We start from the raw sequence: 57,671 nt of genomic DNA, 5'->3' as shown, positions 1-57,671 counted from the left end.
AATCGGCCTTGGACAATGCTTCGTCCAGCTCGATGCGGCCGTTCCTGTACAGCTTGTACAGCGATTGATCGAACGTCTGCATGCCCTCCTGCAGGCTGCGATCCATCGCTTCCTTCACTTCATGGATCTGCCCGCGGCGGATCATGTCGCGGATCAGCGGCGTATTGAGCAGTACTTCCACCGCCGGCAGGCGGCGGCCGTCCTTGCCGCTGACCAGGCGCTGGCTGATCACCGCGCGCAGGTTCAATGCGAGGTTCATCAGCACGTTCTTGTGCGCCGATTCGGGGAAGAAGTTGAGGATGCGTTCCAGTGTCTGGTCCGCGTTGTTCGAGTGCAGGGTGGCCAGGCACAGATGGCCGGTCTCCGAGAAGGAGATCGCCGCTTCCATCGTATCGGTGTCGCGGATCTCACCGATCATGATCACGTCCGGCGCCTCACGCATCGCGTTACGCAGGGCCTCGTGATAGGTGTGCGTATCCAGGCCCACTTCGCGCTGGTTGACGATGGATTTCTTATGCCGGTGCAGGTATTCGATCGGGTCCTCAATGGTGAGGATGTGCCCGGACGAATGGCTGTTGCGATGGTCCAGCATGGCCGCCAGCGTGGTCGACTTGCCTGACCCGGTGGCACCCACCACCAGGATCAGTCCGCGCGGTTCCATGATGAGCTCGCGGAAAATGGGCGGCAGCTGCAACTGCTCGATGCTGGGGATCTCGCTCTTGATCGCGCGGATCACCATGCCTACTTCGCCGCGTTGCTTGAATACATTGATGCGGAAGCGGCCGGCTTCTTTCACCGCCAGCGCCATATTGAGCTCCAGGTCACGTTCGAACTGTGGTACCTGTCCCTCATCCATCAGCGAATAGGCGATCTTTTTGACCATTCCGCTGGGCAGCCCGGTGTTGCCGAGTGGGTACAACTTGCCCTCGACCTTGATGTTCACCGGGGCGCCCGTCGTCAGAAACATGTCCGACGCGCCCTTGTCCACCATCAGCTTGAGGAAGTAACCGATATCCACCTTAAAGACCTCAAAATTTTACGCATTGCATTCAAGTATTGTGCCTGCCCACAATACGCTGTGACGCTCGCAGAGGAATGAGTGATGGTCCACATATTTTCCCCGTTGAAGATGCGTAAGAAGCGCGTCCCGGCGGTGGTTCCGGTGCTGTTGGTTCTGTCGCTGAGCTTGGGCGGCTGCGCCAGCGTACCCCCGCCGGATAACCAGATGAATCAGGCACAAGCGCAACTCCAGTCTGCCCGCGATGCGGGTGCGCCGGATTATGACCCGGTCGATTTCGGCTTCGCGCAGGACAAGTTCCAGCAGGCGCAAATGGCCATGGCCAATCGCAAATACGCGCAGGCGGCCGACCTGTCCGATGAGTCGCGCGCAGACGCCACGCTTGCCCGCACCAAGGCGCTGCTTGCGGCAGCACGTGCCCAAATTCAGTCAAAAGTGGACGCAAACAGTCGCCTGCGTGCCCAGAATGCTGACGCGCAGTCCGAGAACGACCAGCATTACCAGCAGCAAAAGGCCCAGCTGGCCGCGCAGATGGCCGCCCTGCAGCAGCAGGGCCAGGGTCAGGACAATGGGGATAACGGGGACAACGGCAATCCCGCGTCTTCCTCCTCATCACCCGCGTCAGCCGGCACCCCCCTTTTGCCACAGCAGGCCCCGGTGCAGCAGGAAATGCCTGCGCCGTCTTCCTCGGTGCTGGGTAATCCGCAGCCGCAACAGCAGCAAAGCGGGCAGGGCTTCCAGACCATGCCCGATGCTGGCCAGCAGAATCAGGGAGGCCAGTAATGAAGAAGACCATGTCCACCAAGCATGTTTTAGCCATGCTCGTCCTGTTGCTGGGCGCCTTGTTCGCCAGTGCCGCCGTGCAGGCGCGCAAGGACGATATGGATGTCGACCGGCTCAATAACGCGCTGAACCAGCTCGCTTCCGATCCGAACCTGGGCAACTACGCCCAGGCCGACCAGGCACTGGCGCGTGATGCGGTCAACCAGCTGGCCCAAGCCAGCTCGAGCGATCGGCCGCACGCGCTGTACATCGCCGAGCGCCGGGTCGACCAGGCCAAGGCCCAGGCGCAGCTGCAGGATTCGCAGCGCCAGCTCAGCCAGCTCGACCAGGCCAACGCGCAACTGCAGCTCGAACGCAGCCGCATCGATGCCACGGCCGCGCAGCAGCAGCTGGATATCCAGCGCATGCAGTTCCAGATTGCCCAGCAGCAAACCCTGCAAGCGCAGGCACAGGGTCAGGCTGCTGCCGACCAGGCCGCGCAGGCCAAGGCCGAGGCCGATCAGGCGCGCAAGCTGGCCGCCGCGCAGAGCCGGGTAGCCGCCGCAGCCAGGCGCCAGGCCGAACTGGCGGCCAAAGCCGCCAAGGCCCTGCGTTCGCAAATGCAGGACCAGAATCAACCCTCGTCCGGTGGTTCTGACGGCAAGTAATCGCAGTGCTCCCTCCCCCTCCTCCGTGGGAGGGAGCTGCGTCCGTAAGCCCACGCGTTTTACGGGTTTTTGACTACAAACCTAGCTGCCATGCGCCTTCCCAAGGGGTCCTTGCGCCCCCGTTGAGCGGAGAGTAGGGTCGAAGTCGCTGCGGACTTTCAGCTGCCGCAGCCTACCGACTGAGCCTATGCGCATACCCGTCATTTCCCTGTCACCCATGTCCCGCTCAGGGCCATGGGCTGTGGTCATGCGCGATTTGTATCTATTCGCGAGCGCCCCGCGCGGGTGCCGTAAGCCTTACCGTGAGGAGGTTGGATCATGTTCGAAGATCAGCAGCGAGATGTTGTCGAAGCCCTGATGAAAGCCGACGCCGAGTTTCGTCGGCTCTACCAACGACATAAGGAGCTCAACAGCAAAGTGGACAATGCCGAGATCGGCGTTCTCCCCGTTGATGACATGACCCTCACTTCGATGAAAAAAGAGAAGCTACATATCAAGGAACGGCTGCAGACCATGTGGGATCACCGCCAAAACCAGCCCATACACTGAGCGCCACGTACAAAAAACCCCGGAGCACTACTCCGGGGTTTTTGTTTGAGCGGGGCGTAAGCCTCGTTTTCGCCGCGCTCCGTTATGATTGTCCTTCATATCCCATTGGACACCCTCGGAGCTTTCATGACGGTCAACGCAAGCGTCCTCGAGCTGATCGGAAATACACCCATGGTGCGCGCGCAGCGCCTGGATACCGGGCATTGCGAGCTGTTTCTGAAGCTGGAAAGCGCGAACCCGGGTGGTTCCATCAAGGACCGCATCGGACTGTCAATGATCGAAGGCGCCGAAAAGGCCGGCAGGATCAAACCCGGTGCCACCCTGGTCGAAGGCACCGCCGGCAACACCGGACTTGGGCTGGCATTGGTGGCGCAAGCCAAGGGTTACCACCTCGTGCTGGTGGTGCCCGATAAGATGAGCCGCGAAAAGATCTTCAACCTGAAGGCGATGGGCGCCGAAGTAGTGCTCACGCGCTCGGACGTCGCCAAGGGTCATCCCGAGTATTACCAGGACATGGCCGAACGCATCGCGCGCGAAACGCCTGGCGCGTATTTCATCAATCAATTCGGCAACCCGGACAATCCGCGCGCGCACATCGAAACCACCGGGCCGGAAATCCTCAGGCAGATGGATGGCAAGGTGGACGCCGTGGTGGTCGGCTGCGGTTCCTCGGGTACCATGACCGGCTTGTCGCAGTACTTCGCCAAGACCTCGCCGAACACGGAAATCGTGCTGGCGGATCCGGTCGGCTCCATCCTCGCGCAGTACATCAACGAGGGTGTGCTCTCCACCAAAACCGGCAGCTGGATGGTGGAAGGTATCGGCGAAGATTTCCTGCCCACCATCAGCGATTTCTCGCGCGTGAAAAAAGCCTATCCCATCTCCGACAAGGAAAGCTTCCTCGCCGCGCGCGAGTTGCTTGCCAAAGAAGGCATCCTGGGTGGTTCATCCACCGGCACGCTGCTGTCCGCAGCGCTGAAATACTGCCGTGAACAAACCCAACCCAAGCGCGTAGTCACGCTGGTGTGCGACACCGGCAACAAGTATCTGTCGAAGCTGTATAACGACTACTGGATGCTCGACAACGGTTTTCTCGACCGCGAGCAACAGGGCGATCTGCGCGATCTGCTGCTACGCCCGTTCTCCCGCCGCGACACCGTGGTCGTTGGACCGGGCGAATTGCTGATGACCGCGTACACGCGCATGAAGCTGTACGACATCTCGCAGCTGCCGGTGATGGATGGTCATCGCATCGTCGGCATCCTCGATGAATCCGATGTGTTGATGCACGTGCACACCGATGAAGCGCGCTTTCGCGACTCGGTGGCCACCGCCATGATCAGCGATCTGCAAATGCTCGATGTGCGCTCGCCGATCCAGGCGTTGCTGCCCGTGTTCGAACGCGGCCATGTGGCCATCGTGATGGATGGCGATCAATTCCTCGGCCTGATCACCCGCATCGACCTTCTGAACTATCTGCGTCGCAAAGTGCATTGACAATCGCTTCGCTTCTGCAAAGCAGGGAAATTTGTGGGTGGCCGTGCGTATTTGCATCGATACAAATGCGCACGCGTCTTTTTCAATTCCGTCACTTAGGAGCATGCGATGCTACGCATGAACCTCGCAACCGAAAGCCTGTCGAAACGCCTGCCTATCAAAGTCGCCGCGTTCACATTTTGCTTGTCATAGGAACATCATCGCCATGTGTGGAATCGTTGCCGCCGCTGCCCAGCGCGATGTCGCGCCGCTTCTGATCGCCGGACTGAAGGCGCTGGAATACCGTGGCTACGATTCGGCCGGCCTGGCCGTGCTGGAAGACGACCAGGTCCGCCGCGTACGCGCCAAAGGAAAGGTGCGCGAGATGGAATCGCTGTACCTGGCCGATCCATTCCCCGGTGGCACCGGCATCGCGCATACGCGCTGGGCAACGCACGGCGTGCCCAACGAGGCCAACGCGCATCCGCACATGATCGGCAACGTCACGCTGGTGCATAACGGCATCATCGAAAACTACGCGCCGCTGCGCGCGCAATTGCAATCGAAGGGTTACGTCTTCGCGTCCGAAACCGATACGGAAGTGATGGCCGCGCTGATCGACCAGAACCTTTCCAAAGGCATGAAGCTGCGCGAGGCGGTGCTTGCCACCGTGCGCGAACTCGAAGGCGCCTATGCCATCGCCGTCATCAGTCGCGCCGAACCTGGTCGTGTCATTGGCGCGCGACGTGGTGCTCCACTGTTGGTTGGCGTGGGCATCGGTGAAAACTTCCTTGGTTCCGATGCGCAAGCGCTTGTGCAAGTCACCAACCGCATCATCTATCTGGAAGAAGACGACGTCGTCGAAATCAGCCGTGAAGGTGCGCAGGTCTACACGCTCGACGGCAAGCCGGTCGAGCGCGGTATCCATGAAAGCGAACTCTCCGCCGATGCGGTCGAGCGCGGTGAGTACCGCCACTACATGCAGAAGGAAATCTTCGAGCAGCCACGTGCCGTGGCCGATACGCTCGAAACGCGCATCGGTGCGCACGGTGTGCTTCCGCATGTTTTCGGCGTCAATGGCGACGAACTGCTGGCCAAAGTCAAGGGCGTGCATATCGTCGCCTGCGGCACCAGCTATCACGCCGGCATGGTGGCCAAATACTGGATCGAAGATTACGCGCGCTTGCCTGTCAATGTGGAGGTTGCCAGCGAATACCGCTATCGCGACACCGTGGTGCCGGAAGGCACGCTGTTCGTCGCCATCTCGCAATCGGGCGAAACCGCCGACACGTTGGCGGCGATGCGCGAATCGCGCCGGCGCGGTTACCTGGGCACGCTCGCCATTTGCAACGTGCCCGAATCCTCGGTCGTGCGCGAAGCCGATCTTAAGCTGATGACACGCGCCGGCCCGGAAATCGGCGTTGCATCCACCAAAGCATTTACCACCCAGCTCGCCGCCTTGGCGCTGCTGACCTTGCACCTGGCCAAGCAGGCGGGGCTGGATAGCGAACGGTATCGCGACCTTACCGAACAACTGCTGCGCCTTCCGCGCGCGCTCGACGAAGCATTGAAGCTCGAGCCGCAAGTGATCGAACTGGCCGAGCGTTTCGTCCATCGTCATCACGCCCTTTTCCTTGGCCGTGGCGCGCACTATCCCGTCGCGCTGGAAGGCTCGCTCAAGCTCAAGGAAATCTCCTATATCCACGCCGAAGCGTATCCCGCCGGCGAACTGAAACATGGGCCGCTCGCGCTCGTCGACGAAGACATGCCGGTGGTCGCCGTCGCACCCAACGGCCCGCTGCTCGACAAACTCAAATCCAATCTGCAAGAAGTGCGCGCGCGTGGTGGTGAGCTGATCGTGTTCGCCGATACCAATGCGCATATCGATGGCGGCGCCTCGCGCGGCGCCGTATTGCGTATCGATGCGGGCGGTAATTTCATTGCGCCGGCGGTGTTTACCGTGCCGCTGCAATTGCTCGCCTATCACGTCGCCGTGCTGCGCGGCACTGACGTCGATCAGCCGCGCAATTTGGCGAAATCGGTCACGGTAGAGTGATGCGCGTAGCGGGCTTTTGCCTGCGGTAAGTCCTGGCAAAATGCATGAGATCGCGGGTCGCCTGATGCAGGCCGCTCAGTCATTAACGATCGCGTCGCTTCCCGCTCGTTTTAGGCTTTTCTGGCGGCCGGCCCGGGTGCAACGCATCACGCGCAAAGTTATTGGTCGACTTGAACTCTTTAGCTTGCTCGACGGCGGAAGTCACTTTGTCGCCGGAATAAACCGAATGAATGGTGGCTGCCGACAAAGGTTTGGGTGTGTCGTTCATTCGAATACCTAGCGAGGCGGTGGCTGGGCTATTCACCATACTCCTAAATGGCCAGCCCCGTGGTCTCATCCTTTTGGATACCCACGCTGCATTAACGGTACACAATATGCGCATGGTGTACTATCAACCGCACGATCTGCTTGTCTCTTGCGTCCGGTAAGGCCGCTCCGTGGTTGCCCGCCTCGCTCCGCTTTCTCTCGCATGAACCACGACTTAAGTAACGCCCTTTGGGAGCGCCGATGCTAGGACATTCCACTCGTTACGCTGATTTGGCCCATGTCGGGTAACCGCGCAAAAGGCGCTGTCAACTGCGCGGCATGCCAGGCGGTGTGTTGTCGATTGATCGTCGTTTTGGAAGAGGGTGACAACATCCCTGAGCACCTCACCACGCGTCTCCCCGCGGGAAACCGCGTGATGGCACACGGTGACGACGGATGGTGTGTCGCGATGGACCGCACTCACATGAACTGTGGCATTTATGAAAATCGCCCAGCCGTCTGCCGGCGCTTTTTCATGGGTGGTCCGTACTGCAGGGCCATTCGTTCCGACTACGCAAAGCAGCATTCCGGCGTCATCGAAATAGCGCAGAAATGAGCGGGTCACCCCACCTCGGTTCCACCTACCCCAGCCATTAAACGAGGCGTCACTTGGTAAAGCCAAACTATTCATTTGAAAAACGTCAGCGCGAGCTGGCCAAGAAGAAACAACAAGACGCCAAGCAAGCGAAGAAAAAAGCAACGCGCGAGAATGTAAAGCCTGGTGATGGCCAACCGGATGTACCCGAAGGCCGTCGATGAATGTGCCTGAGATCGCCGGGCCGCAGATATGGGTCGACGGCGATGCATGTCCGGGCGCGATCAAGGAGATCCTGTTTCGCGCCGCGGACCGTGCACGCATCCATGTCACATTGATCGCCAATCACACGTTGTCGCGTCCGCCATCGCGCTACATCCAGGTGCTTACCGTACAGGGCGGATTGGATGAAGCAGATAATGAAATCGTGCGGCGGATGCAGCCCGGCGACCTTGTCGTCACGCAGGACATACCGCTGGCGGCGCGCGTGATCGACAAGGGTGGCGTGGCCATCCATCCGCGCGGTGAGCGCTACACGCCCGAGAACATGGCGGAGCGATTGTCCATGCGCAACTTCATGGAAGAGCTGCGCGGCGCCGGTGTTCGAACCGGCGGACCATCCGCCTTTCACGCGCGCGATCGGCAGGCCTTTGCCAATCAGCTCGATCGCTGGTTGCTGCAGCACGTCAAGCGCGCCGCGCCGCCAAACGATTGAAGAAGTCAGCGTAGAAACCGGGAATGGGCGCAGATAGGCCCGCCGGGGCGTCAATCCTTGCCGACGTTCCGTAGGACGATCGTGCGATCATGTGGCATGACCGCCTTCGACACGCTTCCGCTCAAACCCGCCTTGCTCGCCAGCGTCCAGACGCTTGGCTATGACGCGATGACGCCCATCCAGGCGCAAAGCCTTCCGCCCATGTTGGAAGGACGCGATGTGATCGCTCAAGCACAGACCGGCAGCGGCAAGACCGCGGCATTCGGATTGAGCCTGTTGCAATCCCTGAACGTAGACACTATCCGCTTGCAGGCGTTGGTGCTGTGCCCCACACGCGAACTGGCCGATCAGGTGAGCAAGGCCATTCGCAAGCTCGCCGCAAACATTCCCAACGTCAAGCTGCTGACCTTGTGCGGCGGCATGCCGCTGGGACCGCAACTGGCGTCGCTGACGCATGATCCGCACATCGTGGTCGGCACGCCCGGCCGCGTGCAGGAACACCTCAAGCGCGGGAGCCTGCATGGTGGTGGCATCAAGGTGCTGGTGCTGGACGAAGCCGACCGCATGCTGGACATGGGTTTCAGCGAAGCCATCGACGACATCGTGGGGCGCATTGCCAAGCATCATCAAACCCTGTTGTTTTCGGCCACGTATCCGGACGCCATCCGCGACGTCAGCCGGCGCGTGCAACGCAACCCGATCGAGATCACCGTCGAATCGCCAGCCCAGACAAAACCCGCGATCGAGCAGCAGTTCATCGAGGTTGAGCCTGCACACAAACTTGACGCACTGGCGCAACTGCTTACCGGTGAACGCGGCCAGCATGCGCTCGTGTTCTGCAACATGCGGCGCGATGTGGACGCCGTTGCGGACGAGCTCGATCGCCGCGGGTTCTCCGCGCTTGCGTTGCACGGGGACATGGAGCAACGCGATCGCGATGAAGTGCTGGTGCAGTTCGCAAACCGAAGCTGCGCCGTATTGGTGGCGACCGACGTGGCGGCACGCGGGCTGGACATCACCGCATTGCCGCTGGTGATCAGCTATGACGTGGCCCACGATCCCGATACGCATACCCATCGCATCGGCCGTACCGGTCGCGCCGGGCAAGCGGGCCTGGCCATCACGCTATGCACGCCACGCGAAAGGCCCAAGGCCCAAAACATCGAAGAGGTCCTCGCTCGGCCGCTCCCCTGGCATCCGCTGAAGTTGTCGGCGCCGCGCGGCAAGATGCTCAATCTTGCGCCGATGAAAACCTTGATCATCGACGCAGGTCGGCAAGATAAGCTGCGTCCTGGCGATATCCTCGGTGCACTGACGGGCGATGCGGGTCTGAAAGCCGACGATGTTGGCAAGATCGATGTGTTCGCCACGCGTGCTTACGTAGCGGTCAGTCGGTCGCTGGCAAACAGAGCGCTGGAGCGCTTGCGCGCCGGAAAGATCAAAGGGCGCAATCTGCGTATTCGCACACTCGGTTGACGTCGCGAGCGCGTGCGGCTACCTCATCGGCAGCCAGGAATCGGGCAAAGCGCCATTGCCGCCCAGGGCCGAGTATCTGTGGTGGTGTCAGTATTCTTCGTCACCGAGCGTGGCCGCATCGGCTACGAAAAATACCATCACGATTTCGCCAAGCTCATCTCGCAGCTCGCTTCGCCGAGGTGAAACTTTGATGACGCCACCTTCGAGCGCGGCGCGGCCGCGCGGGACAGCTCCGACCAGGTCGCCATCACCATCCACGACTACAGCTGGCGCCTGGAGGTGAAGCGAAATACGGTGCACTCGAAAAACGGTTGGCGCCGTCATCGACGCCGACCACCTTCGACCGGGATCGGGCGGGAGCCAACTTATGCACCGGATCCATCGTGCAGCACCCGCCGCGGCCAGTATGTCCATCGCACTGGCCGGCACGAGGGGATTCGCGCCCATTGGGCAATGTTGGATAGACCTACCCATGAGGAGCTTGAATCAAACGTGATGCGTCAATTTATTGGCGCATATAAATGACTTATTAAGCTTAGCGTTATTCAGGCGTCAATTTTTAATGCATTTGGAGCGTTCCAATATATAAATGGCATATTTTTAATCGATAGCGAGACAAAATGTTGCCTATGATATATTTAAAATACTCGGCGGTTTGATAAAATGTCGAAGTTGCAAGCAAAAATTAAAACAAATTAATGTTGCCATTTCACATAATTACTGTGATTGCGTTAACACTTTCTGTGTGATTCCCTCCATTAAAGTCGCCTCGGACTACCCTGATAAGCGACGTATTTGTTTTATCCGGGCATGTCCATCTGGACTTTTAAAAAGCCTGAGAAAATACAAGGGGATTCCAATGAAATACACGATGCCTGATTACATCAGGCCGCGCATGATTGCGGGCTTGTGCATGCTGGCTATGCTGTCCGTGCCTGCTGCCCAGGCGGGCACGGCCACTGCAAACCTCGCGGTTTCGTCGAACATCACGGCCAACTGCACCATCACGACGACGCCGGTGTCGTTCGGTGCTTATGATCCCATTTCGGCCAATGCGTCCACTCCTTTGACAGCAACTGGCGCGATCGACACAACCTGCACCAATGGCGCCTCGGCGACGGTTACCCTGGATCAAGGCACCAATCCGGGTTCGGGCTCAACCGCTGCGATTCCCTTGCGACGCATGGCGAACGGCGTCAATTACATGAGTTACGGCCTCTATAGCGATAGCGGCTATACCGATACTTTTGACGGTGTTACGGGTGTTTCGGTGACCGGCACAGGTACGCAGGTCGCCACGTCCGTATACGGCAGCATTCCTGCGGGTCAAAACCTTCCGACGGGTGCTTACGCCGATACCGTGGTAGCAACGGTTACGTTCTGACATGCGCCGTAGACATTTTGGCCGAGCCGTTGCTGGCTCGGCCTGTTTGCTCTTGTCCGGTGCCTTGTGGGCGGGATCGGTCGAGGTTTCGCCGGTCATTGCTTCATTGTCGGCCAATCATGCGATCGAGGCATTCACGGTTCGAAACGAGGGCCAGTTGCCCGTGACGGTCCAGGTCAGCCTGATGAAGTGGGACCAGGTGCAGGGCAAAGACGTTCTTACGCCCACCGAGGAACTGCTTTCCACGCCGCCATTGTTTAGTGTTGCGCCGGGGCAGTCGCAGATACTGCGCGTGGGCGCGATGCACGTAACGCCCCGCGATGGGGAAATCGCTTATCGCATGTTTCTCACCGAAGTTCCGCCGCCACCACAACCCGGTTTTCGCGGCCTGTCGGTAACGCTTCGATTGAGCATTCCGATTTTTATCGAGCCGGCCAAGACGCGGTCGCCGCAACTGGCCTGGCGCGTTATGCCCAGAGCGGATGGCGGTGCGCTTGTCGACGTGGCCAATAGCGGCACCATCCACGCGAAGATTCTCGCTTTTTCGTTGCGAGATAAAGAAAGCAAGGGTGTTGTACGTCAAGACACGTCACAGTACGTACTGGCGAACAATCATTCGCAGTGGAGCTTTGCGTCGTTTCAGGCCGTTCGTCCTGGTGATCACGTCGCGCTCGATGCTATGACGGATACCGGTGAGGTAACTGCAGACCTTGTGGTCCAGCCTCAATGATGGACTGCGTGAGTGCGCAGTGACGTGCGGCGAGCCATCGAGTGCGTCGATTCGCATGCGGCATGAGAAAGACTCGCTATCGAGAATCGGCGAAGTTGCGTGCGGCGCTCGCGGTTGCGATGGCGGCCGTGTTGTCGTTGCTCGTGAACCCGATCTTTGCGCAGGTCGATGGCTTCCCCGATTCGATCGGCATCTATCAGGACGGCACCCATGGTGTTTTTTTCATCGCAACCGGCGAGCCGGTTGCATATGACTTGACGGTGGACAGCGCTCCGGATCAATACGTGCTTTCCCTGCACGGAAAGCAGATCAGTGTGCTGATGAGAAAGGCGCTAATGCGAGCGGATTTGATGGCCGCAGGTGTCATCGAGTCGTTTGCGATTCTCGATGCCGATCACGTGGACGTGCTCCTGCGCGCACCACCGGAAGGGCTTGCGGCGAGGAGCGTTACGGGCACCCATGCCATGCTCCATTGCGTGTTGGTGGGAGCGGCGCATCAAGCGTTCCCGCGCGCGTGCCCAGCCGAAAAGACTCTTTCTCGCCAGGCCAAGCCCAATCAAGGGTTATACGAAATATTCGTCAACAACGAAGACGAGGGTGCGGCGGTGGTTCTCGTAAGCGGCGACGGACAGTATCTGTTCGACGCAAATGATCTTCAAAGCTGGCGGATTACGGATACGTTTTCCAACAATCTCCGCTATCTCCTCTACGCAGGAAAAAAATATATCGACCTGAGCGATGCGCTAGGTGTCACGGTCGCCGAAGACAGCAAAGCCTCGGCCATTCGCATCACCCTCAGCCCATCGGCGTTCGCAACGACTGTTCTGCACGTCAGCCGTACTGCGTCGGGCGATCCCACTCCTTCCAATTACGGCGCCTTTTTGAATTACAACGTTTCCGCCAGCTCGGCTCAGGCAGACACCAGTGGCGGCGCGCTGTTGGATATGAATGCCTTCGGCCCGGAAGGCAGCGTGTCGAATGACGTCATGTTTCGCTCGCATGTGGACGGTCCTTCCACTGTCCGTCTGGACACGTTCTTCGAGCACGACAACCCTGGCTCGGTCAGCACGTTTCGCGTGGGAGACAGTTTGACCGGAACGAGCGACTGGGCTTTGCCCGAACGCTTTGCGGGCGTGCAATGGGCGACGGATTTTTCAACGCGTCCGGATCTGGTCACTTTTCCGCTACAAAGTCTGGCAGGCACGGCGGCTGTGCCATCGACCATCGAGCTGTTCTTGAACCAGTCGTTGCTGCTGCGGCAAAACGTGCCCGAAGGCCCCTTCAGCATCCAGCAATTTCCGGTCATCACGGGAAATGGCGACCTTCGAATGACGGTGGTCAATGCGCTGGGCGAGCAGCAGACGATCGAGCAGCCGTTTTATGCCGACGCCAGCCTGCTGCGGCCTGGCATGCAGTCCTATTCCTATGAGGCAGGTTTTGAGCGACTCAACTATGGCCTGATCAGCAATGATTACGGGCCATTGCTTGCGTCCGCGACGGACCGCATCGGCATGACCGACAACTTCACCGCCGGCATTCACGGTGAATGGCGGCCCGGCATCGAGACGGCCGGCACCAGTATGTCCATGCTGCTTTCCACGTGGGGGGTACTGTCATCGTCCATGGCGGGCAGCCATAGTCCTGATGGCAGCGGCGGATTGTTTGAACTGGGCTTCGACCATCACGCTGCGTTCGTGGATGTCGGCTTTCGCGCCCAAGTGACGAGCAGGGATTTCACCCAGCTAGGATTGGCGCCAGGTGCGCTCGCGCCAAGCAGCATGCTCAGCGCCTATGTCGCGCTGTCCGTTGCGAAGGGAGGAACGCTGGCGTTCAACGTCACGCAGCAAAATCAGCGGCAGCAGCCCAGCCTCGGTGTCGCGGGAATGAGCTACAGCCAATCGCTCGGCGCCTATGGCTATATTCAGATGAGCATCATGCATACGCGGGGCGTGGACGGCGGCATGCTGATGGGCATGAATTACACCTGTCCTATCGGCGCACGTTCCAGTGCTGCGTTCGATGTGCAAAAGCAGGGCTCCAACATGCAGGAAACCGCACAATTCCAGCAGAACGCGCCCTATGGCAGCGGGCTCGGCTATCGATTGCTAGCGGGCTACGGTCCGGGCGATCGTGGCGAAGCGGACATGACCGACAATACGGATACCACCTCTTATTACCTTGCCGTGGCGAATACGAGCGGCGCCAATGCCTACCAGGCGAACGTGACCGGCAGTATTGCGCTGCTGGATGGTGAAATGCATTTCATCAGGCAGATTCCCGACAGCTTCGGTGTGGTTCGCGTACCCGGTTTTCCGGGTGTACGTGTTTATGAAGACAATCAACTGGTGGGAACCACGGACGCAAGCGGTGATGCGTTTGTGCCCAACCTGCGCTCCTATCAAGCCAACGCTATTGAGATCGAGCAGGCGGATCTTCCGCTGGATGTGGATGTATCGTCCACCAGCATGACCGCCATTCCCTATCGTCACGCCGGTCTCGTGCTTACATTTCCGGTGAAGCGGCTGGACAACACATCGTACGCGCTCGTGCAGGCCAATGGCGCGTTCGTTCCCGCCGGAAGCCAGGCGGTGTATGAAGGCAACACCTATCCCGTGGGTTTCAATGGGCTTGTGTATCTGCCAGCGCTGAAGCCTTCCGAGCCATTGAACGTCAGTTGGCCGACCGGCCACTGCGTCACAGACCTTTCCGAAGAACGCCATGAGAAAACACAAGACGTGCCACGGCTGGAGTGCCGCTAGGCGAGAACGAAAACAATGGCTTTTCATGCCGGCATTTATGGTGGCAGTGCTATACCTTTATCCGAGCGTCGCACCGGCACAATCCACCACCTGCTCGGCGACCACGACGGGCGTGAGTTTTGGAACATACGATCCGTTCGCGTCTGCACCATTGGATAGCACCGGCTCCGTTTCCGTTACCTGCTCGGCGAGTACCAGCTACATCGTCGCCTTGAGTGCGGGGCAGGGGAGTTTTGCGAGCCGGACCATGTCCAGCGGCGCACACCTCCTTGCCTACAACCTTTATACCGACACACTGCGAACGACCGTATGGGGCGATGGAAGCGGCTCAACCACAACGGTGCCAGGTAGTGGAACAAGTGCTTCCTACACGGTCTACGGAAGAGTGCCGGCACTGCAAAATGCCTACGTAGGCGCGTATTCCGATTCCATCATTGTCACGGTCAGCTTCTAAGGTAGCGGCGGGGCGACACGATCGATAGCACTTGCGTATTAGTCATACAATATGATTGCATGATATAGGACAGTTTTTTTCGCATATCTGCTGGAGGGTGTCCGGTGCGTCAACACGTTCGTGGTTGGATTCGCGCATTTTTTGCGCTAGGCGTCGTCGTCACGTTGAATGGCACCGCCGTGGCGCAGGCGCACAAGGTCGTCGCGCAGCGCCTGACGCCGCTGCTGCCGTCAGGGCCGGATCCCTGGGTGACCCAACGACATGGCGTGTACTACTTCACCAGTACCGAAGGCGACCGGATTTCGCTGCGCAAGACGACCGATATGACGCGTCTGGGCGAGGCGCGTCCCATCGTGGTTTGGCGTCCACCCGCGCAAGGACCCAATTCCGCATCGATCTGGGCGCCCGAATTGCATTACCTGGATGGCAAGTGGTTCCTGTATTACACCGGTGCCGATAAAGCGCATAACGATGATGCGCATCGCCATGTCTTCGTGCTGGAAAACGATTCACCCGATCCCACGCAGGGCACGTGGATCGACAAGGGCATGTTGAAAACGCACTACAACGGCATCGACGGCACGGTGTTCGACCACGCGGGCAAACGATACTTCGTGTACTCCGCCTACGTGGGTGATCACAGCGACCTGATCATTGCGCCGATGCCAACGCCGTGGACACTCGGCGAGCCGCAGGTGGATATCGCACAGCCCACCTACCGCTGGGAAATGCAAGGCGGCCGGAAAATCATGGAAGCGCCCGAATTCCTGCAGGGGCCGACGGGTCGGTTGTTCCTCACCTATTCGGCCAGCGCGTGCTGGTCGGACAGTTATGCGCTCGGTCTGTTGCAGGCCGAACCGTCCGCGGATTTGCTCAAACCATCGTCGTGGCACAAATCATCCGAGCCGGTGCTCACCAGTTCGCCGGCGCTTGGCGTCTACGCGCCCGGCCACAATGGCTTTTTCAAAACCCCCGATGGGCAGGATTGGATCATCTTCCACGCCAACGGCGGGCCCGACTGGAAATGCACACCGCGTCGCGCGCCCTACATCAAACCGTTCCATTGGAATGCGCAAGGTCGTCCGGTTTTTAAGGATGGCGCATAACTGACGCCTGCACGTGGACTATGGCCTGACGGCTGTCACTTCGATTTCCACGCGAAATCCCGGGTTCGCCAGCGCAGCCACCTGGATGGCCGAGCGCGCGGGCAGCTTGGGCTGATCCTTGGTGCCGAAGAACTGCGTGTAACCGGCCATGAAGCCAGCGAAATCCATGCGGCCGCCGTGCGCTTCATCGCCGACCAGGAACGCCTGCATCTTCACGATGTCGCCCATGTCCATGTGCATGCTTTGCAACTGCTTCTGGATGGCGGTGAGTGCGTCGATGGTTTGAGTCTTGGTGTCGCCATAGGCGGCAACCGAATCCTTGGCCGCTTTGGGATCGATCACGGGCGCCACCATGCCGCTGAGAAAAACGATGGACTTGCCTGCGGGCACTTCCACCGCGGCAGAGATCGGAAAGTTGCTATGGGGAAGTTTGTAGCGAACCACATCCTGGGCATGTGCGGCAAATGCAGCAAACAGCAGCGCCAGGGTGGCGATGGGGAGAATCTTCTGCATGGTGGATTCGCTCCGATGAAGGACGTAACGAGGATGCACGCCGGCGGGTTATCCCGCTGCATCCACCGGCCTGCGTGAGTGTAGTTGAGCACATCGGTGGTGGGCGTGTCCTGTGCGCAGGCTTTCACTGCATGCCATGCCACCAGGCGATCACCTCATCGGTAATGGCCTCGACTGACTTTGTCGCATCGACGGTCAACACTTGCGGTTCGCCCTCAGGCGATTGGAGATCATGAAACTGACTGCCTATCAGGGAGGCAGGCATGAAATGGCCGGTGCGATGCTGCGCACGTTCGGTGGCCTGCGCGGGTGTGAGCTCAAGGAACGCGAAGCCCAGATCAGGGATCGCTCTGCGCAGCGTGTCGCGATAGCGGTGCTTGAGCGCGGAACAGGTAAATACCACGCGTTCGGACTGGGATAGGCGATGGCTGACTTCTTGCGCAAGGCGTTCGAGCCATCCGTGCCGATCATCATCCGTCAACGGGATGCCAGCGCTCATCTTGCGGATGTTTTCCGGCGGATGAAAATCATCGCCTTCAATCAGGCTTGCGCTGGTGCGTTGGCTGATGGCGGCGGCGACGGTGGATTTGCCGCAACTGCTGACGCCCATGATGGCGATGGCATGCGTATTTGATGTCATCGCTCAATGATACGGGATGTGGCTCCCTCCTCCGTGCACGGGGAAGGGCTGGGGTGGGATTGCATGGCTTACCGTATCGCTTGAACTTGCCGCGGGATTGCTTCACCCCACCCTAACCCTCCCCTACTGTAGGGGAGGGGATAGCATCTGGCGCTTTTTACGCTGCGCGCGTCAGGCCACCATTTCTTCTTCTTCCACCACCGTCACCGGCAGGCGGATCAGATAATCGAACGCACTCAGCGCCGCTTTCGCACCTTCACCCATGGCGATCACGATCTGCTTGTACGGCGTGGTGGTGGCGTCGCCGGCAGCGAATACGCCCGGCACCGAGGTTTCCCCTCGCGCGTCCACTTCGATCTCGCCGCGTGGCGAAAGCTTCAGCGTGCCCTTCAACCAATCCGTGTTGGGCAAAAGGCCGATCTGCACGAACACGCCTTCCAATTCCACGCGCTGGCCCTGGCCGTTGCTGCGATCGGTGTAGGCCAGACCGGTGACTTTCTGGCCGTCACCTAGCACCTCTGTGGTTTGCGCGCTGACGATCACCTTTACATTGGGCAAGCTGCGCAGCTTGCGTTGCAGTACTTCATCTGCGCGCAGCTTGCTGTCGAATTCCAGCAGCGTGACATGTTCCACGATGCCGGCCAGATCGATCGCCGCTTCAACGCCGGAGTTACCGCCACCGATGACCGCCACACGCTTGCCCTTGAACAGCGGGCCATCGCAGTGCGGGCAATAGGTGACGCCCTTGTTGCGATAGTCCTGCTCACCCGGCACATTCATGTTGCGCCAGCGCGCACCGGTGGAAAGCACCACCGTCCTGGATTTCAACGATGCACCGTTGGCGAGGCGCACTTCGATCAGGCCGCCTTCTTCCGTGGCGGGAATCAACTGTTCGGCGCGCTGCAGGTTCATGACATCCACGTCGTATTCGCGCACGTGCTGTTCCAGCGAAGCGGCCAGCTTCGGGCCTTCCGTATAAGTGACCGAAATGAAATTCTCGATCGCCATCGTATCCAGCACCTGCCCGCCGAAGCGTTCACCCGCCATGCCGGTGCGGATGCCTTTGCGCGCGCTGTAGATGGCCGCCGCAGCGCCGGCCGGGCCGCCGCCCACGACCAGCACGTCGAACGGTGCCTTGGCGTTGAGCTTTTCCGCATCGCGCAGTGTGGCGTTGCTGTCCAGGCGCGCGGCGATCTGCTCGATCGTCATGCGGCCCTGGTCGAACGGCTGACCGTTGAGAAATACGGTAGGCACGGCCATCACCTGACGCTCGTCCACCTCATCCTGGAACAGCGCGCCATCGATGGCGATGTGCGTGATGTTCGGGTTGAGCACGCTCATCAGATTCAGCGCCTGTACCGTGTCCGGGCAGCTATGGCAGCTGAGCGACATGAACGTCTCGAACACGTACTCGCCTTCGAGATTGCGCACTTGTTCGATCACCTCCGGCGCCGTCTTGGATGGATGGCCGCCCACCTGCAGCAGCGCAAGCACCAGCGAGGTGAATTCATGGCCCATCGGAATACCGGCGAAGCGCACGCTCACGTCCGTGCCGGTGCGGTTGATCGCGAAGGATGGCTTGCGCGACTCCTGTCCGTTCGTGCGCAGCGACACCATCGAGGACAGCGATTGGATATCGCGCAGCAAGGCGAGCAATTCCTGCGAGGCAGCGCCCTCATCGACAGAGGCAACCAGCTCGATCGGATGGGTCACCTTTTCCAGATAGGCCCTGAGTTGTTCTTTCAGATCGTTGTCCAACATGCTGCGTCTCCATCAATGCTTGATTTGGAGCGAACGCTGCCAGCACCCGCTGAAACGTGGATGAGGAGGCGTCTGCTCAGGTAGAGGATGCGGGCCCGGCGGGAGGGGGGAGCCGGGCCCGCAGCGATTCCTGTTGCAGGAACCGCCAAAACGTAAAACTTAGATCTTGCCGACCAGATCCAGCGACGGCTTAAGCGTGGCGGCGCCTTCCTTCCACTTCGCCGGGCACACTTCACCCGGATGCGAAGCCACGTACTGGGCGGCCTTCACCTTGCGCAGCAGCTCCGAAGCGTCGCGGCCGATGCCGTTGTCGTGGATTTCGCACACCTTGATCTGGCCTTCCGGGTTGATCACGAAGGTGCCGCGCAGCGCCAGGCCTTCCTCTTCGATCATCACCTCGAAGTTGCGCGTGAGCGTGCCGGTCGGATCGCCCACCAGCGGGTACTGCACCTTCTTGATCGCGTCGGAGGTGTCGTGCCACGCCTTGTGCGAGAAATGCGTGTCGGTGGAAACACCATAGATCTCCACACCCAGCTTCTGGAATTCGGCGTAATGGTCGGCCAGGTCTTCCAGCTCGGTGGGGCAAACGAAGGTGAAATCGGCGGGGTAGAACACGACCACCGACCACTTGCCCTTCAGCGCGGCGTCGGTCACTTCGACGAACTGGCCATTCTTGTATGCGGTGGCCTTGAACGGTTTGACTGCGGTGTTGATCAACGACATCTGTTTCTTCCGTTGGTTGAGTTATGGGTAGAGGTGCAAAGATAGAGAAGCTCGATCGAAAGAGCCAATTGATTGTTGGGATGAACGCCATTTACCGAGCCTATCGTTCGGCGATGGCTCCCAGCGACTGGCGCCACATAAGGGTTAGCCAGGGTGCTTTCAAACACCGCGCTACGGCAGCATGCCGTCGCCGGAGGCGGGTAAGCGCAGATGGAGTCTCACGTGGGGAAGTGAGGAACAGTGTGTGACGGTAGCACGTGGGCTATTCATTGCCCGTCAAGACGAGCTGCGCCATGCGTGTCCGTGCACGCGACGTGGATCGAGCGACGACACGCCATGCACGATTCGGATTGCCTAATGGTGCCAACTCGGCCATTGCGGATCGATCCCGTTCAATGCATGACGTGTCCCAGTGGTTGCACCTAATTGCGCGCGGCTCGCTCGGCCTGTCATGTCTTTGCGCCGACGTTGTCGCGCACATTGCCGCGCGGCATGCGTCGGCGCCAAGGAAGTGATGTCAACGCATATGGTCATGGAACATGTCGAGATCCCAGCCGGACCGGATATCCGTGATTACGCGGCCATCGGCAACTGCCGTGGCGTCGCATTGGTACATAAGGAAGGCCGCGTGGACTGGTGCGCGCTGGAGCGTTTCGACGCCGCGCCGGTGTGCTTGCGCCTGCTGGACGATCGTATTGGCGGCTACCTGGATACCCGTCCGACGGATGCGTTCGTTGCCACGCGTCGTTACGTCCCTGATACCAATGTACTCGAAACAACGCTTGCCACGACATCGGGCGTGGCGAGAGTGATCGACTTCATGCCGCTTGGCCGCGAGCCGGGAGCGGCGTCCGACGACTTCGTCACTGTCCACGCGCTGGCGTGGCTGGTGCGTGTCATCGATGCCGTCGAAGGCGATATCGAGTTTGAGCTGGACGTCTTGCCCAGCACGCAATGGGCACTCCGAGCGCCGCAGGTGCACCGCGTCGAGCAAGGCATCGCCTGGGAGCGCGGTGCCTTGCTTTGCGATCGGCCGATCGGCATGCGCGGCACGCATGCCAGCGGCGTTATCCGGCTCCGCGCCGGCGAGCGCATGCGCGTGGTACTCATGGCCGGCAAGAGCCCCGCGCCGTCGGCCGTGCTGGCCAGCGTGGATCGGCTGCTGGATATCACGCTCGCCTACTGGAATGCGTGGATCAGCCGCTGCGGTTACAAGGGGCCTTATGTTGCCGCTGTTCAACGCAGCGCACTGGCGTTGAAACTTCTTACCTATGCGCCGAGCGGCGCCATCATTGCCGCGGCCACCACATCGCTGCCGGAAACCCTGGGTGGTGGACGCAACTGGGATTACCGGCTGAGCTGGGTGCGCGATTCCACCCTGACGCTGTTCGCGCTTTCCGCGCTGGGCTATCACGACGAACCCGAAGCATTTCGTCAGTTTCTGTTCGATCACGGTGTTGGCGAGATTTTCCCCACGCAGATCGTCTACGGCATCCGGGGCGAGGTGAATCTGGACGAACGCGAACTTACACATCTTCGCGGCTACTGTGGCAGTCATCCGGTGCGCGTGGGTAACGCTGCCCATCGGCAGCGTCAGTTCGATGTGTATGGTGACGTGATGGATTGGCTTACGTTGCGCCGGGAACTTGGCGGCTCGCTGTCACCATCGGAACTCACGATATTGCGGCGCACGGCCGATTACGTTGCCGAGCATTGGACCGAGCCAGGGCAGGGTTTTTGGGAGGAGCGCGATAAGCCGGAGCAATTCGTCTACGGCAATATGATGTGCTGGGTTGCGCTCGATCGTGCACAGGAACTCCTGGATTGTCGCGATTACGAAGGCGTGATGAGCACCATGGTGCAGGACATTCATCGCCACGGCATTGCGCCTGAAGGCTACCTGCGCAAGTGCTACGAACACGACACCATCGACGCGGTGGCGTTGCGGGCGCCCATCATCGATTTCCCCCTGCCGACTGGCTGCTTGCAGGCAACCATTGACGAGGTGATGGCGAAGTTGGTCACGCCAGGGGGCGTGTATCGGTACAAAGGTGGCGACGGCCTCGATGGCGATGAAGGTACTTTCGTGGCGTGCGGGTTCTGGCTGGTGGATGCACTGCTGTTTACCGGCAAGACGGCGCAGGCGAAGGAATGGTTCGAGACCATGCTTCGGCAATCGAACGACGTGGGTCTTTATGCAGAGGAAATCGATGCGGAAAATAACCGTTTCCTGGGCAATTTCCCGCAGGGTCTTTCGCACTTGGCGCTCATCCATAGCGCGACCTTGCTCGACATCGTCGAACACGATGGCACCGAGGCGCTGCGAGGCACGCACGCCGATCGCGTACAGCACGCACGGAGGATGATGGCCGAGGCGGCGAGGGAAACGCCGCAGTCGATCATCGATGCGAGGGATTGGGTGTTGGATGCCGCGGCGTTGGGATTGAGTGGCGTGGTTTCGGAAAAGAGTCCGCGAGAAGGACATGCCTAGCGCGGTATTCGATTCTTCCTCAGCGTCATTCCGGGCTTCGTTCGCCGGAATGACGCTGAGGTAAAGATTTAACTTCGCTAACTACTACTCAGCTTCACAGCAACTTCTCTTTATCAAACAGTGGCCGCTGCTGGCGCGTACGCGCCAACACCAACGCCGTCAACGCACCAGCACCCCACAATAGCGCGCGCCGGTTGGACGTCAGCCACCATTGCACGCTCGACGCTTTCGCCCGCGCATCGAAGCGCCCGTGCGTACCGTAATCCACGGGGACTGCCTCGAACAGATTGCCCGGACGTTCCTCCGGCACAGGCTGCTTGTCGATTTGTTCACTGTAGGCACCGCGCGCCAGCACGCGGTCGAGCAGCGAAGGAAACCATTTATTGGCGAGGATGGCCTTGACCGCGGGAAAGCCCACGCACACCTCGCGGCGGCGGTGATGCGCGGCCCAATGCACGCCTTTGCCTGCCAACTCCGGCTGAAAAATCGGCGGTACGGGTTGTGGACGTCCATCCAGTCGGTTGCGTGCCCATTCGAATTGCGGTGTGTTGAAGGCTGACAGCTGCACCATGGTCACATGCACCTTGCTGCGATCGTGGATCAGTTCCACGCGCAGCGCGTCGGTAAAGCCGCGAATCGCGAATTTCGACGCGCAATACGGCGCCTGCAAAGGAATGGCACGATAAGCCAACGCCGAGCCGACCTGAACGATGCAACCTCGATTGCGTTGACGCATGCGCTTGAGCGCCGACAACGTGCCATGCACCGTGCCTAGATAGGTCACTTCCGTAGCGCGGCGAAATTCTTCTGCGGTGATCTCGCTAACCGGTGCGAATACGGTGGCCATCGCTGCATTGATCCAAATGTCGATGGCGCCCAGTTCCCGCTCCACACGTTCGGCGGCGGCTTCCACTTGCGCGGCATCGGCTACGTCCACGGCGATGGGCAATGCCACGCCACCGCGTTCGCGCACTTCTTCGGCGGCTTGTTCCAGCGCAGGGCTCTCACGCGCCAGCAAGGCAATCCATGCGCCATCGCGCGCAAAACGGTGTGCGCTTGCACGGCCCACGCCCGCCGAGGCACCGGTAATCACGACGACTTCAGGTTTTTTCTTCATGCTCGCTCACCCGCATAAGCTACGGTGGAAAGGAGTGCGAGGGCGGACTGGCGCGAGTCCAGGCGCGTGTGTTGCACCACGATCGGCACATCCGATTCGATCACTGTTGCGTAGTCGGTATCGCGCGGGACCGGTTCCGGGTCGGAAAGATCATTGAAGCGCAGATGCAGCGTGCGGCGGGCGGGCACAACGGCGCGATACGGGCCCGCCGGCTCGCGATCTTTGAAATAGATCGTCAGCGTGACGTGCGCATCGCGCTCCTGGGTATTGAGCAGGCAAGCGGCCTCGTGGCTCATCAGGCGTGGATCGTCCTTGGGCACGTCATCAAGCGGCAGGTAGCCCTCGGCAATGGCCCAGCAGCGGCTGCCAACGGAATGGGAACTCGTCATGCTGCGCTCCCGCCATGCTTGAACAAGGCAAGACCGGCGTCGGCGTCGTAGTCTTTGTGCAGGCGTACGGGTGCTTCGGTCATTACGATCTCCATGGTTGATTTCACGCGGCCTTCCAGCAGGCGTGCGTCGACGGTGGAGCCGTCGCCATTGCCGAGCACCGCGCGTATATGGATGCGCGGCCTGCCGTTATGCAACGCGATATCGCCGACCAGCGATACGATCTGAGTTGGCTGATCGAGCGCATCGCGCCGATAACTTTGCTTTTCGGATTCGAAATAACCCAGTACGGCATCGTGCAGCGTGCCGATGGCAGTGAAGCGGGTGGCGCTCAGCACTTCGCGACGGGCGAAATCCTGCAGACAGGTATTTACCTCATCACCGGCGTCCAGCACGATGGACCATGTGCGCGATCCTTGACCATGGCGAATAAGCTGATGATGCATGGCTGACCTCCTCAGGAAGCTACGCGGTACTCTTCGATATCCTGCTTTTTCAATATCAGGCCAAGGCCGGCGCGATCGACGTCGACCACGAGCGCGCCCTTACGCAGCTGCGGCAAACCGTCGAAGAACATCGATTCGATGCGCGCGTGATCGTGGAAATATTCCAGATGCCTGAGTCCGGGGACGGCGCAGCACACATGCGCGTGAAGATGCGGTGCGCAATGCGCGGAAATAGGTATGCCATGCGCCTGCGCTACCGAGGCAGCCTGCATGAAACCGGTGAAGCCGCCGCAGCGCGTGCCGTCGATCTGCAACACATCCACCGCGCCAGCATCGAGCATGCGGTTGAAATACCAGGTGTCCCAGCCATATTCGCCCGCCGCGACATCCATATGACGCAAGTGATTGCGCACCAGCGCCAAGCCTTGCAGATCGTCCGAGGAGACCGGTTCTTCGAACCAATCGACGTTGCACTCTGCGAATGTGTCGGCCAGCGTCAACGCTTGCTTGCGTGTATAGGCGCCATTGGCGTCCACCATCAGCGGTGCATGTTCGCCGATGGCCTCGCGCGCTGCGAACACGCGCCTGGCATCCTGATCGGGATGCGTACCCACTTTCATTTTCACGCGCGCGATGCCTTGTTCGACATAGCCGGCGAGTTGGGTTTGCAACTGATCGATCGTGTAGGAGGTAAAGCCGCCGCTACCGTAGACCGGCACGCGTTCTCGCGCGCACCCCAGCAGGGTTGTTACGGAAACTCCCAGCAATTTGGCTTTGAGATCCCACAGTGCGTGATCCACCGCTGACATCGCCATCCATCCGACACCGGGGCAGCCGATGTTGCGCAGGCTGCGGCGCATGGCCTCCCACAGCTGCGGGATATCCATCGGATCCGCGCCGTTGAGGACGTTGCTTAGCGGCTTGGCAATCAACGACGCGGCAGCGGCGTGCGTGTAGGTGTATCCAAGCCCTTGGTAGTCATCGCAGCGAAGGGTGGCGATGACGATGGTGGTGGAATCCCAGCTTATGGTGCCGTCGGCTTCGGGGGCATCGGTGGGCACCGTATAGGCCGTCGCGTCGACGCGATCGATGCGGGCGGTGGTGCCGGTCACGGGTGGTGTTCCTCGCCTGGGCGGTGGGTGTGCGTGGTGAGGCGCATGAGTGATGGTGGTGGGGTGCGCTATGGCGTTTCATCGTGCGCGGGGGGCGGTGAATGGGGTGCGGTGGTTGTGTGGAGTGAATGTGTTGATTTGTTGGTTGCGCGTGATGGTTTTTTTTGTGGGTGCGGATTGCCTGCGGGGCTTTCGGTCGCGGAGCGACTGCGGTTTTTTGCTGGCTTAAAGAGTTGTTGGGGATTGCCTGCGGCGCTTTCGGTCCTTTAGGGTCCGAAAGCGCCGCAGGCAAATGTCACGTATCTGCGCGCAACCAGCGCCGCAGGCAATGTCGCAACGACACGAAATGCACAGACATGCCTCACATCAGAGCGCATTTACCCCGAAAAAAAACATAGCCATCAAAGGGGAACGCACCCCACAGAGAAAGAAGACAAAACACAGCGAGACGCGCTCACTCCCGTGCCGCAAGCACTTTATTCACCCTCAACGCAATCAGCGTACACGCCACGCCCGAGAGCAAATACACACTCACCGCCACCAACCCGAAGCGCGCCGACAACCCCAGCGCCACCAGTGGCGCAAATGCAGCGCCGATCAGCCACGCAAAATCCGTCGTCAACGCCGCACCCGTATAGCGCATGCGGATTTCAAAGTTCGATGTCACGCTACCGGCCGCCTGTCCGTACGACAAGCCAAGCAGTCCGAAACCAAGAACGATGAACACATCCTGCGCAACCTTGCCGCCACCGAGCAGCCACGGCGCGAACAGCGCGAAGATGCCGATCAACACTGCAGCGGAGCCCAACATCGTGCGCCGCCCGATGCGGTCGGCGATGATGCCGGAGGCGATGGTGCCGATGATGCCGACCAGCGCGCCGACCACCTGGACCGCAAGCACGTTGCTGACGGCCTGGGTTGTGCCGAGCACGATCCACGACAGCGGAAAAATCGAAACCAGGTGGAATAGCGCATAACTGGCCAGCGAGGCGAAAGCGCCGAGGAAGATGTTGTAGCCCTGGCGGTGCAGCATGTCGATGATGCCGATGGGTTCGAGCTCGCGCTCTTCCATGGCGCGGGTGTATTCCTGGGTTACCACCAGGCGCAGGCGTGCGAACAGCGCCACGACGTTGATGGTGAAGGCGACGTAGAAGGGATAGCGCCAGCCCCAATCGAGGAAATCATCCGTGGCCAGCTGCGTGTACAAAAACAGGAACAGGCCGCTGGCGATCAGGAAGCCGATCGGCGCACTGAGCTGGCCCAGCATGGAATACCAGCCACGGCGCTCCGGTGGCGTGTTGAGCGCGAGCAGAGAGGGCAGGCCATCCCATGAACCACCCAACGCGATGCCTTGCAAGAGGCGGAAGAATGTCAAAAGACCAATCGCCCATCCACCAATGGTGTTGTACGAAGGCAGGAATGCCATGCCGGCGGTGGTGCTGCCGAGCAGAAACATGGCGATGGTGAGTTTATGTCCGCGGCTCCAGCGCCGCTGCGCTGTCATGAACAGCGTGGTGCCGAATGGGCGCGCGATGAAAGCGAGCGACAAGAGCGCGAACGACAGCAACATGCCGTCCAGCCGGCTTTCGAAGGGAAAGAATACCGAGGGAAACACCAGCACACAGGCGATGCCGAATACGAAGAAATCGAAGTATTCGGCGGTGCGCCCGACGATGACGCCGATGGCGATTTCGCCGGGGGCTATTCGGGCGTGGGCTTGAATGCGCCCGAGGTCTTCCGGGGTAAAGCCGGCTGGTTCGCGCTGATCCTCAAACGTACTGGACATCGTCGTTGCTCGGATAGGGAGGGTGCGGCAGGTACAGCATGGCACCGTTGTGGCGCCAAGGCTAGGGAGGTATGGATCAATTTTCCGTTCTTGGACCGATGCGTCGGGGTCCACCCATCAGGGGTGGGAAATGGAAAAACACCTTTGTAAACACAAAGCATTCATGCTGTTGCGCGGCATTATTTCGTGATCATGACCGGTTCCGACGATCTCTTCCGCCGAGGCGACATGCCACGTTACTGTCGAGTCCGATACTCAAAACCATTTGCGTGCCGGCGGTCGATCGGCGTACCTTGTCCGCACAGCAGTACCCCCTCTCATTCGGTTGCGTCGGTCATGTCCATGAAGACTCTCCGCGGACTGCTACTGCTAGCCCTGCCCATGGCACTGTCGGGCTGCCATACGGTATTGATGTCGCCGAACGGTGACGTCGCACTGCAACAGCGCAACCTGATCATCATCTCGTTCGTCCTGATGTTGCTGATCGTGGTGCCGGTGCTCATCGCTACGCTCGTGTTCGCCTGGCGCTACCGGGAATCCAATCAGAAGGCCGCCTACGATCCGGATTGGGATCACTCCACCATCATCGAGTTGATGATCTGGTCGGCGCCCTTGCTGATCATCATTGCGCTGGGCGCGATCACGTGGGTCAGCACGCACAAGCTCGATCCGTATCGTCCACTCGATCGCGTGTCAGCCGGCAAGGTGGTGCCAGCAGATGTCAAACCGTTGGAAGTGGATGTGGTCGCCCTCGACTGGAAGTGGTTGTTCATCTACCCCGAGCAGAACCTCGCTGTCGTGAACGAGCTGGCGGCACCGGTGGATCGTCCGATCCATTTCAATCTCACTGCCTCGACGGTGATGAATTCGTTCTTCGTTCCATCATTGGCCGGCCAGATCTATGCGATGCCTGGGATGCAGACCACGCTGCAGGCGGTGATGAACAAGCCGGGCGATTATTGGGGCTTTTCCGCCAACTACAGTGGCGCGGGTTTCTCGTACATGAACTTCGTGTTCAAGGGCATGAGCGAGGACGATTTCAACAAGTGGGTGGCGAAGGCCAAGGCCAGCGGTGACGCGCTCGATCAAGCGACATACACGAAACTCGAAGCGCCCAGCCAGAAAGATCCGGTGCATTACTACGGCAGCGTAACGCCCGGCCTTTATCAAGCCATTCTCAACCGCTGTGTCCAGCCCGGCCCTTCATGCATGAACATGCTGCGCATGTCGCAACCCGACAGTGGCGGCGGCGAAGCTGCCGCATCGCCTGACAGCCACGCGGCCATGCCGATGGCCCATCCACAGTGAACGGGGTGCCGCGATGACTTTCCAAAATCCCGACCTCGCCAAGCTGGTTTTCGGACGCCTGACTCTTGGGGACATCCCTTATGACGAGCCCATTCTGGTCTATACCTTCATCGGTGTGGCCATTGGCGCGATCGTGCTGCTGGGACTGATCACCTACTACCACAAGTGGGGCTATCTCTGGCGCGAATGGTTCACCAGCGTGGACCACAAGAAGATCGGCATCATGTACATCGTGCTGGCGATGGTAATGCTGCTGCGCGGTTTCTCCGATGCGCTGATGATGCGCGCGCAGCAGGCCATCGCCTTCGGTCCGCATGAAGGCTACCTGCCTGCCGCGCACTACGATCAGGTCTTCACCGCGCACGGCACGATCATGATCTTCTTCGTCGCCATGCCATTCATCACCGGCTTGATCAATTTCGTCATGCCGCTGCAGATCGGCTCGCGCGATGTCGCCTTCCCCTTTCTCAACAACTTCAGTTTCTGGATGACCGTGTCCGGTGCGCTGCTGGTCATGACGTCGCTCTTCATCGGCGTCTTTGCGCGCACCGGCTGGCTGGCCTATCCGCCCTTGTCGGAACTGCCGACCAGTCCTGATAGCGGCGTAGATTACTGGATATGGGGGCTGCAGGTCGCAGGTGTCGGCACCACCTTGTCGGGCATCAACATGATTGCCACCATCGTGAAGATGCGTGCACCGGGCATGACCATGATGAAGATGCCGATCTTCACCTGGACAGCATTGCTGGCGAACGTGCTGATCGTTGCGGCGTTCCCGGTGTTGACCGCCACGCTGGCCTTGCTGGCGCTGGATCGCTATGCGGGCACGCACTTTTTCACCAACGATCTTGGCGGCAACTACATGATGTACGTCAACCTGATCTGGGTGTGGGGACACCCGGAGGTGTACATCCTGGTGCTGCCGGCGTTCGGCGTGTACTCCGAGGTTACGTCCACGTTCTCGCGCAAGCGGCTGTTCGGTTACGCGTCGATGGTGTACGCCACGGTGGTGATTGCGGTGCTGTCCTACCTGGTGTGGCTGCACCACTTTTTCACCATGGGTTCGGGCGCGAGCGTCAACTCGTTCTTTGGCATCACCACGATGATCATCTCCATTCCAACGGGTGCGAAGATCTTCAATTGGATGTTCACCATGTACCGCGGGCGCATCGTGTATGACGTGCCGATGTTGTGGGTGGTGGCGTTCATTGTGACCTTCGTCATCGGCGGCATGACCGGCGTGCTGCTGGCGGTTCCGCCAGCCGATTTCGAGCTGCACAACAGCCTGTTCCTGATCGCGCATTTCCACAACGTGATCATCGGCGGCGTGCTGTTCGGCATGTTCGCCGGCGTCAATTACTGGTTCCCCAAGGCGTTCGGATTTCGCCTCGATGCGTTCTGGGGCAAGGTCTCGTTCTGGTTCTGGGTGGTCGGTTTCTATTTCGCCTTCATGCCGCTGTATTGGCTGGGTCTGATGGGCGTGACGCGGCGACTGCGCCATTTCGACGATCCATCGCTGAAGATCTGGTTCGAAGTCGCTGCGTTCGGTGCGGTGCTGATTTTCATCGGCATTGCGGCCATGATCGTGCAGATCGCGGTGAGCATCATCCGCCGCGAGCAACTGCGCGATACCACCGGCGATCCATGGCATGGGCGGACGCTGGAGTGGTCCACCTCCTCGCCACCGCCACCGTACAACTTTGCCTTTACCCCGAAGGTATATGACATCGATACATGGTGGGAGATGAAGCGGCACCACTGGCGCAGGCCGGTGGAAGGCTTTCTGCCGATTCATATGCCAAAGAACACCGGCACTGGCGTGTACCTCGCCGCGCTGAGCTTTATCTTCGGCTTCGCGATGGTCTGGTACATGTGGCCGCTGGCGATCATTTCGTTCGTGGCCTTGCTGGCGGTGGCCATCCATCACACCTTCAATTACAACCGGGATTACTACATCCCCGCAGACGAGGTGGCCCGCACTGAAGCGGTCCGCGCGGGAGCCTGACCGCCATGTCCGATATGACCATGACTGTAAGCGGTGGCAGTGGTGCAGACCAGGCGCTCACCTTCCACGTGACCGAAGCGGACCATCCGGAAAACGCGACACTGCTGGGTTTCTGGCTGTACCTGATGAGTGACTGCCTGATCTTCGCATGCTTGTTCGCGACGTACGGCGTGCTTGGCCGTGAATACGCGGGCGGCCCTTCGGCAAGGGAAGTGCTGGAGCTGCCGACCGTGGCGATAAACACCACGCTGTTGCTGTTCTCCTCCATCACCTACGGTTTTGCGGTGCTGGAAATGCAGCACAATCGGCGCGGCCCGATGATGGCCTGGTTGATCGTGACGTGGCTGCTTGGCGCGGGTTTTATCGGACTGGAGCTGACCGAGTTCATGCACCTGGTATCGATTGGCGCCGGTCCGCAGCGCAGCGCGTTTCTTTCTTCGTTCTTCACCCTGGTCGGCACGCACGGTTTGCACGTGACGAGCGGCTTGATATGGATGATCGTGCTGATGGTGCAGGTGGGCAAGAAGGGCCTGACTCCCGCCAACAAACGTCGATTGATGTGCCTGTCGATGTTCTGGCACTTCCTTGATGTGGTGTGGGTGGGCGTTTTCAGTTTCGTCTATCTCATGGGAGTGCTGGCATGAGCGACCACGCCACCCATAACGCGCATGACGATGGCCATCACGAACACGCGCATGATGGCGTAGAGGATATCCACGTCACGCTCAAAGGCTACGCCACCGGCTTCTGCGCGGCGGCGCTGCTCACCATCTTGCCGTTCTGGCTGGTGATGTCGGGGGCGTTCTCGAAAACCGGCCCGGCGGACGCCTTCATCCTGCTGCTGGCGGCGATCCAGATCATCGTGCACATGGTGTATTTCCTGCATCTGAATTCGAAATCGCAAGGCGGCTGGAACATGCTGGCGCTCGTCTTCACCATCGTGCTGGTGGTGATCACGCTGAGCGGTTCGATCTGGATCATGTATCACCTCAACCAGAACATGATGCCGTCGATGATGAGGGATGTGCATAATTTGCCGTAAGCGCTAAAAACTCTCTCTTCTCCCGGTGAGAGGGTTGGGGTGGAGGCAGCCTCGCCTCAACGCATACGTTAACGTTTTGCTTCATTCCAGCCTCCTCTGGCATGACGCTTTAATGCTTGAGACATTTTGAAGCGCCTTGCACCCCTGCGAGTCGTGCGATCATTTGCGCATGCCTCCCCAAGACATCACTTCCTATGATCGCCCCCGCGCGCCTCGCGGCCCGGCAGCGCTGACCTTGCTTGCCCTGCTGGGGCTGGCCCTCTTTATCGGCTTGGTTTTGCTCGGCAACTGGCAAGTCCATCGCCTCGCGTGGAAACGCGCACTCATCACGCGCGTGGACACACGCGTACATGCACCGCCCGTCGCCCCGCCGCCGCGCGCGCAGTGGCCGGGCGTGACGGCTGAAAAGGACGAATACCTGCACGTTCGCCTAAGCGGCGTGTTCCTGCATGATCGCCAGACACTCGTATGGACGGCCACCGACGAAGGCAGCGGCTATTGGGTGATGACGCCGTTGCGCATGGCCGATGGTTCCATCGTGTTGGTCAATCGCGGTTTCGCACCGACCGATTGGTGCGGCCATGACGGGCATTGCGCGGCGGGTCCAGGCGGTGATGTCACGGTGACGGGCTTGGTGCGTATGTCCGAGCCATCGGGCTTCCTGCGCCATAACGATCCGGCGCATAACAGCTGGTACACGCGCGATGTATCGGCCATCGCCGCCGCGCGTGGCCTGCAGGATGTGGCGCCCTATTTCGTCGATGCCGATGCCGGACAGAATCAAGGTGCGCGATGGCCGGAAGGCGGCATGACGGTCATCCAGTTTCCGAACAACCACCTCAGTTACCTGATCACCTGGTACCTGCTGGCCCTGATGGTGCTTGGCGCCAGTGTCTACGTGGGCTACGACGAATATCGCATGCGCCGCGCCAGGTAGTGTCAGTTGCGCGGCGCGTTGCTGCCGAAGAAGGTGGCGGTGAAGATCGTGCTGAGCACCGCTTCGGTGGAGGTGTCGGGCATTTGATCGGGCATGCTCATGTTGAAGTAGAGCATGCCGTCGATCAGCGCCATCATCGCCAGGGCCAGGTCGCCGGCCGCTGCCGGCAGCGGCGTCTGCATGCGGCGACAGAACTGCTCGATGAAGTAGGCGATGACATCGCGCTTTTCCAGGCATAACGCGTTCATGCGCTGGCGGAATTTGGCATCGCGCACCGCGTGCAGCCGCGCTTCGGACCACAGCACGTAGCTGGTGTGATCGCGATAGGCCTGGCTGTAGAACTGCGCAAGTTGCTGTTGCAGGTCTTCCACGGAGAGATCCGCTTCGAGCAATTGCTGCAGGTCCTGCTGGATGTCGGCGTGGTCGCGCTTGAGCAGCTCGACGAACAGGTCTGACTTGCTCTTGAAGTTCGAATAAAACGCGCCGCGGGTGTAGCCGGCGTGGCCGGCGATGTCCTCCACGCTGGTGGCGGGCAGCCCTTTCTTGGCAATGACGACAGCCGCCGCGTCCAGCAGGCGCAGGCGGGTCTGTTCGCGGCTTTCTTCCCGGGTCAATCGTTTGCGTGGCATGCGGCATGGTACCACGACGTCCGGCCTATTGTATTCAAATACATAGTTGTATTTCAATTCTGATATGAATTAGAGTTCGATCCCGTATTTGCAATGCCCCCGTCCATCCCCAGGAGCGGTCCGTGAGTTCTCCACTTTTCCCCAAGCTGCGCACGTTGGCGCGGCACGCGTGGCTACCTTGTGCGGTGGCCGTGGCCCTGCTGGCGCTGGCCGGATGCGGGCACAAAGCGCCTGAAGCGAATGCCGCCGCGCCGGTGATCGCGTTTCCCGTAAAGGCAGCCGATGGCGCGATGGCCGGTCGATTTCCCGGCGATGTGCACGCCCGCTATGAGATGCCGCTGTCGTTTCGCGTAAGCGGCCAGCTCGTGTCGCGCCGTGTCGATCCGGGCGAGCGGGTGAAGCAGGGGGAGCTGCTAGCGCAACTCGATCCCGCCGATGCGAACAAGCAGATGTCCGCCGCCAAGGCGGCGTTGGATGCGGCGGAGCATCGCCTCGTGTTCGCCACGCAGCAGCGCGATCGCGATGACGCGCAGTTCAAGCAAAACCTCATCAGTCAGCTGCAGTGGCAACAGACGCAGGATAACTACGCTTCCGCGCTGGGTGGCCGCGATCAGGCGCGTCAGCAATACGCGTTGGCGCAAGATCAGCTGCGCTACACCAGCTTGATGGCCGATCACGATGGTGTGATCACCAGCCGGCAGGCCGAAGTGGGACAGGTGCTCGCGGCCGGCCAGCAAGTATTCGGCTTTGCGTGGTCGGGTGAACGCGAGATCGACGTGGATGTACCGGAAAGCCGTGTCGGCAGCATCACGTTGGGGCAGGCGGCCATCGTTACGCTGCCCGCATTGCCGGGCCATCGTTACGCAGCTCATGTGCGCGAGATCGCACCGGCCGCAGATGTCTCCTCGCACACGTACCTGGTGAAAGTGCAGGTCGAACGCGCGGACGCGGCGCTGCAACTGGGCATGACCGCCGATGTCACCTTGCAGACGGACCAGTCTGCGCTGGCCATGGTTTCGATTCCTGCGACGGCGCTGTTTCACCAGGGTGAGCGGCCTGCTGTGTGGGTCGTGCGTCCCACCGATTCGACACTTGAGCTGCGCCCGGTCATAGTCGCGCGCTATGGCGAACGGGACGTACTCCTTTCCGCTGGACTTAACGCCGGTGAGTGCATCGTCATGCAGGGCGTGCATGCGGTTTCCGTGGGCGAAAAGGTGTCACCGATCGCGCCCCCGCATCCTGAGGATGCGCCGCAATGAGCCACGAGGAGCGCTTCAATCTTTCCGCGTGGACACTGCGGCATCAGTCGCTGGTGTTCTTTCTGATGGCGCTGATCGCGCTGTTCGGGTTGCTTTCGTACAAGCATCTGTCGCAGTCGGAAGATCCGCCTTTCACTTTCAAAGTGATGGTGATCCAGACGTTCTGGCCGGGTGCCACGGCCAAGCAGATGCAGGAGGAGGTGACCGATCGCATCGCACGCAAGTTGCAGGAAACGCCACAGATCGACTTCCTGCGCAGCTACTCGCGTCCCGGCGAATCGTTGATCTTCTTCAACATCAAGGATTCCGCCCCGGCTTCCGTGGTGCCCGAAACCTGGTATCAGGTGCGCAAGAAAGTGGGCGATATCGCCACGCAATTACCGCAAGGCGTGCAGGGACCGTTCTTCAACGATGAATTCGGCGACGTCTACACCAACATCTACGCGCTACAAGGCGATGGCTATACCCCGGCGCAGCTGCACGATTATGCCGATCAGTTGCGCGTGGAACTGCTGCGTGTACCTGGTGTTGCCAAAGTCGATTACTTCGGCGATCAGAATCAGCACATCTACATCGATATCGCGAACGCGACGCTGGCCAAGCTCGGCATCAGTCCGCAGCAGATCGGCCAGGCGATCAACGAACAGAATGCGGTGGCGTCCACCGGTGTGCTGACCACGGCCGATGATCGCGTGTTCGTGCGCCCCAGTGGGCAGTTCGAAAACATCAATGCACTGGCCAACACCCTGCTGCATATCAACGGCAAGAGTTTTCGCCTCGGCGACATCGCCACGATACGGCGCGGCTATGACGACCCGCCCAGCGAAGCCGTGCGCTTCATGGGCAAGCAAGTGCTTGGCGTCGGCGTCACCATGCAACCTGGCGGCGACGTCATCCAGCTCGGCAAGGCACTTGGCGCAACCGTCGGTTCGCTGCAAAAGCGCTTGCCGGCGGGGCTGACCTTATCGGAAATCACCAGCATGCCGCATGCGGTGTCGCACTCGGTGGATGACTTTTTGGAATCGGTAGCCGAAGCGGTAACGATCGTGTTGCTGGTGAGCCTGCTCAGCCTGGGCTTTCGCACGGGCATGGTGGTGGTGATTTCCATCCCGTTCGTGCTGGCGGCCACCGCGCTGTGCATGGACATGTTTGGCATCGGTCTGCACAAGGTATCGCTGGGCACGCTGGTGCTGGCGCTCGGGCTGCTGGTCGATGACGCGATCATCGCGGTGGAGATGATGTCGGTGAAACTGGAGCAAGGCTGGGGGCGCGTGCGGGCGGCCGCGTTTGCGTACACCAGCACGGCGTTCCCCATGCTTACCGGCACCTTCGTGACGGTATCGGGCTTTTTGCCGATCGCGCTGGCCAAATCGAGCACGGGCGAATACACGCGTTCGATTTTCGAGGTATCGGCCATTGCGCTGTTGGTTTCATGGCTGGCCGCGGTCATCGTGATTCCGCTGTTGGGTTATCACATGTTGCCGGAGCACCACGAGCGTGCCGAACCGGGCCAGGAGTGGTGGGCACGCTTTCTGCCCAGGCGCTGGAACGATGCGCGCGCCGCAAAAGCGGTGCCAGTGGTGCATAACGGCGATGAGATCGAAATTTACGACACGACGTTCTATCGTCGCTTTCGACGCTGGCTGGATAGGTGTCTGCGTTATCGCTGGTGGGTGCTGGTCTCGACCGTCGCGTTGTTCATCGTGGCGCTGGCCGGCTTTGCGCTGGTTCCCAAGCAGTTTTTCCCAAGTTCCGATCGTCCGGAACTATTGGTGGATCTGCGCTTGCCGGAAGGCGCCTCGTATGCGGCAACGCTGCGCGAAACCCAGCGCCTGGAGGCGGTCATCAAGGGGCGAAAGGATATCGCCAGTTATGTGAGTTTTGTCGGCAGTGGTGCGCCACGTTTCTATCTGCCGCTGGATCAGCAACTGGCGCAGCCCAACTTCGCACAGTTCGTGATTACCGCCAAGGACGTAAAACAGCGCGAGCAACTGGCAAGCTTCCTCGACAGTGAATTGCAGCGCGATTTCAGCGGTGTTCGCACGCGCGTCAGCCGCCTGGAAAACGGACCGCCGGTGGGCTTTCCGGTGCAGTTTCGCGTGGAGGGCGACGATATCGCCACGGTGCGCGACATCGCCGAACACGTTGCCAACGTCATGCGGGCCAACTCCGGCACCGCCCATGTGCAGTTCGACTGGGACGAGCCGGCTGAGCGTTCCGTGCGCTTCGACGTGGATCAATACAAAGCGCGGCAGCTGGGTATCAGCTCCGAAGACATCGCCAATTTTCTGGCGATGAATCTATCCGGGACGACAGTGACGCACTTGCGCGAGCGCGACAAGCTGATTGCGGTGGATCTTCGCAGCGACCGCGGCGATCGCATCCATCCGGATCAGATCGAGCGTCTTGCCATACCTACTTCGAGCGGCACGGCGATTCCGCTCGCACAGCTCGGCCACGTCACCTATGGACTTGAATACGGCGTGATCTGGGAACGTGATCGTCAGCCTTCGATCACAGTACAGGCCGATACGCGCGGTGCTGCGCAGGGCTTGGATGTCACCAACGCCATCGACAAAAAGCTGGCCGATATCCGCAGCCATCTGCCGGTTGGCTATCGCGTCGAAGTGGGTGGATCGGTCGAGCAGAACGCCAAGGCACAAGGTTCGATCAATGCGCAGATGCCGTTGATGATCGTAGCCGTGCTCACGTTGCTGATGATCCAATTGCAGAGCGTCGGCCGTACGTTCATGGTGGTGCTGACTGCGCCGCTCGGCTTGATCGGGGTGATTCTCGCCTTGCTTTTGTTCCACCAGCCGTTCGGCTTTGTGGCGATGCTCGGTACGATTGCGATGTTCGGCATCATCATGCGCAACTCGGTCATCCTGGTGGATCAGATCGAGCAGGATATCCGTGCCGGTCATCCGCGTTGGGAAGCCATTGTCGGTGCCACGGTGCGACGCTTCCGTCCGATCACGTTGACCGCGGCGGCGGCGGTACTCGCGCTGATTCCGCTGTTGCGCAGCAATTTCTTCGGCCCGATGGCCACGGCATTGATGGGCGGCATCACGGTGGCCACCGTGCTCACGCTGTTCTATCTGCCGGCGCTTTATGCCGCATGGTTCCGCGTGCGCGCCGACGAACCTGCAAGCGAACCGGAGGTGGCGACATGACGCCTGCAACGCACACATTACGCGTGACGGCGCTTGCCGCTGCGCTGGTCTTGGCCGGCTGCGCCTTCGCGCCGTCCGCCAAACCACCGGCCTCACCTTCGCCAGTGCGCTACACGGCGCAAGCGTTGCCCGCCGACAGCGCCAAGGTGGATGGCATCGCGCAACATTTCAGCCTGGGCGAGCGCGCCGTGCCGGCATGGTGGCACGAATACGGCAACGCCACGCTCGATGTATGGGTGGCCGAGGGCCTGCGCAACAATCCTTCATTGACGGCGACACGCCATACGCTGGAGGCGGCGCATCAGCTGCTGCGTGCACAGGTGGGTTCGAGCATGCTGCCGTCGTTGGATGGAGGAACACAAACCAGCCGTCAGCGCGCGCTGGGTTTTCCCGATGTCGGTCCGCCCACCAATCTTTACGATGTCTACGCAGGCCAACTTCAGCTCAGTTACAACTTTGACCTGTTCGGCGCCACGCGGCATGGCATCGCGCAGGCCGCCGCCGAAGTTGATCAGCAATCCTATGAATTTGATGCGGCCAAACGCGCGCTGGCGGCCAATATCGTGATCGCGGCGATCAATGCGTCTTCCCTGAACGAACAACTTCGCATCAGTGAGCGGCTGTCCAGCTTGGCGCATGAACAAGTCGATCTCACCGAGCATGCACGTCAGCTGGGCGCGGCATCGCAGGATGATGTGCTGAGTCTGCGCCAACAGGCCGCGAGCATCGATACATCGTTGCCGCCGTTGCGCGCGCAGGCGCAGCGTGCGCGCCATGCGCTGGCGGTGCTGCTGGGGCGCACGCCCGATCAGGCACCGACGAATCTGGCTCTCGCCGATTTGCACCTGCCGGAAGACGTGCCGGTGAGCGTGCCATCGGACCTTCTGCAGCAGCGTCCGGATGTGCTCGCATCGGCGGCGGCCGTGCATGCGGCGTCGGCCCAGGTAGGCGTGGCGACGGCGAATCTGTTTCCGCATATTTCGTTGTCGGCTTCGCTGGGTACGGCCGCTTTCACGCCGTCGAAGGTGTTCACGCCCGCCGGTTCGATCTGGAGTGCCGGGGTTTCGCTCACGCAGCCGATCTTTCATGGCGGCGCGCTGCTGGCTCAGCGCAGAGCGGCCATCGCCAGTTACAACGCGGCCATCGCGAACTATCAGCAGACGGTGCTCGAGGCCTTCCAGAATGTCGCCGATACGCTCACCGCATTGAGCCAGGATGCCCTGACGCTACAGGCGGCGCAGGAAGAGGCCAGCGTTGCGCAGCAATCGCTGGCCGATACCGACGCGCGGTATCGACTGGGTGGCGTGTCTTATCCATCGAGGGTGCTGAGCGAACAGCATTGGCAAAGCGCGTCGCTGACGGCCATACAGGCGCGGGCGGCGCGCCTGGCCGATACGGCAGCGCTATTTCAAGCCATGGGCACGCCGCAGCCCGCCTCGCTGACTCAGACGACCACCCATCGCTGAGAGCATCATTTCAAAATCGCAGGGCTGAAACGTCCTTGAGAGAACGGCTACCGTTTTCCCAAGGACGAACACGTTGAATCAGCCACAGCAAACTCATGCCGGTGTCTTGCGTAGCAGGCTGGACACCTTCTTGCCCTCTGCTGGTCGCGCGACCGTGCGGGCGCCCTCCGTGCTGGATGGACTCCGTGCTCTGGCCAGGGCATGGCATCCTCAGGCGTGGGCGCACGTGGGCGATTCGTTTCGCCACCGCCATGACTGGACCGGACGCTGGTATCGCCGCAACCTCACGGCGCTCAAGTACCTGGTCCGTTTTGCCTGCATGCCGGTGCAGCACGAGCGCTTCCTCGCGCTGATCGCCGCGTCCCCGTTCATGCGTGCTTACCGGCGGCGTGATCCGCGCCTGCTGGAACGCCACATGCACCGCTATGTCAATGTGCATTGGCACCGGCGCGACCGCCTGGCTTATCTGCTGCAGCATTACCGCTTCGCCATCGCGCACATGCCATTGGGTTTGCTTGAACAGGTCTACGCCATGGGGCATGCGTGTTTAGGGAGTCTGACAGCCAAGGACGGCTCCGTGTTGACGTTATGCATGCGTGGGCCCATCTCAAAGGGCTGCGAGGGCGAGCTTTGCCTGCAGCTTTGCGATGCGCATGAAAACCCGCTCTACAGCATTGTATTTACCGTGGCGGATGAGCTGCCGACCATCATGATTGGTTGCCTGCAAGGGCCGCGCGGTGAAAACGCACGCGAAACGGTGCGCGAGCTCACGCGCAACCTCCACGGTATGCGGCCCAAACAATTCATGGTGTCGCTGGTGTACGCCTTCGCGCGGCATTACGGCATCGAGCGAATGGTGGCGATCGGCAACGATGCACACCCGTTACGCCGCACCGGCCGGCCGCTGTATTCGGATTACGATGCGTTCTGGGAAGAACAGCAGGGCAGGCGCATCGGCGGTGGCTGGTACGCGTTGCCATCGTTACCGCCGCGCAAGACGCAGGCAGAGATACCAAGCAGCCATCGCGCTGCCTTCCGTCGGCGCGAGGCGTTGCGCGAAGCGGCGGAAAACCTGCTGATCGGTGCGCTGACATCGTCGTCGCCGCGTACGCGCATGGCCACCCCGAATGTGGCAGGCTCTGGCCACCGGTCATGAAGGTATGAATACCGTGACGCTGTCCGTGCATGTGAGCGACGTCGAAGCGCTGTTTCGCGAGCACAACCGCGCGCTGATCGCTTTTTTGCAATGCCGCCTCCATTCGCTGTCCGACGCGCAAGAAGTGGCGCAGGAGGCGTACTTGCGGATGCTCACCATGGATCATCGTGAGGATATCGATTCCCTGCGCAGCTATCTTTTCAGGGTGGCGGGAAATCTCGCCATCGACAAGCTGCGCAAGCATAAGGTGCGCAGCGACTTTGCCGCCGCGCAGTCGCACGACGAGGCGATGGATGAGGAAAGTCCGGCGCATCACGCCATGGCGGTGGAGCACGTGACAGGTATACGCCACGCATTGCGCGAGCTGCCCCCCAAGGCCAGCCGCGCGTTCGTAATGCATGTGATCGAGGGACGGGATTTTGCGAGTGTTGCGCAAGCGATGAAGCTCAGTGAGCGAATGGTGCGTTACCACGTTGCCAACGCACTGGCGCATTGCCGTGCGCGCATCGACGAAGAGGAGATACCGTGATGGCTCACTTGAAGCACGACACGATCGTAAGCGCCGCCGCCGACTGGTGGGTGCGGCTGCGTGAGCCGGATGCCGAAGGCAAGCATGTCGAGCAGTGGCTGACATGGGTCAACGAAGACGAGCGGCATCTGGCCGCGTTCGAACGCATGAACGATCTGGCCGAGCGTTTGGGAACGCTCGATCAGGTGTCGCGCCAAAGCTTGATCAAGGCATTCGCCGCTTCTACGGCGGCCGGCCGTCGTCTTGGTGTGTGGTGGGCTGCGGCAGCGTCGATCCTGGTGGCCGTGCTGGCCGGGGGCGGTTACGTTGCCTGGATGCATGCCAGGCCTGAGATCGCCACGCAGGTCTATCAAAGCGGTATTGGGCAGAATCGCGACATCGTCCTGTCGGACGGTACGAGGGTCGCGCTGGGTGCCGCCTCCACATTGAGCGTGCGATATGGGAAGGACGAACGCGATGTCACCTTGAGCCGCGGCGAAGCCTTCTTTGAGGTGGTACACGACAGCCAGCATCCGTTCGCGGTGGATGCGGGTGATGTCTCCGTGCGCGATATCGGAACGGCCTTCGACGTCCGTCGTACAGACCGGCGGGTTACCGTGGCAGTCACGCAGGGCCGCGTGGCGATTGCCGATCGTCGCGCCAACCAGCAAGGTACGTTGGAGGCGGGCGCCGGCGAGCGTGTGTCGTACGATCCAGAGAGCTCCGGCATGAGCGTCAGCAGCGTTTCGCCTGAGCAAGTGGCGTCCTGGCGTCATGACCGCCTGGAATTTATCGACGAGCCGCTCAATGTGGTGGTTGCCAACCTCAACCGCTATACCGAAAAACCGCTGCACATTGCCGATGCTGATCTGGGCAAGCTGGTTTATACCGGCTCCATCCGCATTGATGCGATCGATAGCTGGATCACCGCCTTGCCGGATGTGTTTCCCTTGCGCGTAAGCCAACAAGCCAACGGGGTGACCTTGTCGGACGCGCAGCCGCGTGTGCATCGCTGAGCGTTACGTCCTCACTGTGTTGGGAAGAGGGCGTGGGTGAAAGGCGGCAAAGAAGACGCCAAGAAAGCAGCAGATGCCAATCGATACCTGGCGTGTCACACTCATGATTTCGCGCGGAGAAAACGCATGTCATGAGCCGGTTTGCCTGGCTGCCCGCTTACGGCTGCCTGACGTTGACGATGATCGCGACGGGTGCTTACATGGCCCCGGTTCGTGCATCGGAGCAATCGGTCGGCATGCATTTCGCCATACCTGCACAACCTCTTGCCACCGCACTGATGGCGTTCGGCAAGCAGGCGAATGTGCAGGTACTTACCGCGGGTGAAACGATAGACGCACTGCATTCGCATGCAATGAGCGGTACGTTCACGCCGCCAGTGGCGCTGGCGCGACTCCTTGACGGCACCGGCATGAGCTTCGCGTTCGTCGATGCGCGCACGGTGGTGGTGCGTCCGCGTGCGACGGCGACCGGCCAGCCGGCCACGCGCGCCTCGACCACGAACACGGCAACCCTGCTTCCTCCGATTCAGGCGATCGGCCTGGTGGGCACCGATGCGGGGTTCATGGCTGACGTAAGCAGCGGTCCCGAGCGCCTGATGGCCGATCCGGTGGATGTGCCGCAGTCAGTCAGCGTCGTCACGCAAGATTTGCTGCAGTCCGAGCAGGTGCAGACGATTGCCGAAGCCATCCAGAACGTCGCCGGTGCGCAGTACATCGATGGATCGGACGGATTGCCCATCTTCGATGTGCGTGGATTCATCACCGGCAATGGCATGACCGACGGCTTGCCGAACAACGTCCTGGGCGTCGGCGACTATCCACCGATGATTGGTGTGGAACGCGTGGAAGTATTGAAGGGACCGCAAGCCATCCTTGGCGATACGTCGGCCTATAACAATTTCGGTGGCCTTATCGATGTCGTGCTGAAGAAACCGCAGCGCGAGCCCGTGCGCCAGCTTACGTTTTCGGTGGGCGAACACGGCGAAAAGCAACTTGGCGCGGATCTGGCCGGACCTATGAACCGAAGCGGCACGTTCACCTATCGCCTGGTGCTCAATGGCGATATGGCCAATCGCACGCCGCAGGGAATGCGTGGCCAGCGCAATCGCTATGTGGCGCCGTCGATAGGGTGGTCCACATCCAAGACGACGCTGGTCGCGGGCTTGTCGTGGATGATGAATCACATGCCCATACCCGACCATGCGCTGTTGCTTGGCGATACGGTGGGCTCGGCATCGCCGCCAGGAATCCTGCTGGACAATCCCGACGATCACACCGCAGTGGAAACGCGCCGGCTGTATTACCTGCTGGAGCATCGTTTCAACGATCGATGGACATTTCGCAGTCGTGCGCAGTACGTGCGGGAATCGATCGATCTGAAGGATTGGGAACTGGGCGACGCCCAGCCGACGGGCGATGTGACCGCGGTACCCGAACATTATCATTCCGCCGATGCGTACTACACATTGCAGAACGATGTGGTGGCGACGTTTGGACATGGCTGGATGCAGCACACGGCGGTGCTGGGTTTCGACTATTCGCGCATTCAGCTCGGCAATGGCTTTGATGCCTTGGGCAATGACGGACAAGGCATGCCGTACAACATCTTCAGCGGTGGAGGGTTGCCGCTGCCGGCCCCGTTATTGTCGGCCACCGACTATGCGGACGGCTATTTCCCGGGCAATTCATGGACCACGGAAAGCGCTGTATTCGTGCAGGATCAGATGGATCTTGGCGAGCGCTGGAAGCTGCTCGTCGCATGGCGTCGAACCGATTACGAACTGCAGACCGTTCATTCGGACGGTACACCGTGGAACCTGCATAGAGTGCGCTGGGTTCCGCAGGTGGGGCTGATCTATAAGCTGGCGCCGGATATGTCGCTGTATGCGAACACGACCAACGGTTTTCAGCCCGATACCTTTCTTGGTAAAGACGGCCGCCCATTGCCGCCATCACTGTCGCGGCAGATCGAGGCGGGCGCCAAGTTCGACCTGTTCGATGATCGCGCACGCCTCACCGTGGCCGCTTATCGCATCCTGCTCGACCACAGCAATGACGTGTTCTCGCTGCAGCCGCCTTATTACATCGTGAGCGGCCCTGGACAGTCCAACAAAGGCATCGAAGTCGAATTCAACGGACGGCTCGCGCCGGGCTTGAATCTCAGCACGGCCTACACGCATGCGTCGGTGCACAACAACGATGGTACGCCGGCAACAGGCGAGGCGCGGCAGCGGTTCAACCTCTGGGTGAGCTATCGCTTCCAGGGCAGCTTCTTGCAAGGGTTTGGCGTGGCAGCCGGTGTGCTGGCGCGCAGTGCCAGTCTCGGAGAGCTCCCGGATGACAGCGCCTACATCAAAATACCGGGCCAGGCGAGCGTGGCCACCAATGTGTTCTACCGGGCAGCGCGCTGGAGCATCACGCTCGGTGTGAAGAATCTGCTCAGCCGCAATCTTTATAGCCCGGTGTTCGATACGAACCCCTTGTTCGATGAAACCTTTGTGCCGCTGCGCAATCGGCGTACTTATCTGTTGAGCGCAACCGTCGATTTCTAGCGCAGCTCGCGGCGTTTCCGTTATTCGTTTTTTTGATAACGCCATGACCTGGCGCTGACAGGCCCGGTTGCGTGCGCACTAAATTGCGAGTGCGAAAACGCTGGCTATGCGTGCGAAAAATGATTGTTGCGTTCTTTACAGGCGAAAAAAGCGATTTCGCTACCTATGATCACGATGCAATGCCCGGGAAAAATCCCTATCCAAAAAATTGGATCGAAGTAAATGCAGCTATCGCGCGTATGCCTTGCATTGAAAATTGTGTATGCGAGACATCGACGGCTGCGAAACATTTTGCGCCTACAAAATTCTGTGATGCAGATCAAATGATTGCCATCTATCGATCATCCCATTGACATGTTAGAAATGCGTCCACAAGGGGAAGACGCGATGGATGTCACACATTCATCGTCATGGCGTCACACACCACCATGATGGGAGCACTAAACACTCAGTCGCACGCAAACAGAACGTGATGGTCGTTTTGCGTTTGGTGCATCGTGGCGTTGCTATGTCGTCGCCGGAATGGGACGCATCGCAGCTTTACGTAGCACCCCTTTCTTACTTACTCCCTGGGGAGATGAAACGTGAGATTCGGATCCGTGCGTTGTCACGGCAGCCAGCGTGCTGCCAAGCTTGTGTTGACCGTATTGGCCTTGGGCTTTGCCTCGGCCTACTCGACGAACAGTCATGCCACCATTGGCGTGTTATCGAAGCCGCAAATTACCCAAGCACCCAGCAACAGTAATCGCGTTGCCGTGCAGGGCAACGTTTCACCTTTTGCGATCGCCGCGAACGACCGCGGTCGCGTGGACGATGCCACCCAGATCGATCACATGCTTTTGCTGCTGAAGCGCCCCGCCGATCGGGAGGCCGCATTGCAGGCGTTGATGCAGCAGCAAACCACCAAGGGTTCGCCCAACTACCACCAATGGCTGACCAATGCCCAGCTGGGTGAGGAGTATGGTCCCTCCCAGATGGATATCGATGCGATCACCGGCTGGTTGAAGTCGCAAGGTTTCACCGTGAACAAGGTGTATGAAAACGGCACCATGGTCGACTTCTCCGGCAGCGCCGGGCAGGTGCACAGTGCGTTCGCGACGGAAATCCATCATCTCAACGTAAATGGTGAAAACCACATCGGCAACATGAGCGATCCGCAGATTCCAGCGGCGTTTGCCGGCGTGGTCGGCGGTGTGGTCTCGTTGAATGACTTCCGTCCGCATACGAACTTCAAGCAGCATGCTGACTACACGTTCACCAGCAGCGGCAGCACGTATTACGCGGTGACGCCGGCGGACCTGGCCAAGATCTATAACCTCACCTCGTTGTTCAGCGCGGGCGTTGAAGGCAGTGGTCAGACCATCGCGCTGATCGAAGATACGAACGTGTATTCAACCAGCGACATCACCACCTTCCGTTCCACGTTCGGATTGCCCACGGCCAGCTTCAGCCAGGTGCATCCGGAGAGCTGCACCAATCCGGGCGACGTTACCGGTAATGATGGCGAAGCCGAGCTCGACGTGGAATACGCCGGTGCGGCCGCGCCCGCAGCGACGCTGGAATTGGTGTCGTGCAAGGACACCACCACCACGTTCGGAGGCCTGATCGCGATGGAGGATCTGCTCGAGGCAGGTTCGCCGCCGTTGATCTGGAGCGTGAGCTACGGTGAATGCGAAGCGGAAAACGGTGCGACCCAGAACGCCGCGTACAGTTCCACCTATGAAAGTGCGGCGGCCGAGGGCGTATCAGTGTTCGTGTCTTCCGGTGACGAGGGCGCGGCAAGCTGCGATGCCGATAAAACCAACGCCACGCATGGTATTGGCGTAAGCGGCTTCGCATCCACGCCGTACAACGTGGCGGTGGGCGGTACCGATTTCGGCGACGCCTATGCCGGTACCAGCAGCACCTACTGGAGTTCGACCAACAGCTCGACGTACGAATCGGCCTTGTCGTACATCCCGGAAATTCCATGGAACGATTCGTGCGCGAGCAAGTTGATCGCTACGATCGAGGGCTACAGCACTACGTACGGTACCAGCGGCTTCTGCAACAGCAGCACCGGTAAAGCGGACTTCCTGACCACGGCTTCGGGCAGCGGCGGCCCCAGCGGCTGCGCCACCGGCAAGGCCAGCACCAGCGGTGTGGTGAGTGGCACCTGTGCGGGTTGGCCCAAGCCGTCATGGCAGTCGGTGTACGGCAATCCATCCGATGGCGTGCGCGATATTCCGGACGTTTCGCTGTTCGCCGCCAATGGCGTGTGGGGCCACTACTACGTGTATTGCTACACGAACACGGCCGGCGGTGGTGCAGCCTGCACGGGTGCGCCCAGCGGTTGGGCTGGCGCGGGCGGTACCTCGTTCGCTTCACCCATCATGGCAGGCATCCAGGCGTTGGTTAATCAGCACAACAACCTCAGTAGCGGCGCGGGCAATCCGAACCCGATCTACTACGCGATTGCCAGCAACGAGTACGGCACCTCCGGCAGCGCCACCTGCAACTCCAGCAACGGCAACACCGTGGGCAGTTCGTGCATCTTCTACGACATCACCCAGGGTGACATGGACGTGAACTGCACGGGTACGCATAGCTGCTACAAGCCATCGGGCACGTATGGCGTGCTGTCCACATCCACTTCGTCGTACGCACCGGCCTATGGCACGGGTACAGGATGGGATTTCGCCACCGGCATCGGTTCGCTGAACGCCTACAACCTGGTGTATGCGTCGAACTGGTAGACGATGAGTTGGGGCTAGCCATTGACGCCTCCCGGGTTTCCGGGAGGCGTCTTTGTTTGGGCGTAGACAAAGGGACGTGTATCGTTATCGCTGTGTTTCACGATCATCGACGGGTGCTGGCATGAATCAGCAGCAATGGGATTCTCTCGATCGCTACTTTAGTGATCGTCTGGTTCGTTCCGATGCGGTATTGGCGCAAGCCCTCGACGCGAGCGCAAAGGCGGGGCTTCCTGCAATCAATGTGGCCGACAATCAGGGTAAGTTTCTCTACCTGCTGGCGAAGATGGGTGGTGCCCGACGCATCCTCGAAATCGGCACGCTCGGCGGATACAGCACGATATGGCTGGCGCGTGCGTTGCCTGCCGATGGCTCGCTGGTCACCTTGGAAGCGGACGCGAACCACGCCAACGTGGCGCAGGCCAATATCGAACGCGCGGGGTTGTCGAGCGTGGTGTCGGTCAGGGTCGGCATGGCGGTGGATTCACTCGCGCGCCTGCGTGCCGATCGCGTGCCGCCGTTCGACTTCATCTTCATCGATGCGGACAAGCCGGCCTATCCGGATTATCTGGAGTTGTCGTTGAAGCTGTCTCGCGCCGGTACCGTTATCGTCGCCGACAACGTGATCAGGCACGGCAAGATTGCCGATCCCCAAAATACCGATCCCGATGTGCTTGGCATGCGCACGTTTCTGGATCGACTTGCGGATCATCCCGATATCGAATCCACCGCCATTCAGACGGTGGGCAGCAAGGGTTGGGATGGCTTTTCGATCTCGCTGGTGAAGTCAAAAGCCTGAGCTGCTTCTGTCTCACCGTAATGTGCTCCCTCCCCTGCGAAGTAGGGGAGGGCTGGCGCGGGGTAAAAGCAACCTGGTGACGATGTTCAACGAGGCCGGTCTACAGCACGCGAGCTTCGCTCGCTTGACCCCACCCTAACCCTCCCCTGCAAGCAGGGGAGGGGACTGCTTCTGGCGTCGCTGAGTATTGCGCGCCGAGTGTTACTTCGCTGAGCGTTACTTCGACGCCGGATGCGCCGTGAATACATCGCTGCCAAACGCATGCAACTCTTTATCCTGCGCGTAACCCAGATGCGAGAGATGGAAGAAGTTCTCCAGCGTGCGCAGCAGGCTGTAGTGGTTGTATTCCACATCCGATTGCGTGCCGGGCGCGATATAGCGTGAAAGCAACACCGCACCGATCCGCCCGCCACCCGGGCCAAGCTTGCCGCCCGGCTGCGGGCCGCCGGGCAATGGTTTTTCGCTGCAGCAGGTCGTGCCGTCGTTGCCTTCATCGAAAGTGATGATCAACAGGCCGTCTTTCTTGAAGGCCGGCGACGAGGTGATGCGCGGCACCCACGTGCGCAGAAAGGCATCGGCGGAAATCAGTCCGCCGGGTTCGCCGTTTTTGCACGGCGCATCGTGGCCGTCATGGCAGAGGTTGGGCGTGATGTAGGTGAAGTTGGGGGTCGTGGCGACGTGCGCGAGATCGTCGGCGAGATGATCGAGGTTCACCACATGCTCGTCGCAATACTTCTGGTCATCGATGATGGCGTGGAAGTACATGAACGGGTTGTGCTTGGTCGCGTATTGGTCCTTCGGCGTGGCGTGCTCGGTGAGGTCCGGCGTGCCGATCGTCGGATGCCCGCAGGTGGCCGATTCGCGCGTAGGATCGGCGCCCATGTCTTCCATGTAGGCCTTCCAGGTGAGGTTGGCGCTCGTGAGCTGGTTGGCGAGCGTTTGCACGTGCTTGGGATAGACGCAACCGGTGCCGGGCCATTGCCCGTGGCCGTCGGGCTTCTTGGCGGTGGCGACGAATTCTTCGTAAATCTCGCAATCGTTCTGCGTGGCGGGATTCGGCGCCTGGCCGCTGATCATCGCGATGTAATTGTCCAGGCTGTAATGGCCCACGCCGTAGTAGCCGGACAACAACGCGCCTTGCTTTGGCAGTTCATGCGCGAGGTAAGGCGCGATCGACTGCGGACCGAACGTGATGTCGTAGGACTCGTTCTCCAGCATGATGATGAAAACGTGCCGCACCGGCGGCAGTGTTGACGTGGCAGCCATGCAGCCGAACGACACGCCCAGCATGGCGATCAGCGCGATAAGGGCGACTCGTGCGCGCAGCAGCGAGCGAGGGGTGTTGAAGCGATTAAACAGGCAAGGCATCCGCAGGTTCCTTCAGTCTTCGCGCCTGCGCAATGCAAGGCGCAACGACTATTGCAACCATCTTCTGCGCTGGGATCAAGTCGCAGAGGTACCGTGCGGATCGGAAGTGGCGCGATCAGCGCCCAGAGGTTGGCAGGTCAGGCGCGACCGTAGACGTCGTCGAAGCGGACGATATCGTCCTCGCCCAGGTAGCTGCCCGACTGCACTTCGATCAATTCCAGCGGCACCTTGCCCGGGTTGCGCAAGCGATGCACGCTGCCGAGCGGAATATAGGTGCTCTGGTTTTCCGCCAAGAGGAACACGTTCTCGTCGCAGGTCACCTCGGCAGTGCCGGAGACCACGATCCAGTGCTCGGCACGATGGTGATGCTTTTGCAGGCTGAGGCTGGCGCCCGGCTTGACTACGATGCGCTTCACCTGGAAGCGGCCGCCCGCTTCGAGTGAGTCATAGCTGCCCCAGGGACGGTGCACCACGCGATGGAACGAATGCTCCGTGCGGCCCGATGCCTTCAATTGATCGACCACCTTTTTCACATCTTGCGCTGCGTTACGGTGCGCAACCAAGGTGGCGTCGGGCGTGCTGACCACGATCAGGTCATCGACGCCGACGGTGGCGATCATGTGGCGATCGTGCGAGCGCAGCAGCGAATTGCGCGTGTTGACGGTGAGTGTGTCCCCTTCACGCTGGTTGCCTTGCTCATCGTGCTGCCCCGACAGCCACAGCGCCGACCAGGAGCCGATATCGCTCCACGCACAGCTCACCGGAATCACCGCGGCGCGCGCCGTTTTTTCCATCACCGCATAGTCGATGGAATCATCCGGCACCTTGGCAAAGGCCTCGGCGTCCACGCGCACGAAATCCAGATCGCTGCGGCCGGTGGCATACGCCTCGCGCACCGCGGCCAGCATCGTCGGTGCGTGCTGGCCCAGCTCTTCCAGATAGCGGGCGGCCTTGAACAGGAACATGCCCGAATTCCAGTCATAGCCGCCGTCTTGCACGTAGCCCTCGGCGGTGGCCAGATCGGGCTTCTCCACGAAGCGCTCCACGCGGAAAGCATCGCTACCGATCGATTCGGCGCGGCGGATGTAGCCGAAGCCGGTCTCGGGGCGGTCCGGGCGGATGCCGAAGGTGACCAGCCAGCCATCGCGCGCGGCGGGGAGGGCTTGTTGCACGGCGGCCATAAAGCTTTTCGTGTCCCCGATCAGGTGGTCGGCGGGGAGCACCAGGAGCAGGGCGTCGGGGTTGCGCTCGATCGCCTTCATCGCGCCCAGGGCGATCGCCGGGGCCGTGTTGCGGGCCATGGGTTCGAGCAGGATGGTGGCGCCTTGCACACCCGCTTCCAGCAATTGATCGGCGGCGAGGAAGCGATGATCTTCGCTAGCGACGACGATCGGCGCGGTCACCTCCGGCAGCTTCTGCGTACGCGCGACCGTCTGCTGGAACAGCGTGCCGTCACCGCTCAGGGAAAGAAACTGTTTGGGAAGGTTTCTGCGCGAGACCGGCCATAGGCGCGTACCGCTGCCGCCGCTGAGGATCAAGGGGATAAGCATGGTTCAACGAGCCTGCTGTGCGAGAGTGTCGAGGACTTGGCCCAAGCCAACCTGCCAATCGGCCAGAGCATAGCCGAAGCGCTGCTGGAAGCTGCGGTTGTCCAGTACGGACCAGGCAGGACGCTTGGCCGGGGTCGGATATTGAGCGGTGGTGATCGGCAGCACCTTGGGCATGTGCGCGATCAGTCCGCGGGCATGCGCTTGTTCGAAAATGGCGCTGGCGAAACCGTGCCAACTGGTGTGCCCGCCGGCGACGAGGTGATGCGTGCCCTGCATGGCGTGGCGTTCGGCGGCATCGGCGTGTTGCCACGCGGTGAGCGCGGCGGCGGTGGCGTGCACGATGAGGTCGGTGCTGGTGGGTGCGCCATACTGGTCCGCGACGATGCGTAATTCGTCGCGCTCGGCGCCCAGCCGCAGCATCGTGCGCAGAAAGTTGTGCCCATGCGGCGCATAGACCCACGCGGTACGCAGCAGCAGATGAGCGCCGCCGCTTGCCTGTATGGCCTGTTCGCCAGCGAGCTTACTGCGTCCGTACGCACCCAATGGCGCCGTGGCGGCATCGACCGGGTAAGGTGCGGTCGCAAGCCCGTCGAATACGTAATCGGTGGAGTAATGCACCAGCAGCGCGCGGTGCGCCGCCGCCCAGTGGGCGAGCACGCTGACGGCTTCCCCGTTGACGGTGGTGGCAATGAATTCTTCCTGCTCGGCGCGATCCACAGCGGTGTACGCTGCCGTGTTGATGATGATGTTCGGGCGCAGCCGGTCCAGTAACGCGGAAAGGGTTGCCGGCACGGACAGGTCGGCCACGTCGGCCGCGCTCCCATCCGCACGTGTGCCGTCGCGGCTGGCCGCAACCACCGTCCCCAGCGTCGACAGCGCATCGTTCTTGAGAAAACTACTGCCGAGCTGCCCGTTGGCGCCAAGAAGCAAAATGGTGTTCATGCGACAAACACGGGCAAGCGTTCCGCCGGCACATCGGCCAGCAGCGGTGCTTTGAGGTCTTTATCGGACAGTTGCGGCGCACTGAGTGGCCAGTCGATGCCGAGCGCCGCGTCGTTCCAGCGAATGCCTGCATCGGCTTTCGCGTCGTACAGCGCAGTGCATTGGTAAGCGAACGTGGCGTACTCGGACAGCACGCAGAAGCCGTGCGCAAAGCCTTCCGGAATCCAGAAGTGACGATGGTTGTCGGCGGTGAGCATGACGCCGACCGATTGCCCGAACGTGGGCGAGCCACGCCGGATGTCCACGGCTACGTCGTAGACCTCCCCTTCCAGCACGCTGACGAGCTTGCCCTGCGGATTGGGCCACTGGTAATGCAGCCCGCGCAGGACGCCCTTGCCGGAGCGCGAGACGTTGCTTTGTACGAACGTGGATATGATGCCGGCAGCCGCGTACTTCGACTGGTTGTAGCTTTCGTAGAAATAGCCGCGCGCGTCGCCAAAGACCTGGGGTTCGATGATGAAAGCTCCGGGAAGTGAAGTGGTAACGACCTTCATTTCACGTAGCCCTGCTCGATCAGGCGCAAGAGATATTGGCCATAGCCGGTCTTGGAGAGCGGCGCGGCAAGCCGCTTGACTTGCTCGGCATCGATCCAGCCGTGCGAATACGCCACCTCTTCAGGGCAGCACACCTTCAAACCCTGGCGGTTCTCGATGGTTTCGATGTAATTGCCCGCCTCCATCAACGACTCGTGCGTGCCGGTATCCAGCCACGCATAACCGCGGCCGAGTTGTTCCAGATGCAGCGAATTGTCTTCCAGGTAACGGCGATTGAGATCGGTGATTTCCAATTCGCCTCGCGTGGATGGTTTCAGGTCGGCCGCGTAATCGCACACGCGCGCATCGTAAAAGTACAAGCCGGTCACTGCGTACTGGGATTTGGGTTTGGTGGGCTTTTCTTCCAGGCCGATGACGCGGCCGTCACCGTCGAATTCGGCTACGCCGTAGCGCTCGGGATCGCGCACCCAGTAGCCGAATACTGTGGCGCCGTCCTGCCGCGCATCTGCGCGTCGGAGGCGCTCAGTCAGGCCCACGCCATAGAAGATATTGTCGCCCAGCACCAGGCAGCTCGGATCATTGCCAATGAAGTCGCGGCCGATCAGAAAGGCCTGCGCCAGGCCATCGGGTGATGGCTGCACCGCATAGCGAATGTCGATACCCCACTGCGAACCGTCGCCGAGCAGACGCTGAAACAAGGCTTGTTCGTGCGGTGTATTGATCACCAGGATCTCGCGGATACCCGCCAGCATCAGCGTGGCCAGCGGGTAGAAGATCATCGGCTTGTCGTAGACCGGCAACAGCTGCTTGCTGACGGCTTGAGTGATCGGATAAAGACGCGTGCCGGAGCCACCGGCCAGGATGATGCCCTTGCGTGTGCTCATACGCCCAGGCGCTCCATGCGATAGCTGCCGTCGAGTACGCGTTGGGTCCATGCCTGGTTTGCCAGATACCAATCGACGGTGGCTTCAATGCCGCTCTCGAAGGTATGTGAGGGTTTCCAACTCAGTTCGCCCTGCAGCTTGCTTGAATCGATGGCGTAACGGCGATCGTGGCCGGGACGATCCTTTACATGGGTAATGAGCGACTCATGCTTGCGGCCCTCGGACAGCGGACGCTTGGCATCAAGCAGGGCGCAGATGGTCTTTACCACAGTGATGTTGGTGCGCTCGGCGTTGCCGCCCACGTTGTAAGTCTCGCCGACGCGGCCACCATCCAGCACGCGGCGAATGGCCGAACAGTGATCTCCGACAAACAACCAGTCACGGATGTTCATGCCATCGCCATAGACCGGCAAGGGCTGCCCGCTCATGGCCTTTTGGATGATCAGCGGAATCAGCTTTTCAGGGAACTGGAATGGCCCGTAGTTATTGGAGCAGTTAGTGGTGAGCGTCGGAAGGCCGTATGTATGATGGAACGCTCGTACCAGGTGGTCCGATGCGGCCTTCGATGCTGAATAAGGGGAGTTCGGTGCGTAAGGCGTCGTTTCTGAAAATTTTCCGTCGGCACCAAGCGATCCATAAACTTCGTCGGTGGATACATGAAGAAAGCGAAATTGCTCGCGCGCCATGTCCTCCTGAGAACGCCAGTAATCGCGCGAGGCTTCGAGCAAGCCGAGCGTACCCACCACATTGGTATGGACAAAGGCCGCGGGCCCATCAATAGAGCGGTCGACGTGGGATTCGGCAGCGAAATTGACGACTGCATCAGGCCGGTGCTCAACGAGGAGGCGATGGACCAGATCGCGATCACCGATATCGCCTTGCACGAAAATGTGCCGGTCGTTGTCGCTCAACGGAGCGAGCGTGTCGAGGTTGCCGGCATAAGTGAGCTTGTCCAGATTGACGACGCGCCCGCCATCAGCAATGGCTTGCAGTACAAAGTTGGCGCCAATAAAACCGGCGCCGCCGGTAACAAGCAAGGTCTTCATAGATAACCGTAACTCCCGGAGCGGCCCAGTATTTTGTCACATGAGCAATGACGTGCGGCACCTGTCGGGAGGATTTTGCCGTTAGCCGGGCATTTGCATGTTCATGCCCCAATCGGAAGGGGCTCTTTGCCATCCCCTGTTGAAGGGATTAGCCCGATACGCCGCGCGGCCTTGGCCAGCAAGGTACGGGCGTGGGCATGCAGCGCGAGGTCAAGTTGATTGACCTCCATGAAATCTGAATAAAGCGACTCCCCGAGGGCGCGTCTTAGCCGATCTAACTGATCATCGGGGAGGAGCCATTCTTTGGAGGTCACGTTTTCCCGGCGTGGCAGGAACACCAGGTCCGGCAGTTGGCGCTTATACATGCCCTGGAATACCTGCGTGGACAGCTCAAACTGCTCTACGACACCTGCCGCTCCCCATTCGGTCAACAACTTGCATGCCTGCTCCAGATCCGAGGGCTGCGCCTTGGCTTCCAAAATATGGTCAGCACGCCAGGACGCGTCGGAAAGATGCACGACCTGGTAATCGCGAATAACGATACTTCCCGCTTCCTTTCTCAAGGCCCAGGCAACGTAATCGGAAAAGCCCAGATATTGGGCGACATCCGAGTAAGGTTGGGAAGAATCGGAGCGTGTGAAGTTGTAAACGGAATAGGCGCGTAGCAACGGGTGCCTGATGAATACGACGGGCAAGCACCCTGTGTAGGGAATAGGCGGTCGGGCCAGATGACTTGAGATAGCGTCTAGATGTGGATGGGCGGCGATGAACTGCCCTAGTTGCCTGCTTGACTGGATGGCATGCGCGTGGGTTCCCTCAAAGGTTCCCCAGCGGTTCCCAAAAGACTGCTGCAGACTGGCATCTACACTGCTGCCGGCGTTTTTGAAGATGTGGTAATGGATCAGTACAGGGCGATCGCTCATGGGGCGAGGGCTGCTGGCGGAAGCATGACGGAGAGATTACATCAAACTTACGCGCTACTGACGTTTTGTTACATATTTCCTCAGCTTTGCGATAGGTTTCTCGCTCCGTTCATATTGAAGGACGTGGCGCGACCCAAGGGCTTGCTTTGCAAAGGAATTTGAACAAGGGTGGGTGAAGAACAGTGAGGCGTCACCCCTCGCGAAGCGATCCGATCAACCGCTTATCACAGGTTTATGAATGTTTTGTTCTGCCAGATTCCTGTTCAGAACCCGCCCGCGGGTAAGATTGGCGTTTTGACATCGAGCAAGATGGGGTAGCGTGGATATGAGCAAATCGACCAGGGGCGTCGCAAGGAAGCCGAGGCTGGGGCTGGGGCTGGGAACCTTGGCGATTCATGCCGGACAGCATCCCGATCCTGCCACCGGCGCGATCATGACACCGATCTATGCGACTTCCACTTACGTGCAGGAAAGCCCGGGCGTGCACAAGGGCTACGAATATTCCCGCACGCAGAACCCCACGCGCATGGCGTACGAGCGTTGCGTGGCCGAGCTTGAGGGAGGCGTGGCGGCCTTTGCCTTCGCCTCCGGGCTGGCCGCTGCGGCTACCGTGCTCGACCTCTTGGACGCAGGCAGCCACGTCATTGCGATGGATGATCTGTACGGCGGCAGCTATCGCCTGTTCGAGCGCGTACGGCGTCGATCCGCGGGGCTGGATTTCAGCTTCATCGATCTCAACGACAGCCACGCACTCAAAGCTGCGCTCAAGCCCAATACCCGGATGATCTGGGCCGAAACGCCCACCAACCCGATGCTCAAGCTGGTCGACCTGGACAAGATTGCGGCCTTTGCGAAGAAGCACGGGCTAATCTTGGTGGTCGACAACACCTTCTGCTCGCCGATACTTCAGCGCCCCCTAGAGCATGGTGCCGATCTGGTGCTGCATTCGGCCACCAAGTACCTCAATGGACATTCCGACATGGTCGGCGGCATCGTCGTGGCCGGTTCATCTGAATTGGCCGAACGCATGGGCTTCCTGCAGAACTCCGTGGGAGCAGTAGCTGGGCCGTTTGACGCGTTCCTCGCCATGCGCGGCCTGAAGACCCTGCATCTAAGAATGAAAGCGCATTGCGAAGGCGCGATGCGGCTGGCTAAGTGGCTGGAGGCTCATCCGGCCATCGAGCGAGTCATCTATCCCGGCTTGAAGAGTCATCCCCAGCATGCGCTCGCGCGCCGTCAGATGAACGGTTTCGGCGGCATCATCAGCATCGAAGTCAAAGGCGGCTTGAAAAAAGCGCGCCGCACCCTGGAGCGTTGCGAGCTCTTCGCGCTGGCCGAGTCGCTCGGGGGCGTGGAGAGCCTGATCGAGCATCCAGCCATTATGACGCACGCATCGGTGCCACCCGCAAACCGTAAGCGATTGGGCATCAGTGACAGCCTCATCCGGCTTTCGGTAGGTGTGGAGGACGTGGCCGATCTCACCAATGAATTGGCTGCGGCGCTCGCCTGAATTGCCACGGATCTTCGTGGTACAGGTTCTGCCTAATCAGGCAACGCGCATCGAAGCCCTTCGGGCCGCGACTTCACAATGAGCAACGCATGATTTCAACTTATCGCCTTCGCGATCCATCATCTCCATATAAGGTGCTGGCCCGGCATTTCGCCCTCGTGCTGCAGCTGGCGCGCAGAGACGTAGTCGGGCGTTACCGCGGATCCTTCATCGGCCTGCTGTGGTCGTTCTTCAATCCTCTCCTGATGCTGGGTGTCTATACGTTCGTGTTCGGGCTGATCTTCAAATCCCGCTGGAACGATCAGGTTTCTGGCCATGTCGAGTTCGCCGTGATTCTGTTTGCGGGGCTGAACATCAATAACATGTTCGCCGAATGTGCTAATCGCGCGCCGACGTTGATCGTGGAAAATACCAATTTCGTGAAAAAGGTGGTTTTTCCGCTGGAGACGTTGTCGTGGAGCACGCTGGGCTCGGCGCTGTTCCATCTGCTCGTCTCCACCATCGTGCTGCTGATATTTTCTCTGGTGGTACGAGGCAGTGTCCCGTGGACGATGGTGTATTTCCCAATCGTTGTTGCGGCCTTCATTCCCTTCGTGGTCGGGTTGATCTGGCTGCTCAGTTCACTCGGGGTATTTCTGCGCGATCTTAAGCAGGCCATGGGCATCATCACCATGATGATGATGTTCCTGGCGCCGATCTTCTATCCCCAGTCGCTTATTCCTGAGCCTTATCAGAAGCTGCTTTACCTCAACCCGCTGACGGCGATCGTCAACGCCTCGCGCGACGTACTGGTGTGGGGACGCGCACCGAACTGGGGGCTGTTGGGCGCCTATGCGGTCGCCGCGTGCCTGTTCGCATGGGGCTCTTTCTGCTGGTTCGAGCGCACGCGCAAGGGTTTTGCCGATGTCCTCTGAAGACTTGACCATTTCCGTCGATTCGCTCGGCAAGAAGTATTACATCTATGCAAAGCCGGCCGACCGCCTCAAACAGATGATTTTCCCGCGCGTTGGTGGGTTGCTCGGAAAGCATGGTTTGGCCTACTACGAAGAATTCTGGGCGCTGCGCAATGTAAGTTTTAACGTCAAGCGCGGTGAGACGGTCGGCATCATCGGGCGCAACGGATCGGGTAAGTCGACCCTGCTGCAGATGATCTGCGGCACGCTCCATCCAAGCGAAGGCAGCATCAAGAATCACGGCCGCATTGCCGCGTTGCTAGAGCTTGGGGCAGGGTTCAATCCGGAGTTCACCGGCGAAGAAAACGTCTATCTCAGCGGATTGCTATATGGCATTCCCGAGGCCGAGCTGCGCAAGCGCTTCAACTCCATTCTCGCGTTTGCCGA

At 60.2% G+C, this 57,671-nt stretch carries 51 protein-coding genes (2 of these 51 cut by a window edge); 32 read left to right on the top strand and 19 right to left on the bottom strand.

Translation table 11 applies throughout. The features are described 5' to 3' along the window. Positions 1-1,018: the 5' portion of a PilT/PilU family type 4a pilus ATPase gene (locus DWU98_RS18665; RefSeq protein WP_196239539.1), read on the bottom strand. It extends 98 nt beyond the left edge of the window; the window shows 1,018 of its 1,116 coding nt (coding positions 1-1,018); it begins with the start codon at positions 1,016-1,018; the stop codon falls past the left edge of the window. Positions 1,019-1,102: 84 nt separating this feature from the next. Between DWU98_RS18665 and DWU98_RS18660 the strand changes: the two genes are divergently transcribed. The 5 genes from DWU98_RS18660 (at position 1,103) to glmS (ending at position 6,529) form a co-directional block, all read left to right on the top strand. Further along, a complete protein-coding gene (locus DWU98_RS18660; RefSeq protein ID WP_115497082.1) occupies positions 1,103-1,801 on the top strand; it encodes a DUF4398 domain-containing protein in 699 nt (232 codons plus the stop codon). Further along, positions 1,801-2,448, top strand: coding sequence for a hypothetical protein (locus tag DWU98_RS18655; protein WP_115497081.1), 648 nt, complete (start codon positions 1,801-1,803; stop codon positions 2,446-2,448). Before DWU98_RS18660 ends, DWU98_RS18655 begins: the two co-directional genes overlap by 1 nt. 318 nt (positions 2,449-2,766) lie before the next feature. Next, positions 2,767-2,997, top strand: a complete 231-nt coding sequence (locus tag DWU98_RS18650) for an HP1242/YdcH family protein (RefSeq protein ID WP_115497080.1) — start codon at positions 2,767-2,769, stop codon at positions 2,995-2,997. Between the two features lie 126 nt (positions 2,998-3,123). Then, positions 3,124-4,494, top strand: coding sequence for a pyridoxal-phosphate dependent enzyme (locus tag DWU98_RS18645; RefSeq protein WP_115497079.1), 1,371 nt, complete (start codon positions 3,124-3,126; stop codon positions 4,492-4,494). A gap of 205 nt (positions 4,495-4,699) precedes the next feature. Beyond that, positions 4,700-6,529, top strand: coding sequence for a glutamine--fructose-6-phosphate transaminase (isomerizing) (gene glmS, locus DWU98_RS18640; protein WP_115497078.1), 1,830 nt, complete (start codon positions 4,700-4,702; stop codon positions 6,527-6,529). 82 nt (positions 6,530-6,611) lie between these two features. Here the strand turns inward: glmS and DWU98_RS21765 are convergent, their stop codons facing one another. Further along, on the bottom strand, positions 6,612-6,797 hold the full coding sequence (locus DWU98_RS21765) for a hypothetical protein (protein ID WP_147293368.1): 186 nt from the start codon (positions 6,795-6,797) through the stop codon (positions 6,612-6,614). A 276-nt stretch (positions 6,798-7,073) separates the two neighbouring features. Here DWU98_RS21765 and DWU98_RS18630 point away from each other — a divergent pair, with 276 nt between their 5' ends. From DWU98_RS18630 to DWU98_RS18590, 9 genes are all read left to right on the top strand, one after another. Then, complete coding sequence (locus DWU98_RS18630) at positions 7,074-7,391, top strand: YkgJ family cysteine cluster protein (RefSeq protein WP_115497076.1); 318 nt, start codon at positions 7,074-7,076, stop codon at positions 7,389-7,391. A gap of 53 nt (positions 7,392-7,444) precedes the next feature. Further along, positions 7,445-7,594, top strand: a complete 150-nt coding sequence (locus tag DWU98_RS22110) for a hypothetical protein (RefSeq protein WP_196239538.1) — start codon at positions 7,445-7,447, stop codon at positions 7,592-7,594. Beyond that, a complete protein-coding gene (locus tag DWU98_RS18625; protein WP_115497075.1) occupies positions 7,591-8,085 on the top strand; it encodes a YaiI/YqxD family protein in 495 nt (164 codons plus the stop codon). The genes DWU98_RS22110 and DWU98_RS18625 overlap by 4 nt, the downstream gene beginning before the upstream one ends. A gap of 96 nt (positions 8,086-8,181) precedes the next feature. Beyond that, positions 8,182-9,561 carry an ATP-dependent RNA helicase DbpA gene (gene dbpA / locus DWU98_RS18620; protein ID WP_115497074.1) on the top strand — a complete coding sequence of 460 codons (1,380 nt, stop codon included), beginning with the start codon at positions 8,182-8,184 and terminating at the stop codon, positions 9,559-9,561. Positions 9,562-10,420: 859 nt separating this feature from the next. Continuing rightward, a complete protein-coding gene (locus tag DWU98_RS18610) occupies positions 10,421-10,945 on the top strand; it encodes a Csu type fimbrial protein (protein ID WP_115497073.1) in 525 nt (174 codons plus the stop codon). A 1-nt stretch (position 10,946) separates the two neighbouring features. Further along, positions 10,947-11,675, top strand: coding sequence for a fimbrial biogenesis chaperone (locus DWU98_RS18605; RefSeq protein ID WP_115497072.1), 729 nt, complete (start codon positions 10,947-10,949; stop codon positions 11,673-11,675). Positions 11,676-11,737: 62 nt separating this feature from the next. Beyond that, positions 11,738-14,434: a fimbria/pilus outer membrane usher protein gene (locus tag DWU98_RS18600; RefSeq protein ID WP_115497071.1), complete on the top strand. Its 2,697-nt coding sequence runs from the start codon at positions 11,738-11,740 to the stop codon at positions 14,432-14,434. 25 nt (positions 14,435-14,459) lie between these two features. Further along, positions 14,460-14,888: a Csu type fimbrial protein gene (locus DWU98_RS18595; protein ID WP_115497070.1), complete on the top strand. Its 429-nt coding sequence runs from the start codon at positions 14,460-14,462 to the stop codon at positions 14,886-14,888. A 104-nt stretch (positions 14,889-14,992) separates the two neighbouring features. Next, a complete protein-coding gene (locus DWU98_RS18590) occupies positions 14,993-15,994 on the top strand; it encodes a glycoside hydrolase family 43 protein (protein WP_230474934.1) in 1,002 nt (333 codons plus the stop codon). An 18-nt stretch (positions 15,995-16,012) separates the two neighbouring features. Here DWU98_RS18590 and DWU98_RS18585 read toward each other — a convergent pair whose 3' ends face one another. The 4 genes from DWU98_RS18585 to ahpC form a co-directional block, all read right to left on the bottom strand. Further along, positions 16,013-16,507, bottom strand: a complete 495-nt coding sequence (locus tag DWU98_RS18585; protein ID WP_115497069.1) for a RidA family protein — start codon at positions 16,505-16,507, stop codon at positions 16,013-16,015. A gap of 124 nt (positions 16,508-16,631) precedes the next feature. Next, complete coding sequence (locus DWU98_RS18580; protein ID WP_115497068.1) at positions 16,632-17,147, bottom strand: gluconokinase; 516 nt, start codon at positions 17,145-17,147, stop codon at positions 16,632-16,634. 171 nt (positions 17,148-17,318) lie between these two features. Further along, the gene (ahpF, locus tag DWU98_RS18575) at positions 17,319-18,908 is read right to left on the bottom strand and encodes an alkyl hydroperoxide reductase subunit F (RefSeq protein ID WP_115497067.1); all 1,590 of its coding nucleotides are present in this window, start codon (positions 18,906-18,908) and stop codon (positions 17,319-17,321) included. Between the two features lie 159 nt (positions 18,909-19,067). Then, positions 19,068-19,631, bottom strand: a complete 564-nt coding sequence (gene ahpC / locus DWU98_RS18570) for an alkyl hydroperoxide reductase subunit C (protein WP_115497066.1) — start codon at positions 19,629-19,631, stop codon at positions 19,068-19,070. Between the two features lie 532 nt (positions 19,632-20,163). Between ahpC and DWU98_RS18565 the strand changes: the two genes are divergently transcribed. Then, complete coding sequence (locus DWU98_RS18565; RefSeq protein ID WP_158545114.1) at positions 20,164-22,122, top strand: glycoside hydrolase family 15 protein; 1,959 nt, start codon at positions 20,164-20,166, stop codon at positions 22,120-22,122. 94 nt (positions 22,123-22,216) lie between these two features. Here the strand turns inward: DWU98_RS18565 and DWU98_RS18560 are convergent, their stop codons facing one another. The 5 genes from DWU98_RS18560 to DWU98_RS18540 form a co-directional block, all read right to left on the bottom strand. After that, on the bottom strand, positions 22,217-23,239 hold the full coding sequence (locus tag DWU98_RS18560) for an SDR family oxidoreductase (RefSeq protein ID WP_115497064.1): 1,023 nt from the start codon (positions 23,237-23,239) through the stop codon (positions 22,217-22,219). Beyond that, positions 23,236-23,628 carry a sensory rhodopsin transducer gene (locus DWU98_RS18555; RefSeq protein WP_115497063.1) on the bottom strand — a complete coding sequence of 131 codons (393 nt, stop codon included), beginning with the start codon at positions 23,626-23,628 and terminating at the stop codon, positions 23,236-23,238. Before DWU98_RS18555 ends, DWU98_RS18560 begins: the two co-directional genes overlap by 4 nt. Further along, on the bottom strand, positions 23,625-24,074 hold the full coding sequence (locus DWU98_RS18550) for a PPC domain-containing DNA-binding protein (protein ID WP_115497062.1): 450 nt from the start codon (positions 24,072-24,074) through the stop codon (positions 23,625-23,627). Before DWU98_RS18550 ends, DWU98_RS18555 begins: the two co-directional genes overlap by 4 nt. 11 nt (positions 24,075-24,085) lie before the next feature. Further along, entirely contained in the window at positions 24,086-25,186 is a 1,101-nt protein-coding gene (locus DWU98_RS18545) for an enolase C-terminal domain-like protein (protein ID WP_115497061.1), read from the bottom strand. A gap of 454 nt (positions 25,187-25,640) precedes the next feature. Then, on the bottom strand, positions 25,641-26,972 hold the full coding sequence (locus tag DWU98_RS18540) for an MFS transporter (RefSeq protein WP_115497060.1): 1,332 nt from the start codon (positions 26,970-26,972) through the stop codon (positions 25,641-25,643). A 342-nt stretch (positions 26,973-27,314) separates the two neighbouring features. Here DWU98_RS18540 and cyoA point away from each other — a divergent pair, with 342 nt between their 5' ends. The 5 genes from cyoA to DWU98_RS18515 all read left to right on the top strand — a co-directional run bounded on the left by cyoA (position 27,315) and on the right by DWU98_RS18515 (position 32,264). Continuing rightward, on the top strand, positions 27,315-28,280 hold the full coding sequence (gene cyoA / locus DWU98_RS18535) for a ubiquinol oxidase subunit II (RefSeq protein ID WP_115497059.1): 966 nt from the start codon (positions 27,315-27,317) through the stop codon (positions 28,278-28,280). A 13-nt stretch (positions 28,281-28,293) separates the two neighbouring features. Then, complete coding sequence (gene cyoB / locus DWU98_RS18530; protein ID WP_115497058.1) at positions 28,294-30,285, top strand: cytochrome o ubiquinol oxidase subunit I; 1,992 nt, start codon at positions 28,294-28,296, stop codon at positions 30,283-30,285. 20 nt (positions 30,286-30,305) lie between these two features. Beyond that, on the top strand, positions 30,306-30,929 hold the full coding sequence (cyoC, locus tag DWU98_RS18525; protein WP_425480247.1) for a cytochrome o ubiquinol oxidase subunit III: 624 nt from the start codon (positions 30,306-30,308) through the stop codon (positions 30,927-30,929). Then, entirely contained in the window at positions 30,926-31,327 is a 402-nt protein-coding gene (gene cyoD / locus DWU98_RS18520; RefSeq protein WP_115497056.1) for a cytochrome o ubiquinol oxidase subunit IV, read from the top strand. Before cyoC ends, cyoD begins: the two co-directional genes overlap by 4 nt. 169 nt (positions 31,328-31,496) lie before the next feature. Next, positions 31,497-32,264 carry an SURF1 family protein gene (locus DWU98_RS18515; RefSeq protein ID WP_115497055.1) on the top strand — a complete coding sequence of 256 codons (768 nt, stop codon included), beginning with the start codon at positions 31,497-31,499 and terminating at the stop codon, positions 32,262-32,264. 2 nt (positions 32,265-32,266) lie between these two features. Here the strand turns inward: DWU98_RS18515 and DWU98_RS18510 are convergent, their stop codons facing one another. Next, entirely contained in the window at positions 32,267-32,893 is a 627-nt protein-coding gene (locus DWU98_RS18510) for a TetR/AcrR family transcriptional regulator (protein ID WP_115497054.1), read from the bottom strand. 122 nt (positions 32,894-33,015) lie between these two features. Here DWU98_RS18510 and DWU98_RS18505 point away from each other — a divergent pair, with 122 nt between their 5' ends. From DWU98_RS18505 to DWU98_RS18465, 9 genes are all read left to right on the top strand, one after another. Continuing rightward, the gene (locus tag DWU98_RS18505) at positions 33,016-34,152 is read left to right on the top strand and encodes an efflux RND transporter periplasmic adaptor subunit (RefSeq protein WP_230474933.1); all 1,137 of its coding nucleotides are present in this window, start codon (positions 33,016-33,018) and stop codon (positions 34,150-34,152) included. Beyond that, positions 34,149-37,325: an efflux RND transporter permease subunit gene (locus DWU98_RS18500; protein WP_115497052.1), complete on the top strand. Its 3,177-nt coding sequence runs from the start codon at positions 34,149-34,151 to the stop codon at positions 37,323-37,325. Before DWU98_RS18505 ends, DWU98_RS18500 begins: the two co-directional genes overlap by 4 nt. Next, positions 37,322-38,791 carry an efflux transporter outer membrane subunit gene (locus DWU98_RS18495; RefSeq protein ID WP_115497107.1) on the top strand — a complete coding sequence of 490 codons (1,470 nt, stop codon included), beginning with the start codon at positions 37,322-37,324 and terminating at the stop codon, positions 38,789-38,791. Before DWU98_RS18500 ends, DWU98_RS18495 begins: the two co-directional genes overlap by 4 nt. Positions 38,792-38,960: 169 nt before the next feature. Further along, positions 38,961-39,947 carry a VirK/YbjX family protein gene (locus tag DWU98_RS18490; RefSeq protein ID WP_147293367.1) on the top strand — a complete coding sequence of 329 codons (987 nt, stop codon included), beginning with the start codon at positions 38,961-38,963 and terminating at the stop codon, positions 39,945-39,947. A 4-nt stretch (positions 39,948-39,951) separates the two neighbouring features. Next, a complete protein-coding gene (locus DWU98_RS18485; RefSeq protein WP_115497106.1) occupies positions 39,952-40,476 on the top strand; it encodes an RNA polymerase sigma factor in 525 nt (174 codons plus the stop codon). Beyond that, positions 40,476-41,471 (top strand): FecR family protein, encoded by a 996-nt coding sequence (locus DWU98_RS18480; protein WP_115497050.1) that lies wholly within the window; start codon positions 40,476-40,478, stop codon positions 41,469-41,471. The genes DWU98_RS18485 and DWU98_RS18480 overlap by 1 nt, the downstream gene beginning before the upstream one ends. Before the next feature lie 131 nt (positions 41,472-41,602). After that, positions 41,603-44,023: a TonB-dependent siderophore receptor gene (locus DWU98_RS18475; RefSeq protein WP_115497049.1), complete on the top strand. Its 2,421-nt coding sequence runs from the start codon at positions 41,603-41,605 to the stop codon at positions 44,021-44,023. Between the two features lie 584 nt (positions 44,024-44,607). After that, entirely contained in the window at positions 44,608-46,758 is a 2,151-nt protein-coding gene (locus DWU98_RS18470; RefSeq protein WP_147293366.1) for a S53 family peptidase, read from the top strand. Between the two features lie 121 nt (positions 46,759-46,879). Then, positions 46,880-47,554, top strand: a complete 675-nt coding sequence (locus DWU98_RS18465) for an O-methyltransferase (RefSeq protein ID WP_115497047.1) — start codon at positions 46,880-46,882, stop codon at positions 47,552-47,554. A 216-nt stretch (positions 47,555-47,770) separates the two neighbouring features. On the opposite strand, the gene DWU98_RS18460 is transcribed toward DWU98_RS18465, so the two are convergent. The 7 genes from DWU98_RS18460 to DWU98_RS18430 form a co-directional block, all read right to left on the bottom strand. After that, entirely contained in the window at positions 47,771-48,922 is a 1,152-nt protein-coding gene (locus tag DWU98_RS18460) for an alkaline phosphatase family protein (RefSeq protein WP_115497046.1), read from the bottom strand. 137 nt (positions 48,923-49,059) lie between these two features. Further along, positions 49,060-50,472, bottom strand: coding sequence for a mannose-1-phosphate guanylyltransferase/mannose-6-phosphate isomerase (locus DWU98_RS18455; protein ID WP_115497045.1), 1,413 nt, complete (start codon positions 50,470-50,472; stop codon positions 49,060-49,062). Between the two features lie 3 nt (positions 50,473-50,475). Further along, positions 50,476-51,414 carry a dTDP-4-dehydrorhamnose reductase gene (gene rfbD, locus DWU98_RS18450; protein ID WP_115497044.1) on the bottom strand — a complete coding sequence of 313 codons (939 nt, stop codon included), beginning with the start codon at positions 51,412-51,414 and terminating at the stop codon, positions 50,476-50,478. Further along, a complete protein-coding gene (gene rfbC / locus DWU98_RS18445; protein WP_115497043.1) occupies positions 51,411-51,968 on the bottom strand; it encodes a dTDP-4-dehydrorhamnose 3,5-epimerase in 558 nt (185 codons plus the stop codon). Before rfbC ends, rfbD begins: the two co-directional genes overlap by 4 nt. Continuing rightward, positions 51,965-52,852: a glucose-1-phosphate thymidylyltransferase RfbA gene (rfbA, locus tag DWU98_RS18440; RefSeq protein ID WP_115497042.1), complete on the bottom strand. Its 888-nt coding sequence runs from the start codon at positions 52,850-52,852 to the stop codon at positions 51,965-51,967. The genes rfbC and rfbA overlap by 4 nt, the downstream gene beginning before the upstream one ends. Beyond that, complete coding sequence (rfbB, locus tag DWU98_RS18435) at positions 52,849-53,898, bottom strand: dTDP-glucose 4,6-dehydratase (RefSeq protein ID WP_115497041.1); 1,050 nt, start codon at positions 53,896-53,898, stop codon at positions 52,849-52,851. Before rfbB ends, rfbA begins: the two co-directional genes overlap by 4 nt. A gap of 101 nt (positions 53,899-53,999) precedes the next feature. Continuing rightward, positions 54,000-54,821 (bottom strand): sulfotransferase family 2 domain-containing protein, encoded by an 822-nt coding sequence (locus tag DWU98_RS18430; RefSeq protein WP_115497040.1) that lies wholly within the window; start codon positions 54,819-54,821, stop codon positions 54,000-54,002. Positions 54,822-55,146: 325 nt separating this feature from the next. Here DWU98_RS18430 and DWU98_RS18425 point away from each other — a divergent pair, with 325 nt between their 5' ends. The 3 genes from DWU98_RS18425 to DWU98_RS18415 form a co-directional block, all read left to right on the top strand. After that, entirely contained in the window at positions 55,147-56,331 is a 1,185-nt protein-coding gene (locus DWU98_RS18425) for a trans-sulfuration enzyme family protein (protein WP_115497039.1), read from the top strand. 89 nt (positions 56,332-56,420) lie between these two features. Then, positions 56,421-57,245, top strand: a complete 825-nt coding sequence (locus tag DWU98_RS18420; RefSeq protein WP_196239537.1) for an ABC transporter permease — start codon at positions 56,421-56,423, stop codon at positions 57,243-57,245. Further along, positions 57,235-57,671, top strand: partial view of an ABC transporter ATP-binding protein gene (locus DWU98_RS18415; RefSeq protein WP_115497038.1) — the beginning only. It continues 985 nt past the right edge of the window; 437 of the gene's 1,422 nt are visible here — the first part of the coding sequence; the start codon lies at positions 57,235-57,237; the stop codon falls past the right edge of the window. The genes DWU98_RS18420 and DWU98_RS18415 overlap by 11 nt, the downstream gene beginning before the upstream one ends.

The organism is Dyella monticola (assembly GCF_003363155.1).
In the GTDB taxonomy this organism is placed as follows: domain Bacteria; phylum Pseudomonadota; class Gammaproteobacteria; order Xanthomonadales; family Rhodanobacteraceae; genus Dyella_B; species Dyella_B monticola.
This window is presented reverse-complemented; position numbering and strand designations above follow the sequence as displayed.

Bases quoted from the DNA above. Each gene is read 5' to 3' on its own strand.
- ahpC (WP_115497066.1), bottom strand. From the start codon at position 19,631: ATGTCGTTGATCAACACCGCAGTCAAACCGTTCAAGGCCACCGCATAC.
- DWU98_RS18605 (WP_115497072.1), top strand. From the start codon at position 10,947: ATGCGCCGTAGACATTTTGGCCGAGCCGTTGCTGGCTCGGCCTGTTTG.
- dbpA (WP_115497074.1), top strand. From the start codon at position 8,182: ATGACCGCCTTCGACACGCTTCCGCTCAAACCCGCCTTGCTCGCCAGC.
- DWU98_RS21765 (WP_147293368.1), bottom strand. From the start codon at position 6,797: ATGAACGACACACCCAAACCTTTGTCGGCAGCCACCATTCATTCGGTT.
- DWU98_RS18645 (WP_115497079.1), top strand. From the start codon at position 3,124: ATGACGGTCAACGCAAGCGTCCTCGAGCTGATCGGAAATACACCCATG.
- DWU98_RS18495 (WP_115497107.1), top strand. From the start codon at position 37,322: ATGACGCCTGCAACGCACACATTACGCGTGACGGCGCTTGCCGCTGCG.
- DWU98_RS18540 (WP_115497060.1), bottom strand. From the start codon at position 26,972: ATGTCCAGTACGTTTGAGGATCAGCGCGAACCAGCCGGCTTTACCCCG.
- rfbD (WP_115497044.1), bottom strand. From the start codon at position 51,414: ATGAACACCATTTTGCTTCTTGGCGCCAACGGGCAGCTCGGCAGTAGT.
- DWU98_RS18555 (WP_115497063.1), bottom strand. From the start codon at position 23,628: ATGACGAGTTCCCATTCCGTTGGCAGCCGCTGCTGGGCCATTGCCGAG.
- DWU98_RS18425 (WP_115497039.1), top strand. From the start codon at position 55,147: ATGAGCAAATCGACCAGGGGCGTCGCAAGGAAGCCGAGGCTGGGGCTG.
- glmS (WP_115497078.1), top strand. From the start codon at position 4,700: ATGTGTGGAATCGTTGCCGCCGCTGCCCAGCGCGATGTCGCGCCGCTT.
- DWU98_RS18475 (WP_115497049.1), top strand. From the start codon at position 41,603: ATGAGCCGGTTTGCCTGGCTGCCCGCTTACGGCTGCCTGACGTTGACG.
- rfbC (WP_115497043.1), bottom strand. From the start codon at position 51,968: ATGAAGGTCGTTACCACTTCACTTCCCGGAGCTTTCATCATCGAACCC.
- cyoD (WP_115497056.1), top strand. From the start codon at position 30,926: ATGAGCGACCACGCCACCCATAACGCGCATGACGATGGCCATCACGAA.
- DWU98_RS18585 (WP_115497069.1), bottom strand. From the start codon at position 16,507: ATGCAGAAGATTCTCCCCATCGCCACCCTGGCGCTGCTGTTTGCTGCA.
- DWU98_RS18595 (WP_115497070.1), top strand. From the start codon at position 14,460: ATGCCGGCATTTATGGTGGCAGTGCTATACCTTTATCCGAGCGTCGCA.
- DWU98_RS18560 (WP_115497064.1), bottom strand. From the start codon at position 23,239: ATGAAGAAAAAACCTGAAGTCGTCGTGATTACCGGTGCCTCGGCGGGC.
- DWU98_RS18465 (WP_115497047.1), top strand. From the start codon at position 46,880: ATGAATCAGCAGCAATGGGATTCTCTCGATCGCTACTTTAGTGATCGT.
- rfbB (WP_115497041.1), bottom strand. From the start codon at position 53,898: ATGAAGACCTTGCTTGTTACCGGCGGCGCCGGTTTTATTGGCGCCAAC.
- DWU98_RS18630 (WP_115497076.1), top strand. From the start codon at position 7,074: ATGTCGGGTAACCGCGCAAAAGGCGCTGTCAACTGCGCGGCATGCCAG.
- ahpF (WP_115497067.1), bottom strand. From the start codon at position 18,908: ATGTTGGACAACGATCTGAAAGAACAACTCAGGGCCTATCTGGAAAAG.
- rfbA (WP_115497042.1), bottom strand. From the start codon at position 52,852: ATGAGCACACGCAAGGGCATCATCCTGGCCGGTGGCTCCGGCACGCGT.
- cyoC (WP_425480247.1), top strand. From the start codon at position 30,306: ATGACTGTAAGCGGTGGCAGTGGTGCAGACCAGGCGCTCACCTTCCAC.
- DWU98_RS18550 (WP_115497062.1), bottom strand. From the start codon at position 24,074: ATGCATCATCAGCTTATTCGCCATGGTCAAGGATCGCGCACATGGTCC.
- DWU98_RS18485 (WP_115497106.1), top strand. From the start codon at position 39,952: ATGAATACCGTGACGCTGTCCGTGCATGTGAGCGACGTCGAAGCGCTG.
- DWU98_RS18610 (WP_115497073.1), top strand. From the start codon at position 10,421: ATGAAATACACGATGCCTGATTACATCAGGCCGCGCATGATTGCGGGC.
- DWU98_RS18580 (WP_115497068.1), bottom strand. From the start codon at position 17,147: ATGACATCAAATACGCATGCCATCGCCATCATGGGCGTCAGCAGTTGC.
- DWU98_RS18510 (WP_115497054.1), bottom strand. From the start codon at position 32,893: ATGCCACGCAAACGATTGACCCGGGAAGAAAGCCGCGAACAGACCCGC.
- cyoA (WP_115497059.1), top strand. From the start codon at position 27,315: ATGAAGACTCTCCGCGGACTGCTACTGCTAGCCCTGCCCATGGCACTG.
- DWU98_RS18420 (WP_196239537.1), top strand. From the start codon at position 56,421: ATGATTTCAACTTATCGCCTTCGCGATCCATCATCTCCATATAAGGTG.
- DWU98_RS18480 (WP_115497050.1), top strand. From the start codon at position 40,476: ATGGCTCACTTGAAGCACGACACGATCGTAAGCGCCGCCGCCGACTGG.
- DWU98_RS18625 (WP_115497075.1), top strand. From the start codon at position 7,591: ATGAATGTGCCTGAGATCGCCGGGCCGCAGATATGGGTCGACGGCGAT.
- DWU98_RS18650 (WP_115497080.1), top strand. From the start codon at position 2,767: ATGTTCGAAGATCAGCAGCGAGATGTTGTCGAAGCCCTGATGAAAGCC.
- cyoB (WP_115497058.1), top strand. From the start codon at position 28,294: ATGACTTTCCAAAATCCCGACCTCGCCAAGCTGGTTTTCGGACGCCTG.
- DWU98_RS18500 (WP_115497052.1), top strand. From the start codon at position 34,149: ATGAGCCACGAGGAGCGCTTCAATCTTTCCGCGTGGACACTGCGGCAT.
- DWU98_RS18430 (WP_115497040.1), bottom strand. From the start codon at position 54,821: ATGAGCGATCGCCCTGTACTGATCCATTACCACATCTTCAAAAACGCC.
- DWU98_RS18600 (WP_115497071.1), top strand. From the start codon at position 11,738: ATGAGAAAGACTCGCTATCGAGAATCGGCGAAGTTGCGTGCGGCGCTC.
- DWU98_RS18655 (WP_115497081.1), top strand. From the start codon at position 1,801: ATGAAGAAGACCATGTCCACCAAGCATGTTTTAGCCATGCTCGTCCTG.
- DWU98_RS18515 (WP_115497055.1), top strand. From the start codon at position 31,497: ATGCCTCCCCAAGACATCACTTCCTATGATCGCCCCCGCGCGCCTCGC.
- DWU98_RS18455 (WP_115497045.1), bottom strand. From the start codon at position 50,472: ATGCTTATCCCCTTGATCCTCAGCGGCGGCAGCGGTACGCGCCTATGG.
- DWU98_RS18660 (WP_115497082.1), top strand. From the start codon at position 1,103: ATGGTCCACATATTTTCCCCGTTGAAGATGCGTAAGAAGCGCGTCCCG.
- DWU98_RS18565 (WP_158545114.1), top strand. From the start codon at position 20,164: ATGGAACATGTCGAGATCCCAGCCGGACCGGATATCCGTGATTACGCG.
- DWU98_RS18460 (WP_115497046.1), bottom strand. From the start codon at position 48,922: ATGCCTTGCCTGTTTAATCGCTTCAACACCCCTCGCTCGCTGCTGCGC.